Raw genomic sequence first — 57671 nt, 5'->3', positions numbered from 1 at the left:
GGTATTTTTGCAGGCTTCTTCCTTGCCCTTACGTATTCATTAGATGATTTTGCCGTGACATTCTTTGTAACAGGTAATGGCTTTAGTACTTTATCCGTAGAAATTTATTCAATGGCCCGCGCAGGAATTTCTCTAACGGTGAATGCAATTTCTGGATTAGTATTCTTTGTTACGGTTTTAGTTGTTGTTGGTTATTATTTCATGACAAGTCGTACGAGTAAAAGAATGGAGGGGCATCGATGAAGTCACTAATTCAAGCTACCATCGCCATCCTTGTCGTTTCAGCCCTTTTATTCTATGCGGCTGATGCCTTAAGTGCGGGAGGCGGTAAAAGTGGAAAAGACACGTTAACCATCTTTAACTGGGGAGAATATATTGATCCTGATTTGTTAAAAGAATTTGAAAAAGAAACAGGCATTCATGTCATCTATGAAACATTCGATTCCAATGAAGCTATGATGACAAAGATTCAGCAAGGCGGAACAGCTTACGATATTGCTGTCCCTTCTGAATATATGATTGAGAAGATGAAGGAAGAAAAATTATTAATTCCTTTAGATAAAACGAAAATCCCTAATTTAAAAAATATTGACCCTTACTTTTTAGATTTACCATTCGATGCTAACAATAAATATTCTGTCCCTTATTTTTGGGGAACAGTAGGTATTGTCTACAATCCAAGCCTTGTTGGAGACTTAGACTTCTCCTCTTGGGGCGATTTATGGGACCCTTCTTTAAAGCGAAAAGTCTTTTTAGTAGATGGTGCGCGTGAAGTCATTGGGATGGGCTTAAACAGTCTTGGCTATTCTCTGAATTCACTAGATGATCAGGAACTTCGTGAAGCTACTGACAAATTAATTACACTTGCACCAAATGTTAAAGCGATCATTGGAGATGAAATTACACCGTTAATGATCAATAATGAGGCAACTGTTGCCCTTACATGGTCTGGCCAAGCAGCTGATATGATGTATGAAAATGAAGAGTTAGACTTTGCTGTACCTGAGGAAGGCTCAAACTTATGGTTTGATAATATGGTCATCCCAAAAACATCAAAAAATATTGATGGTGCCCACGCCTTTATTAACTTCATGCTAAGTGCTGAATCAGGTGCTCAAAATGCTGATTTTGTAGGCTATTCTACTCCTAATATTGCCGCTATGGACTTAATGGACGAAGAAGTTGTTTCTGACGAACGCTACTATCCTTCTGAAGAACAACGCGATACATTAGAGGTCTACAAAAATTTAGGACCTGATTATTTAGGGAAATACAACGAATTATTTTTAGAATTTAAAATGAGTATCAGATAATTAAACTAGCGAATTGGTTTTCACACCAATTCGCTAGTTTTTTACTTTGCTTATCTAACTGTTTATTAAACTAAGAACATTTTCAATCACTATTTGCATTATTATATTTATAAAATATTTTATCTAAATTTTAATAGATTCTCACATTAGTGTATTTTTGATAGTCCATAACTTCTAACGCTCAACATCGCTACAATTTATAGCCATGCTTTATACCATTACAGACAGACTCTCCAAATTTTTAATTCTCCCTTTATAAGAGAAGTCCCTCAATTGTTGTTGCTTTACTAATTTATCCTCCCATAGCTTCTTTTCCCTCAACTTTTATGACTAAAATGTATTATTTCATCATGCATAGGTGCGTGGATAAAAACTTTTGTGGAAAACCATTCTAAATATAGAACCAGTACTATAATCTTAACTATTAGCCAAGCAATAATTCTTTATGATAGACTGTACTATATTTGATTACAAAAAGGGGGTTCATTCGATGACCCAGCAGAAGTCCAATAAGGCGGCTTTGTATATTTTAATGTTTAATATGTTTATCGCAATGGGGAGTATTGGCATTATTATTCCTGTCATGCCAGAGTATTTAAAAATATTTGGTGCAGCAGGACAAGTTCTAGGTATGCTAATCGCAACGTTCGCCTTAGCTCAATTCGTATTTTCTCCTATTGCTGGGAATCTTTCAGATCAGTACGGACGAAAAAATTTAATTATTTTCGGTCTTATCGTAACAGGTCTTGCACAAATCGGATTTGGCCTTGCTACAGATGTATGGATGCTCTTTTTAGCACGATTTTTAGGTGGTCTAGGTTCCGCATTTGTTGCACCTCCTATTATGGCTTTTGTCGCTGACGTCACAACCTATGAAGAACGTGGGAAAGGTATGGGGATGTTGGGTGCCGCTATGTCTCTTGGCTTTATGATTGGACCAGGTATTGGTGGCTTTTTAGCAAAGGTAAGCTTACATTTCCCATTTTTCACAGCTGGAGCTGCAGCCATTGTAGCATCTATTTTATCTTACTTTTTATTACCTTCTACCAAACCAAACACTGCTCAACAGAAACAAAAGCAAGACAATCTGGCGAAGCAAATGGCTCGTTCCATACATATGCCTTATTTTGTTATGCTCATAATTATGCTGGTGTTCTCGTTTGGAATTGCAAATTTCCAAACGACATTGTCATTATTTGTGACAGAAAAGTTTAATTACACACCTGTAGATATAGCGATTATATTAGTTGTTGGTGGTGCTTTTGGAGTAGTAGTACAAATGTTTATTATTACACCACTGTTCAATCGTTATGGTGAAATGAAAGTAGTACTAGTAAATTTATTTATTGCATCCGTTGCTATTTTCTTAATATTATTTGTTTCTGGCTTTGCCCTTATTTTAGTTGTAGCAACAATTTTCTCTACAGCAACGACATTAATTCGTCCAGCTGTTAATACACTCATCTCAAAGCTTGCAGAGAAAGAGCAGGGATTTGCTGCGGGCTTGAATAATGCCTATATGAGCCTCGGAAATATGATTGGACCCGCTTTGGCAGGTTTATTATTTGACTGGAATATGAATAGCCCATATATTTTCGGTTCTATCATATTATTAGCCTGTTTCTTCCTTGCGCTCATCTGGACAGTGAAAAAAGCACCTCATTTAATGCATCCCGATACAAAATAGTCTGAAAAATCATTGACTATTTTTAGCAGTATGTTACATTATTGTTGATTCACAAAATTGAATGATTTTAACCACTAGGGGAGTCTTTTAAAGGCTGAGACGTATATGGTAATATACGGACCCTTTGAACCTGATCTAGTTCACACTAGCGGAGGGAAGTGGCGCTACTTGCTGTTGTCACTATATACACGCAAGGCCGCTTCCTATTGTTTAAAGGGGGTGGCCTTTTTATTTTTCCTCACGAACTTTACCAAAAGGAGTGAACTTTATGTCAATTCGTAAATTAACAGTCATGGCTTTATTAGTAGCCGTTGCTGTTGCAGGCTCTACTTTCGTATCCATCCCAACAGGAATCGCACGTGCTTACCCAGTTCAGCATGCTATTAATGTGATAGGAGCCATTATACTTGGACCCGTACCAACAGTTATAGTTGCCTTTGTCACTGCCATCATTCGTATCCTTACTGGAACAGGCTCTCTACTAGCTATCCCTGGTAGTATCATCGGTGCGTTCTGTGCTGCCCTTGCCTATAAATATAGCAATAAAATGTGGTTAGCTGGTATCGGAGAAGTTATCGGAACGGGCATTCTGGCTTCACTTATTGCCGTCCCTTATGCAAAATTATTCATGGGAACATCTGTAGCAGCATTCTTCTTCCTACCAGCCTTTTTAACATCAAGTACGATCGGTGCTATTTTAGGTGTAATGGTTGCAAGTAGCTTGCGTAAAACAGAGCTAGTAAAGAGGTTTAATTCTTCTCTTTATTGAGAGAGATTGAATTATGAGCATTCATTGAGCTGGGGTAGTCCAATTTGGATCGCTTTTCTTCTCATTTACCCTCTTTACAAAGGGGATAACTCTCTATTTCAAGGAATATAAAAAGCAGTGCAAAACTATTCGAATTTGCACTGCTTCCTCTATTTTAAGATCGTTTTTTCATGCCTTTTAACAACTGTGCTACATTCGTGTCTTCTGGTATAGTTTTTTCCTCAACCAGCGGCTCTTTTTTCTTCGCATTCGTTAGGAAATTCCAACCAAAACGTCTTATCGTAATATCAATAAAGAAAAGAAGCATACTTGCTAAGAGTAGCCATGTGGCAATATTTTGCCGATCTGCTCCTTTTGTCGTAAAGTCACGGAAGACATCTTGTGGTTCCTTTAAAACAGTGCCTCCTGTTCGTTGAGTTAACTCTTCTATCAGTTGGTTATTTACAGGGAGTAGTTCGTATTCAGCACTATAAGGAACACTTAGCCCTGCCTGATAAATGGCCTGCTTTTCATCTGCTATACGGAAGAAAATTAATCCAGGTTCAGCTTGTACTACAGCTCGAACTTGAGATGCGGAAATGGTTTCAAGTTGTGTTTCTAGCTCCTCCCCTGCTTCATTTACCGCTACAATATCTAAAAATGCGGCTTCATTTGTAGGGTCTGTAATCATAAAGGAACCATCTGCTTCCAATCTTACATCATAGGCTACATCATTGTAGCTTGGTAGCATTTGAGAAATAAGTGTTTGCCAAAATGCTCCCCAATTCTGCCATCTTGCCCAATCTCCTGTCCATTTACCCGTTGAATCAGATGTAAAGGCAAATGTTTTACCAAGACCATATTGCCACTGCGCTAACACAGGATCTTCTTTCTCGCTTTTTGCTACAACAGTAGCCCCCTGTTTTGCCGTTGTCCCAATATATGCATTCATTTGTGGGACACCATTAGCAAACAGTGAGTTCCATCCTGCTGCATTATAAATTGCCGGATAGAATGGATTGTCCTCAATATAGGTGCGGGAAATCATAGCTGTTTCTCGAGATAAAATAGAAGGAATGGTTTGCTCATCTATCACATCATAGAAACGTCCACTGCCCATGTCACTAAGCGCTTCTAATAAGTTCGCATCGGCATCTTGTCCAATCGCTACTGTCGATAAGGTTATACCCTCTTCTTTCCCTTCACCAATTAAATCCTCATAGTTCCCTGCCTGTGACTGCCCATCTGTTAAGAGGATAATATGCTTACGTTGGAGCTTTAAATCAGCAAGGTTCTCGTAGGCTTTAGCTAATGAACTATAGATTTCTGTTCCCCCACCAGGTGTTACTGATAAAATAGTATCCACAGCCTCTTCTTTACTGTTAAGAGGCCCTGTCTCTATAATCTCCCAAGGACGATCATCAAAGGCGATGAATCCTAATGTATCCTCGTCTCGCAACATCTCAACAGAACGTGCCGCTGCTTCCTTAGCAAGCTCAAGCTTCGAGCCTTGCATACTGCCAGAACGGTCAAGTACAATCACTAATCCTAAGGAAGGTAATTGCTCTTTGCCCTTAATTTCCATTTCCACTGGCAATAAGGTTTCAATCGGTGTTTTAAAATAGCCACCTAGACCAAAACTATTTTCTCCACCCACCATTGTAAAACCAACTCCAAAGTTTTTGACTGCTTGCTCAATAACACTCATTTTTGCTTCACCCACTAAATGACCTGGTACATTGTCGAAGATGATAGCATTATATTGCAAATAGCTGGATAGTTCATTTGGTAAACTTTTAGGTGCTACAACATCATAGGCAATGGATTGACTACCAAGTGCTGCTGCGATGGGTGAAGCTGTTTCATAACCATTAACGATTAATAAATGTGGTTCACTTTGAACCATTGTGACACTAGTTAACTTATTGTTTTCAAAAATGGCATCCTGACCAACTTGAACAACGGCTTCATATTTTACAAGTCCTTCAGCTGTTGCTGCATGTTTATAGGTAAACACATTCGTGCCTTCAGTCAGCTCCACTGCCTCTCGATGAATAAGCTCATCATTTTCATATAGTAATAGCTCGCCTTGGCCTGCTGATGTTGCAAGTATGTCAGTCACTAATTGTTGTTGCTCTCCAACGTAAGCAACTTGAGGGGATACAAAGCTTTTTAGTGATACATCATTGACAACTGGTTGACTAAAAGGCTTAATATCCACACTAATATTAGAGCCTTTCAACTTCGTAGCAAATTCTAAAGCATCGCCCTTTGTCTCATTACCATCTGTTAGTAGCACAAGACGAGTTGCTTTTTTAGGATCTATAATCCCTGAAGCAAGCTGTAGACTTTGTTCTATATTTGTTTGATCGGTAGCTTTAATTTCAGTTAGTTTCGGTACTTCCTTTAATGTTTTAGATAAAATAGCTTCTGTTTGTAAAGTAGAGGAAAATGAATAAATGCCCGCAAGCTGCGGTTCTTTTTTTGATTGGAGGCTCTCCTGTATAAACTGAACCATCTCATCTTCCGTACCATTCATAGAAGCAGAACGGTCTACTAAATAAATAATTTGTTCTTCTTTGATTGGTAATAATAGATATGGACCTGCGAGTGCAAAAACTAAACAGCCTGCTGCCACTATGCGAATAGTAAGTACAACAATATGACTTCTTTTAAGTCGCTGTCGCTCATGAAAGTATGTCCATCCAAAATACAAGAATAATGGAAGGAGTAACAACAATACTAACGGCATATCAATTCGTAAATCCACGACGTCGTTGCACCTCCCACTCTGAAACAAGCAATAGTAAAATAATTACAATTAGCCAAGGCACGAAAGAGGTCATCGACACTTCTTCCTTTCCATTGTCTGAAATATCACCTAATGTAAAACTTGTTCCTTGTTCAATGACACGTTCTTGTGCTTGCAATTGTACAATCAATTGTTTTTCCTCATTATTTGAGCGTACCATATAAATGCCTGGCTGTTTGGGCGCAGTTAGCATCCCCTTCGTAACAGACGAAAGAAACTCGTCTTCTTGCGAATAAACATTCCAGTCTCCTTGCGCTAAAGCAACTGCACGTTGTTCATTGGGTGAAAAAATCCCAAGTGACCCAACTGATTCTGTTAGCTGCTGCTCTGTACTCCATAGAAATAGTGGGAATGATGGATGTAAAGGCCAATCTGTATCAGCAATATCGGCTAAAACAACGATATCTCCTTTTGGGGAGCGTTGGATGAACGGCTCTTCTCCAACAGAAGCAATCGTTTCATAGTCCGCAAAACCAGGATAAACAGCACTAACATAAACATCCTTTAGTTCACTAAAGGCAAATAATGCATCACTGCTAGTGCTTACCGTCCCATTCGCATCTACTTTTTCTGCATCATCACGACCAAATAATACGAGGGGATTGTCCATCTTTTCCAATAACGCTGATTGGTTTGTGATTATGGTAGCATCTTGATTGTCAGCGACTTGCAAGGAAGGGACGATTTTTACGCCACTACTAACTGTTTGAAAACCTTTTTGTATCAGTTGATGTAAGCCTTGATCAACAATAATTTTTGACGTAGTCGTTTGTAGTAAAACTGTTTGTTGATTGTCTATGTCATAATCATCTTTTGCATCAATAATAGCTGTCATGGATTTTGCTAAAGGCAAATCTTTAAATGTTTTCGTAATGGCTTCATTTGGAGGCACAACGACACTTTCTGCTACCAGCTCCTCACCCTCTGCATTATTCAATGCGAGCGTTACCTTTTGCTCGGTATTTGTATCATTATGGAGTTGTACAAGTGCCAGCGTAGCTTGCCCATCTGTCGTAGCAGCAAAGCGGGTGATAGCGATATTTGTTAAGTCTTTTGTAGCACCTCTTACTAGCCATTTCACAGAATCCTTGTCCATCGGTAATTGCTTTTTATCAAGTGTATCTGTAAAAACATAGATAGAAGTCGGTGTGTCGCCCACAAATGCCTGTGCTACATCCAGCGCCTTATTCATTTCAGCAGTTTCATAGGTTACTTGTAAATCTTGAATAGCTTTTTTTATTTCACTCGTGTTTGTTTCTTGCTGTAAAACAGCTTTTGGTGCAGCACCAGTTGTAATTAATGTGACAGGTCGACCATTCAATTCATTCATCAAGTTCAGCATTTCCTGTTTATGAGCGTCAAAGGTTGATTGCTCTTTACCTGCCAGCATTGTGGCTGAAGTATCTATAATAAATATGGTTTGTGCACCAACAATGGTTGATTTTTTTATATAAGGATTCATCAATGCCAAAACAAGTAGCAGTAAAGCAAGAAGCTGTAAATATAGTAGGGCATTTTTTTGTAAATGCTTTAAATAAGGCGATACTCGCGTTTCCTGCATAATCTCCGACCAAAAAAGCGTCGAAGAAACTGTTTGATCTGTATATTTTTTTCGAAAGAAATAATAAAGTAGGACAATGACCGGGATGATGGCCGTCCAGCTAAATATAATTTGACTAAAGCCCAATACGGCTCACCTCACCTAATCCAATGTGCTTTTAATAATTGCTGGAAAATCGCATGTTGCAATCCATCTTCCACTTTCAATTGTAATTTTCGAACACCAAAGCGACGGCAAATGGCTTCAAATTCTTCTTCATGTAGTATGCGTCTTGCATGGTAGGACTCTAATACTTTAGAGGACATCGTCACATTCACATCATTACCTGTTTCACGATCAAGGAGACGTACATCACCCGAATAATTTGGTGACAGTTCTTCTTGCGTTACAATTTGCAAAATGCGAACATCTCCAGCATAGCGTGGTATCCTTTTTAATAGCTGTTCCCATTCCTCAATTGGCTCTAATCCATCTGTAACAATGAATAATACGGTACTATCTTTAGGTAAAGCTTTAAGTGCATCCTTGGCAAAACGATTAGAGTAATTAGCTTCCTCTATATCTGTTACTAGCTGTAAAAAAGCTCGGCGATACATGGTACCCTTCCGTCGAAATGGTGGCTTCACTTCATCTTGGACAAAAGAAAAGGATAGACGATCATCTCGACCTAATACCATCAGACCGAGGGAGGCCACAATTTGACGAGCAAATAACCACTTAGCATGTTGCCCCATTGATTTGGTAGCATCTAGTAGAATATGTACACGCATCTCTTGCTCATCTAAAAACCTTTTAATAAAGTATTTATCTGTACGAGCAAAGACGTTCCAATCCACTTGGCGTACATCATCTCCTAAATGGTATTCTCGAAAATCCGAGAAATCAAGGGATGCCCCGAAGCGTTGAGAACGGTGCGAGCCCTTATGTTGCCCGCGTAGTTTGGAGGCCGTCGCTACTTGAAAGCGACTGATTTTCGCTAACCAGTCTTCGGGCAATAAGTATTTTGCTGTCACTTGCTAATACCTTGCTGAACTTTTTCTAAAATAACATCAATCACATCGTCTGCTGTTTTTCCTGAAGCCTCCCCTTCATAATTCAACAGCATGCGATGACGTAAAACAGGCTTAGCAACAGATTTAATATCCGCTACAGAAACATGAAAACGACCATTCATTAAAGCTCTTGCCTTTGCCAATTTGATTAAGCTCTGCAAACCACGTGGACCACTGCCATACATTGCATATTGTCTAACCTCATCAAGCGCATCTGTTCTCTCAGGATGCGTAGCCACTACTAGATCAGTTGCATACTCTAGCATTTCATCAGCAACCATCACTTCCTTTACCATTTGCTGAGCTTGAATAAGAGCATCCGTATCCATCTGTTTCTGTAAACCAATTTCCTGGGCACCTGTCGTTCGCTTCATAATTTCCATAAGTTCGCTTTTTTCTGGATAGGGTACAAGAATTTTACAAAGGAAACGGTCCATCTGTGCTTCTGGTAATGGGTATGTTCCTTCCATTTCAATAGGGTTTTGAGTTGCCAGCACGAAAAATGGTCTCGCCATTTTTTTTGTATCCCCTAATATGGTTACCGTTTTTTCTCCCATTGCTTCCAACAAGGCACTTTGGGTTTTGGGTGTTGCGCGATTTATCTCATCAGCCAATACCATTTGACTAAAGATTGGCCCAGGTTGAAAGGTAAATTGCTGCTTCCCATCGGGTGTACGTTCAATCATGCTCGTACCTGTTATATCTGCTGGCATAAGATCTGGTGTAAATTGAATACGTGAAAACGACAGATCCAGTACCTCTGAAATGGTACGAATTAACATCGTTTTTCCTAAACCAGGTAAACCTTCTAACAATGCATGACCATCCGCTAATACTGCATACAGGGTATAATCAATTGCTTCTTCCTGTCCAACAATGAAGCGATGGATTTCTTCTTTAACTTGTTGTAATTTCGTACTCATATCTACATACTGTTGCTCTGTAAAGGCCATTTCTTTTCCTCCTACTGCGACTCAATTGACGTGAAATAAGATTGCACGACATTTTGTAAATCCTTCGGTAATTGTAAGCGCTCTGAACTCTCTAAATAGCTGTCTTTATAAGAGCCAATTACTTCTTCATAAGGTCGAATAGAACCTTTTGTTATCGGACCATTTCCTTGTTGCTCAGATACATGGGAACCATCTCCTAATGCGCCACCATCTACTGATGTCTCACTTGCCCCACCTATTCGATTCGGTGTCGTTAGCAAATTCCGACCGCCTTGGCCACTTCCTGCTCCTTGACCACCTTGTCCCTGACCTTGACCTTGACCTTGGCCCTGTCCTTGTCCCTGTCCTTGTCCCTGTCCTTGGCCTTGGCCTTGTCCCTGTCCTTGGCCTTGGCCTTGTCCCTGTCCTTGACCATTGCTCTGGCTACTACCATTTTGCTGTTGAGAACCACTTTGAGCATTATTTTGACTAGACTGGCTTTGTTGATTACTAGGTTGGGAATTACCAGATGACTGTTGACTGTTTTGATTGTGGCTGCTGGCATTATTGGCACTCGCAATTGCATTTTGTAAGGAGTTACTTGCTGGTTTACCAAGTTTACTCATAGCAGTTTGTGTGGCATTTGCATTTTCTGTGAGCCCTTGCTGCATTTGGGCAAGCTCTTTTAGCTGCTCAACCTCTTCCTTCGATAATCCTTGGCCTTCTGTTGTGCCATCTTGACTAGCCGTTAGTTTATCCTTTAATTGCTGCTCCTTTAATGCTAGCTCCTTTTGCTTTTTGACAACTTCTCGTAAAGCTTCTTCTGCTGTTTCAGCCTCTTTTAAAGTATTTTGAAGTTCTTGCAATTGCTCCTTTACTTCTTTTGTTTCCGCCTTCTTCTCTAATTCAGCAACTTCCTTCTTCATATCTTCGATAACTGCTTGCTCCTTTTCAACCTCTATTGCTTCAATTTGCGTAGCTGCTGGGAACATATAAAGAATGGCTAGTACAACTGTTGTAATAAATAAACCGATAAACGCCTTTGGACGAAATAGATTTTTCTTTCGAGCCTTAAAGTCTGCGAAAGCTTTTTCAGCATTTTGGATAGCTTTCGATAATAATGATTGAACAAGAGGATCCTGATCATCTTTAAATGATAAAGCTGTCACTAATTCATTATGTGAGAAATAATGATCCAGTTTATGCAATGCCTCTTTCTCTTTGACCCGTTTCCACCAAATATAAGCAATGGTTGAAATAATAACGGTAATAAAGGCTCCTAACGCTATTTGGCGATAATATGGCCAGACAAATAGTCGGGAAATAAGTACGAGAGAAGCACTCGAAAGCAATGCCAAAAACAAACCGTATTGTGCAATGGGAATGCTTCTTTCAAGAGTTAATCTCGATTTTGCACGCTGAATATATTTTCGTAATTGCTTACGACGCTCCATACCAATTCCTCCTCATCGGTTACTTTTCATGTTGGCACGCAATTTTTTAATCGCAATCGTTAAACAAAGCACAATGATGAATACATAAGCAATTAAATAAGTAATCCATACAGGTAGTTCTACACCCGACAGCTCTGCTAATGCATCCCCCATCTCTGGAGAAATAAGTGTCAGCATCAAGGCACCTGGATTAATAGATGCCCAGAAATAGGTCATAAAGGAGGCACCTGTTCCAATGGCATTGCCCATTTGATGAAAGGCCATTGTTAAAAAGAAGAAGAATGCTGTAATACCTCCTAAGAAAATGATTGAGCCGTATGTGGCAATCATGGCAACAATAGTTCTCTTAGTAATCGTAGAAAACATCACGCCTATACTACCTATTGCTACTACAGTGACTAAATAAAATAAAAATATAGAAATAAGCTGTGAAGGCGACACACCACCGAATAGAAACACTAGACTGTATAGTGGTAATCCCGCTACCAGCATCAATACTAGAAATGCTACGGAGGATAGTAATTTTCCAATAACAATTTGTGTAGAACTTTGTGTCGTTGTTAATAAAATATTTAATGTTTGCTTTTCGCGCTCACTACTGATAGCACCAGCAGTCAAACTTGGTGTAATGAAAAGAACTAATGCCATTTGCAAGATGGTTAGCACAGCAAACATCATAAAGCTTGTCTCTGGTTTAAAGAAGCCTCTGCCAGTAAATTCAGTTGTAAGCAATAAAAACCCTGCAATGAAAATACACAGTACCGCTAAATAAAACATTAAACCTGAAAAGCTTTTAAAAGAACGGAAGCGTAACTTCAATTCTTTAACAAGTACTGGATTATAAAATCTTTCCATCATTGATTGTCCGCTCCCTTCGTAATCGCCATAAAGACATCCTCTAAATCCTTCTCTTCTTCACTTAATGCATAGATTGGTAAATCTGTAAGCATAGCTTTTTTTAGCAATGCCACCTGCTCAGCATTTGTTCCTCGATAGTTAAAGGCTATTTCTAAACGATTTTCAATGACATCAATTGATGAAATATGAGGATCTTCCTCTAAAAACGCTCGTACTGCATCCAATTGATCTGTCACTTTCAACACAATACGCTTTTCTCCTTGTAGCTGGGCCTGAATCGCGGCTACATTTCCATGTGCAATTAATTTACCATTATCTATAACACCGATTTCATCACACATCTCAGCAAGTTCAGGTAAAATATGCGACGAAATTAAAATTGTTTTTCCCATAGACTTTAAATTCCGTAAAATATCTCGCATTTCCACACGAGCACGCGGATCTAGTCCTGATGCAGGTTCATCTAGAATCAGTACCTTTGGATCATGGATGAGTGCACGAGCTAAACATAAGCGTTGCTTCATACCACGTGATAATAAATCAACATATTCATAGCGTTTACTTGTTAAATTCACTAGTTCTAATAGTTGTGGAATTAACACTTGACGCTCTGCTAATTGGATACCGTAGCTCGCTCCATAAAAATCTAAATATTCATCTACTTTTAACTGATCATAAACACCAAAGAAATCGGGCATATAACCAATTTGCTTTCGAACTTCTTTTGGTTCCTTCACAACACTTTTGCCATTTATCAGAGCATCTCCTGAAGTCGGTGACAATAGTGTAGCTAAAATAGAGAATGTCGTTGATTTCCCTGCTCCATTTGCGCCAACAAATCCAAATACAACGCCTTCTTCTAAAGATAAGTTTAAATGATCTAATGCTGTAAAGGAGCCGTATCGTTTCGTTAAATCACGAATTTCAATCATTATTTTGCCACTCCTTTCAGCTCTATGTCTGGTAACTTCGTTTGTTCTCCTGATGGATCGGGACCATATTTGATTTCAATTCGAAGCTCTCCATCTTGATTAAAGTATGTGGAAATCTTGTCTGTAAACACTTGCTTTGTATCGACTAAAGGCTCATATATATTCGTTTCATTATTCCAAATGGATAGCTGCATACGTGAGACATCCTTATTAGAAATTGTCAGCTCATTAAGTGATTCAACGGCATCCATGAATTGATCTGGCATGGTCATCGTTACTTCGTACAACCCTTCAGATAGGTACCATTTATTCAATTCTTCCTCGATCTTTTCATAATAGCCATTTGCTGATAGTGGCTCTACTGAATACGAGAAGTTATTACGCTTCATTGTAAATGGCCCTGTTAGCTCAACTTTTCCTTTAAATGGTTGAACAAGCATCGTAATCGGTGACATATTGGCACTTGTTTCTAATTCAACACCTACCACAGCTTGATCTGTCCAAGCTGTAAGTATTGGCTGGTTATCCTTTTCGACAAGCGGCAATGCTAAAGTTTTCATTCGTTCAATCCGCATTGGGTTTACCTCATCCTTTTTCGATGGGTAACTATAATTATAATTATTGAAAATAGATGGTTTTTGAAGAACCGTTGTTTTCAGTTCCTTATTTACCTGTAATGTTCCATTTGCTTCAATATCACCTAGTTTTACTTCTTTCACACCAGAGATTAATGTGACATCTTTTAATGCAAACGGGAAATTATTTTTAACTGTTCCTGTTAGTTTTTCATTATTCAGTGTTATATCTATATCCATCTTCCCGATATTTTGTGCTGATGTTTTTCCACCAAAGGATTGCACAGACCAGTAGCTTAAATCACGTAATGTTAGTGTTGAACCGCTAGCATTTTCTTTTATATAAGAAGATTCATGTAATGGTCCCATCGTGCCTGTGAAGTTATTATAATTTCTTAATGCAACAGCAGTTGTATTTTGGTCAGCATTGACCACAAAGTCCCCACTGCGATTCGTTAGAATGGACTCTACATAATAGCCATTTACACTATTGTCTTCATTTACTTTATAGAATGCAGATTGTTGAACTTGTGGCTGAACAATACGATCCTTCGCTCCGACAATAAAGAGAACAATGGAAAGAACAACAGAGATGGACGGTATTATCCACCATGCATGTTCACGCTTGTCCGCTTTTTTCAAGACAAAATAAAGAATTGGCCCGATTATTAAAATATAAAGAATAATGACAATTAGCATATAGCTCACTGATACTTCGAATGATGGAAATAGTTCATTAATGTTACGAAGTTCATAAGATATTTGATCAAGAGGAGATTGTCCCTGTCTCATCATTCCTTGCTGTGAAATACTTTGAATATTTATCACTTTGGCTAAAAGTGCCCCGTAGCCGTCCATAGAAGCAAGTGGTTGATCACCTAAAGAGAAGGTTGTTTGAATCACTTCCCCGCTACCCACTTTTTTCTTTGCTGCTAACACTTCATTATTTTCTGTTAATACAGGTAAACTTCCTTCACTACTAGTAGCTGAGTATACTGAAATCGGCTGTGTAAAAATGCCGCCTCCTGACAATTTAGTTAAAGCTTCTGCAGAAATCGCAGTCATTTCTTGTGATAATGACAAAGGTAAATACTCTTTAAAAACCCCTGCTGTAGCATTAATTTGGTCAGCAGCACCTAGAAGTAAGGTACCACCATCCTGTACCCATTTTAGTAATGCTTCTTGTTGTTTCGGTGTTAAATCAGCAATAGCCACTTCATCTACAACAATGACATTGGCCATCGCAAGTCCCTGCGAATCTTCTGGAAGTGTATAATCTTTTAATTGATTGATATTAAATACTTCCACATTACTTTGAGCTACAAATGTTGATAAACGTAATAGTGCAGAAAGACGATCACTTTTATCTGTTAATGTATAAATGAATGTTGATGAGGGGTCTAAAAAATTTGATTGCAGACGTTTAGTTCCCTTATAGGCAATCTTTTTTCCTTTTTCAATGCTTCCCTCATAAAAAGCAAATAAATCGGTGTCCGAATAACTATAGTCAGCTAAACCATCAAGATAGAAAGTAAATGTCTTTTCCTCTCCTGCTGCTATATCAATTGGAACGACAAGTGCTGAAGCTGCCTCATAAGAATTTGATGAATTAATCGCCATATCTCCTGAGAAGTCAGCTCCATTATTTTTCACTGTAACTTGGAGTGGTACTACTGATTGATATTTCGCTTTACCAGAAACACCCGCTGTTGCTTTCACCTCTAGCGTAGCAGCAGCACTTGCCTGAGTTGTAGGCAAGATAAAGCTCATTACCAGCATGACTAGTAAGGTCAGTGCCGTCCATTTTGTCTTTTTCAAAAGCTCAACCCCTTTTTATGTAAATAGATGGTTACATAATTATACGATTTATATTGCATTTTGTTCCATTTCTTATGTTATCTTCATTAATATTCATAAACTCTTAAGAATTCTACAATGCAAAAAGGCAACTCCAAAACAACCTGGAGCTGCCTGATTTTCTATTTAGTATAATCAAACAAACACCGTGCATGATCCTGCACTACTTCCACAAACGCCTCTACTTGTCTTAATTCAAAAGAGGATTCATAACCAATTAACCAAGTATCGCGTGTAAGACCAAACTCTTTTTCATCATTTGATAGAGGGATTTTGTGAATGGCATCGTGGTCATTTAACGTAATAGAAGGCAAGATCGCATAACCGATACCATTTAATGCCATTTGCTTGCAAATTTCAATTTGATCCACTAAAATTTGTTTTCTTGGATTCGAGGCAAAATGCTGCTGCCACCATTGCTGAATTTCTTGATAATAGTTGGAATCACTCTTATATTGAATAAATGGACGGTCTGTCTTTAACACATCTTCAATTGTTTTAACCTCTTTGTCCACTAAATAAAGAGTATCTCTGAAAAGGTGGATCTTTTCTCCTTTCCAGTCAACTTGGCCTCGTACAATGCCTACATGGGCCTCGCCCTCGTAAAGAGCCTTCACAATTTCAGAACTCCAGCCCGTCATCAGTGATATTTTAGCCTCTGGATATTTTGACACAAACTCCTTCAAGATTTTTGGTAGCCAGTTCTGACCAACAATGGATGCACAAGCAATTTTCAATGTCCCGTTTACCTTTGTCGTTAAGGATTGAATCGTTTCAAATATTTCTTCCTTTTTGGCTAGCATTTCCTTTGCATAAGCAATAACTTGTTCACCAGCAGGTGTTGCTGTTAAACCTTTTTGTGAACGAATAAATAATTGTGCACCCCAGTCTTTCTCAATCGTTTGCAATCGTTGTGAAAGGGCTGGTTGGGATAAAAATAGACGTTCTGCTGCTTTCCGCATATTGCGTTCTTCAGCTAAGATTTTTAAAATTTCTGCCTCTGTTGCCATCAATCTGTAAACCTCCAATACAAGCAAAGAGGGCCTCATGATTTTCATCTGAGTTCCCTCTTAAGCTACTACTCTTTTTGATAAATATATTTTTTCAATTGCTTTAAAATAACACGTCTTGTTAATATCCCTGCGAATGTACCATCTTCGTCCACTACACATAAAAAGGCGTGGTTAATAACTAAATCCAAAGCACGCTGGAAAGTATCCGTCAGCTTCAATACAGCGATCTCTTTTTCCATAATAGAGTCAACCTTAATATCAGGTAGCTTTTCATATTCAATATGCTCAAGTCCAAGAATCGATTCGGTAATCATTTTCATGCTAAGTAAACCTTGAAGTCGATATTTCAAATCTAATACAGGTATGGACGAGTACCCTGTACGTGTTAGTACAAGGAGTGCATGTTCCGCACTATTTCCACTTTGTACATGCGCAACTTTTTCAGAGGAAATGATAAAATCACTAATTGGCATTGCTAATAAGTCTTTGCTGTTAGTTGAAATCATGAACTTCTTCTCCTTTTCTGTCCTCACTGTGTAGAACAGTCCTTCCCTTTCATCATATCACAACTTTTCTATGTATGACCATGACCAGGCCGAGAAGAGTTTTTCATGAACAATGAATTATTTTAGCCTTTACAGCAAAAACTTAGAATATCTTCATCCAGTCAAGTTTTTCGTGACCGAATGAAGATGGTTCTTAACTAATAGCCAGCCTTACTCCAGTAATAAAAAATCATGATCCCTAAAAAAAGTAAAAAAATTGCATAGACCCAAACAATTGGGTTCAACATCGTTGCATATTCTTCAACTGTTTCTGAAATAGGGGTATCATTTTCAGATTTCCGTTCAGAGGTCATTTTAGCTATTTTTAATGTATAAACAAACGAAATAGCAGAAATGATCACAATGGCAATAATTGCTGGTATTAACCACATACCCATCGGCAAAACTCCTTTCTTTACCCTTAGTATGCGTCAACCCAGCTATTCGTTATGCAAAGATTTTTAGAATGGATATTGATTGAGCCACTGCCCACCATCCAAAGTTACACATTCTCCATTCATATAACTTGCTTTATTAGACATCATAAATGTAGCTAAATCAGCAATTTCTTCTGGTGTTCCTATACGGCCTAGTGGAACAGAATCTAGTGTACGAGCTGCCGCTGCTTCTGATTCCCAAAGCTTATCGGCTCCACCAGTACGCTCGATCGGACCTGGTGCAATAGCATTAACCCGAATCCCATACTGTTTCCCCCACTCAACAGCTAGCGTTCTCGTCAATGATAGTACCCCTGCTTTTGCTGCAGCTGAATGGATCACCCCTGCTCCTGCATTCCAAGCATACGTCGCTACCATATTTAATATAGACCCTTTGATCTTATTCTCAATCCAATACTTGCCTACTGCTGAAGAGCAATAGAATGTACCATTTAATACAATATCTACAACAGCCTTCCAGCCATTCGGTGATAAATCCTCTGCACGTACAATAAAGTTACCTGCTGCATTATTCACAAGCCCATCCACTTGACCAAATTTTTCAATAGCAAATGCGAGCATAGCCTCAGCATGCTCAGGTACACGTACATCCATTTGGAATGTCTCAATAGAGGGACCAGCCTCAGCTATAAATTTCTTTGCCTCTGCTAATCGTTCTTCGTTACGACCTGTTATGACAACATTAGCTCCCTCAGTTACGAACTGCTTTGCCATATACAGCCCCATACCACTTGATCCACCCGTAATAATAATCGTTTTCCCTTGCAACATTCCATTTCCCCCTTTGTTAAAAATGAATGGTGATTCACTAAAAGTTTACTATATATTCTCGAATATGTCATATTAATTCTATAGAATGCGAGTTTATTTTCTGAAAAAATATAAAAGAGCCATTCAATGAATAGCTCTCCAATATCATTAAAACTCATACGTATATGCAATTTTATATAGCTCCATTAACTCTTCTAAAGTTGGTATCTTCGGATTGTTACCAGGACTCCCACTTGCAAGTGCATCCTCAGCCATTTTAGGAATGGCCTGATAATAAGCATGCTCCTCGATTCCCCACTGCTTTAAATTGCCAATTTTCATATACTTACACATATCTTTAATGGACATAATAGCAAGCTGAGCAAGCTCCTCTTGCGATAGACGTTCTTTTGTTTTATTAAAAAATTGTCCTAAATCTGCCAATCGATCTATACAAGCGTCTTTTGAATAATCTAGTACAGCTGGTAAAAGCATCGCATTGGAGATGCCATGCGGTACGTGGAAAAGTGCCCCAATCGGACGGGACATTCCATGTACAAGGGCAACAGAAGCATTAGAAAATGACAGCCCTGCCTGCATCGAACCCAATGACATCGCTTCCCTAGCATCAACATCATCTCCATATTCATAAACCCTTATGATGTTATTCACAATTAATTCCATAGCAGATAAGGCGAGCACATTCGAATAAGGATGAGCTAAACGTGATAAATAGCTCTCAATGGCATGGCTCAATGCATCTATTCCAGTTGCTGCGGTAATTGCTGGAGGTGAGGTAATGGTTAAAATAGGATCAACAATCGCTATAGTGGGCATAAAAGCTGGTTGCTTAATCATCATTTTCACATCACTTTTTGTATTGGTAATAACAGTGGCATCTGTTGCTTCAGAGCCTGTACCTGCTGTTGTTGGTATCGCAATGTGTGGAATTGGTGCTTCAGCTGCAACCTTTGCCATTTTCATATAATCTCCTATGTAGCCGCCATTTGTAGCCACTACTGCAATCGCCTTCGCCGTATCAATACAGCTACCACCACCAACAGAAATAATGACATCACAGTTTTCTTTCTGCAAAAGCTGCAATCCCTCTGCAACATACGTATCATCTGGCTCAGTTGTCACCCCTATATATGAAACGACGTCTATCCCTTGGGTCTTTAACAGTGTATGGCATTTCTTGATAAAGCCTAAACTGTCCATAATTGGATCACTAATAATTAATGCCTTTGAACCTAGTTTTTTCGCATACTCTCCTACTTCTTCAAATGAATCTCGACCATATACAATCGTTCCTGGAGAATGAACAGTAAAGATGGTTTTTGTTTGAATCATATTTTCCCTCCTAAGCTATTGAGCTGTATAGCCACCATCTAATAGTATGGCCTGGCCGGTTAACCCCTTTGCTACATCACTTGCTAAATATAATGCAAGTCCTGTAATTTCTGAGACATCAAGTAAACGTTTTTGCGGTACAAGTGGATATAACACTTGTTCAAGAACTTCTTCCACTTGAATACCCCGTGTCTGTGCTAAATCCATAAACTGATTACGTACTAATTCCGTGTCAACATACCCTGGACAAATAGCATTTACCGTAATTCCCTCTGTCGCCACCTCTAGTGCCGTTACCTTAGTAAGCCCAATCACACCATGCTTTGCTGCATTATATCCCGCCTTCCCAGCAAACCCAATGACGCCATTGATGGAGGCCATATTGATAATACGACCAAATTGATTTTTCTTCATATGTGGTAACGCATACTTCATCGCCACAAAGGGAGCAACGACCATCACTTTTTGCATTGACTCAAAAATTTCTGTCTTAAAATCCTCAATAAGCGACACATGTTGAAATCCTGCATTATTGATTAAAATATCTAATGTTGAGAATTTATTAATCGTAAAATCAATGGCTTCTCTTATGGCTTGTTCTTCTGTCACATCACATATATAGGAAGTTAAAGAGGGGTATTGTGCGACGGCTTCCTCAAGAAGCTGTTCATTTTTATCTGATATCACAACATTAGCCCCTTGCTCAGCAAATGCTTGTGCCATAGCAAGACCAATACCACGAGCTGCCCCTGTAATAAAAACCGTTTTTCCTTGCATACTTCATCCCTCCTACATCCCTAATGAGAATAATATGATTGCAAGTATTGTACCTATGATAGGGATAATAACCGTCAAAGCTCCAAATGGCATATATGCATCCTTATGCTTTTCATTACATACTGAATTGATGGTTGTCACAACATATCCTCCGTGCGGCAATGAATCTAGGGAACCAGATGCTATAGCGATTGTCCGATGCAACGCCTCTGTATCTACACCCATCTCGATATAATGCGGTGCTAGTAAGGGCATAGCAATTGTTTGTCCCCCTGATGCTGAACCTGTTAAACCAGCAATAACCGCAATTGCTAAGGCTCCTCCAATCAGCGGACTGCCAGGGATATTGGTCATTACATCAACAGTTGCAACAAAGGATGGTGTTGCTTTTACTACCCCACCAAAGCCGACAACAGCCGCCGTATTTGCAATGGCAATAATAGCACCCATTGCACCTGCTGCTAATGTTGCGCCAACTGACTTTGCATATTTGTAACTCACTAAATAAGCAACGATACAGCCACTAGTTAAGGCTACAATTAAAGCAGAGGTTCCAAGTGAATCATGGAAAATATAAGAAATGACTAAAACAACTAATAATGGTATGAGACTCAAAAGGGGACTCGGAAGCTTTCTTGTTTCATCAGCTACTGGATCGGTGGAGCGCTCAATGAAAATTTCCCCATTGTTAACAGCGCGTTTAATCATCCAATTCAGCCAAAGCGAGCCACCAACGGCCATAAAAATAGCCACGACAATACTAACTTGCCAACCTGCATATGGAGTTGTACCAAGATATGGAATTGGTATCCAATTTTGAATCTCAGGTGAGCCTGCTGATGTCATCGTAAATGTGACAGAACCTAGGCCCAGTGCAGCAGGAATAAAACGTCGTGGAAAGTTTGCTTGTTTAAATAAACTAATAGCCATTGGATAAACTGAAAAGGCTACGATAAAAACTGAAACACCACCATATGTGAGTACTGCTGCAGCTAAAACTACAGCATATGTGGCATATTTCACCCCTATTTTTTCTACAATCCATTTAGAGACACTATCTGCAGCGCCTGTGTCCTCCATGACTTTGCCGAAAATGGCGCCCGCCATGAACATTAAATACCATGAACCAACAAATCCGGTGAATCCATCCATATAGCTCGTTAGAAAGTTGGCCTGATCTTTATCAGCTGTTTGAGGAAAAAATGCAAGACCGTTTGTTAAGGCTGCTAACAGCGCAGTTAACGGTGCTGAAATAAGTAGATTTACACCCTTCATTGTTAAATAAACTAATAATGCTAAACTACCAAAAAGACCAATATACTCTAACATTTACACCCCACCCATCCCCTTTTTTAGAAAAAGAGCTGTATAACTCTACAGCTCTAGGTTTTATTAGTCGTTATTGCTTGGGAATGAAAACGTGGATGCTGAGGAGGCATTGCCAGCCATCCAACGCTCTGAAATTGTCTTAGTTTTTGTAAAGAATCGTGCTTGATCTGGGCCAAACATATGCCCCTCACCAAAACGAGATCCTTTAAAGCCTGCAAAGTTATGGTAGCCAACAGGAATTGGAATTGGTACATTGACACCAACCATGCCAACATCAATTTCTGTTGTAAATTTTCGAGCTGCTAATCCATCATTCGTAAAGATTGTGACACCATTACCTAGCTCATGCTTATTGATAAGTGTAATAGCTTCCTCTAAGGAATCTACACGAACAACATTGCGAGCTGGACCAAATATTTCTTGCTCGTAAACTTCCATGCCTGGCTTTACATGATCTAATAATGTAGGCCCTACATAGAACCCTTTAGACTCTTTGACAATATCAAGTTCTCGTCCGTCACAAATTACTGAAGCTCCTTCGGCTTCCCCTCGATTAATTGCAGTAAGAATTGCTTCTTTTGATTGCTGAGAAATAACAGGGCCAAAATCTGAATCAGGGTTTGTATATGGGCCTACTTTCAGATTAGAAATTTTTTCCTTAAGAATATCCACTAGGCGATCAGCAGTATCCTTTCCCACAGGCATGATAGTAGATATTGCCATGCAACGTTGGGATGCTGCTCCATAAGCTGCACCAATAAAGGCATTAGCAACCTGTTCAAGATCCGCATCTGGCATCACGACCATATTGTTTTTACCACCACCAAGAGCCGTGACACGTTTACCGTACTTTGATCCTGTTTCATAAATATATTTAGCTACTGGTGTTGATCCAACAAATGAAATCGCTTGCACAGCTGGGTTTTCTAAAAGTTCATTGACCGCATCTTTATCACCATTGATTACTGTCCAAATACCATCAGGCAATCCCGCCTTCTTCCAAAGCTCACTAACATATAATGAAGTCATTGGCACACGCTCAGATGCCTTTAAAATAACCGCATTTCCTACAGCAATGGCCATACTCGTTTGTGCTAGAGGCACCATGATGGGGAAATTAAATGGAGAAATTGCTGCCACAACCCCTAATGGATATTTTGCAGAATAAGCATTTATTTGACCTCCAACATTTACGGAGTATTCTCCTTTCATTAAATGTGGCGCACCAATGGCTAAGTCAACAGATTCAAGTCCTCGTGTAATCTCACCTTTGGCATCTTCAATCGTTTTACCGCTTTCAGTACAAATGATTTGTAATAGCTCTTCCATATTTTCAGTGATAAGGTTACGGAACTTTAATACAATTTCTGCACGCTTAGCCACTGATGTATCACGCCAAGCCGGAAATGCTGCTTGAGCTTGCTCGATTGCATCTTGTGTTTCCTCTACTGTTGCAAGGGGTACCTTAGCAATGACTTCACCTGTTGTTGGGTTAAATACCGAACCGAATCGGCCACTTTTTCCTTCAACCAATTTGCCACCAATAAAATGTGTTAATGTTTTAACCTCTTGTGTCGTTGTCATATCCATTTCCTCCTCTTAAAATTGTTCTAGTTTACATTTTTCTTTTAAACTTAAATAAGCTGCAGACATATCTTTTTCTCCATAGCCCTGCTGAGCAATTTCACTATAAAGATCCACTAACTTTTCGCCGATTCGCAGCGATACGCCTGCTTCATCCGCCATTTCCTTAGCTAACTTCAAATCTTTTAATAGTAGACTTGTCGAAAAGCCCGGCTCATAATTATCATTTTTCATATATTCCAAATAATTACGTTCATAAATACGGCTTTGTCCATAACTATTATTTAATACTTCATAGAGCGTGTCTGCCTGAATACCCATTTTTTCGCCAAGTACAATCGTTTCAGCGACTGCCTCTGTGTAAAAGCCAATCATTAAGTTATTGAGTAATTTAATTCGCGTTCCTATACTTGAAGATGTGCCTAAATGATAAATATTTTTACCGACTATTCTGAATATTTCGCTAGCACTTATATAATCATCTGTGCCACCACCAACCATAATAGTTAATGTCGCATTGATAGCCCCTATGACACCCCCACTGACAGGCGCTCCCAAATAACGTAATCCCAAAGCTATAGCTTCTGTATGTAACGTATCATTCAATTCGGGATTAACAGTACTAAAATCAATCAGCAGGCACCCTTTCTTTGCATGTTGTAAAATTCCTTGCTCTGATTGATAAACCAATTCTACAACCTGAGGGGTAGGCAAACTTGTCATAATAACATCACATTTTTTCGCAATATCCATAGCTGTCTCAAGGCCGAAACCACCTGCTGCTGCGAATTGTTCCATTGCTTCCGCATTCGTATCGAAACCATATACCTGATAATCTGCTCTTAATAAGTTAATAGCCATCGGTAAACCCATATTCCCTAAGCCAATAAAACCCAATTTTTTCTTCATTGTGACCTCCCCATTCCTTGAAAATACAACAGAAAACTTGATGATATACTAGCCAACTTTCATTTTTTAAAGTAACATTAGTAACGAGATAACATCATTGACCGCAGTCATTGACTTCGGTCATTTAAATCATAATCAATCGAAATCCATCTCGTCAATTAAAAAATTAATATTTTCAGAATATTTTTTACAAAAGATATTTTACAATATTTAATATAGGAGGTATTAGCTACCAATGGAAACACTCACAAGCAGACAGAAAAAGGCATTAGAAACACGTGAAAAATTATTGAAAACTTCTTTAGATTTATTTAACAAGCATGGTTATGAACATGTTTCTGTTGAACAAATTACAAAGGCATGTAATGTTTCAAAGGGTACATTTTATACACATTTCCCATCTAAATATGATGTTATTTTAGAAAAATTTAAGGAGCTTGATAATTTTTATCGTACAGTTGAAAAAAATATTGATCCCACATTACCAGCAAGTGAAAAAATACTCTTAGTGTATCAAGAGCAAATGAGATATTTAACCAATATTGTGGGAAAGGATTTATTACGTACAGTATATACGGCTGCTATGACAAACCAAGTAGAACAGGATCATTATTTAATCAATCCACAACGTAAGATTTTTCAGATAATGAATACATATATCGAGGAAGGAATTCAACATGGGGAATTTAGACAAGATGTTTCTGCTGCTACCATACAAACACTTATTCAGCGCTGTATGCGTGCGAATGTCTATGATTGGTTGATACATAGTGAAGACTTTGACCTAGCCTCTGAAATGGCGCAATTCACAGCAATTGTCTTAAACGGTCTTAAATACGGCAAATAAAAAAGTAGCACTTCATCTATTTTGTGATGAAAGTGCTACCCGTTTTCTAGCTTACAAAATATTGTTGTACAATCGTTTCAACTGGTAATGGTTTATTATACAAATAGCCTTGCCCTTTTTGACAACGATGGCGTTTGAGAAAATCAACTTGTATTGGTTCTTCAATTCCCTCAGCAATGACCTCTAATCCTAAATTATGAGACATCGAAATAATGGCTTTTATGATGGCTTCATTTTTGTCATCCTTCGCTATATCTGCAATAAATGACTGATCAATTTTAATAATATCAATCGGATAACGCTTGAGATAACTTAATGAGGAATAGCCTGTCCCAAAGTCATCCACAGACACATAAACACCTAATTGCTTCAGTTCTGTAAGAATCGAAAATGTTTCATGTACATTTGTCATGGAACTTTCGGTAATTTCTACTTCTAATAATTCAGGCGGTACACCATATTTCTTTAAAGTTGTTTTAATTTTTCGGGCAAAATTTTCTTTTCTAAACTGTTTTGGGGATATATTGACTGCAATCCGTACAGGACGATATCCTTTCGATTGCCATTCTTTTTGGTAACGACATACCTCATCAATAATCCAATCACCGATTTCAATAATCAACCCTGAGGCTTCCGCAATAGGAATAAATTGCGCTGGTGATACAAAACCAAATTTACGGTTATTCCATCGTAATAATGCTTCAAAGCTATTGATGCTATTATTTGCTAAATCCATTTGCGGTTGTAGATGAAGACTTAGCTCATTAAATTCAATTGCTCGACGTAAATGTGCCTCCATTAATGCTTCGTTTGGAAAAATGGCCGTCATATCTTCACGGTAGTAGCGATAATGTGAACGACCATGTTCTTTAACAGAAAATAAAGCTTTATCTGCTTTCCGTACAAGTGTCTCGATATCTTTACCATCTGCTGGGCTAAGTGAAATCCCAATCGATACGCTAATAAAATATTCCTGTCCATCTATCATAAATGGCTGTTTTAATACGTCCATAATCAAGTTTGCAGTTCGTTCAATTTTTTGGATGGTTGCATCTTTTAGCACAAAAATAAACTCATCACTATTATATCGATATAGCGAACACTTTGAGTAGCAAAGCTCCCGTAACCTATGACTAAACATACGCATCAAATCATCTCCCTTGCTCTCGCCAAGGGATTCATTAAACTTTTTAAAACGGTCAATGTCAACTAAAATAAGAGCGGCTTGCTTATGCTCTTGCTTTTTATCATTTAAATGCTGTAGCCAATGCTCCTTAAAAGCTTTTCGATTCCAAATACCTGTTAATTCATCCATTAGTGCTAGGTAATAGAATGCTTCATGATCATTCATAAATGAATTAGCATCTTTAACAAATAGGTGGACACCCACAACTTCTCCATTATAATAGGTTGGATGCGTTCTTAAATAAAAGGGCTCTTTGCTTAGTAAATCACCTTTCAATAAGCATTTAGGCATGCCAAACGCTGAACCTTCGATTGTTTTGGTAAATAATAGTTTAAACTCATTGAGATATTTACTTTCGAGTAATGAAAAAATATCTAGTCCAATTAGACTGTGCTGCTCTCTCGATAGTGTAGCAGTAGCAGCAATATTTTGATGAATTATTCGACCTTGTAAATCTGTCGTTAACACTGGACTTATATGTTGTTCAATGAACTGTAAATAGGGATTTTCTTCAAATTGTGTCGCTCGAAGAATAATGGCAACTATTGATTCAGAAAAGTGCTGAACATGAAGCATAAATGTTTTCTCTTGAAGACCGTTACCTAATTTTAGAGTATGCTGTTTATTGATTTCTTGAATTAGAAATCCCGACAATTGCAGCCAGCATTGCTTAGTAAAAAAGTTCTCAGCGTTTTTGGCTGTTATATCCTCCAGCTCAATCATTGACGATAGCTTTTCATTAAATTCAACGACCTCAAACACTGTCTTATCAACTTGTCTCAAACAAATGATTGCATCAAATGGATTCAGTTGCATGAGCTGTTGATATTCTGCAAATGGCGCTACATTTTCTCTACATTTTTTCATTCTATCCCTCACTAAGTAGCGTGTTTGCTCTATTCTTCGTCTAGCGTAGGCTTTAATGCATCCTTCAAGAAAATTTCCTGGCTATTTAATGGATCTTCGCTACGATCAAACTCTTTATAATGATACTTACCATTAGAGTCTTGAATACGGGCTTTGGCAGTATCCATTAATTGTGCATTCATTATGTCAATAATACGAGTTTTTGCTTCACTTGCATATACAGGGAATAAAATTTCTACACGTTTAATCATATTGCGTGTCATCATATCTGCAGAGGATAAATATACTTTATTTTCCCCATTATGATGGAACCAATAAATACGAGAATGTTCAAGGAAACGACCAACAATACTTGTTACAGTAATGTTCTCACTAATACCTGGGATTCCTGGTCTAATACAGCATATACCACGAATAATAAGCTCGACCTTTACACCTGCAATCGATGCCTCATAAAGCTTCATCATTAAATCTTTGTCTGTCAATGAATTCATTTTTGCACGAATAAAACCATTTCCATATTTTTTATGACAGGCAATTTCCTCATCCATTAACCGAATAAACTCATCGCGTATATCAAATGGTGCAACGACTAAATGATTAAAGGTAGGCTTTTCTGTATAGCCACTTAAGTAGTTAAAGAAATTTGTCGCATCAATGCCAAACTCTTTATCTGTCGTTATTATGCCCATATCCGTATAAATTTTTGCAGTTGCATCATTATAATTTCCTGTACCCAAATGGACAAAACGTTCAATTTTGCCGTTACGACGACTTACGACTAGCGTGATTTTTGAGTGCGTTTTTAAATTATTCATCCCATAGATCACAAGACAACCTGCTTGTTCTAATTGTTTTGCCCAGTGCACATTGTTTTCTTCATCGAAGCGAGCCTTTAGCTCCACTAATACCGTTACTTGTTTACCATTTTCAGCGGCAAGCTTTAACGCTTGAATAATCGGTGAATTTCCGCTTACTCGATATAATGTCTGTTTTATAGCCAACACATTCGGGTTGACAGCGGCCTCAGAAATAAAATCAACAATAGGGGCAAAAGATTCATATGGATGATGGAAAAATATATCCTGTTGAAGTGCTTTTTCAAAAATATTTTCGTCAGACTGTAAATCTAAAGGTGGCTGTGGGATAAAGCTTTCATATTCTAAATGCTCACGACCTACTGAAATACCTTTCACAAAAGAGAACATAAACGTTAAATCCAAAGGACCATCAATATGGAATACATCCGATTCTTCTATTTCGAATTCATCTAGTAAGTATTGCAGCACTTCCTCGTTCATTTCTCCAACTCGAACTTCTAAACGGCTTCCTACTCCCCACTTTCGCTTTTTCAGCTCTTTTTCGATCTCCACGAGAAGATCTCGAGCCCCTTCTTCATGGATAGTTAAATCTGCATTTCTTGTTAAGCGGAAGGCTTGTGCTGATTTTACGCTATAGCCATAAAACAGCTTTTCAATATGCGCTACTATCACATCCTCCAATAAAACTACAACTGTCTTACCTTCTTCGGACGGTACTTTTATATAGCGATCTAACACAGATGGAACTTGGACAATCGCCACTTTTTCACGACTTTCAAGATCTGACTCATCCTGCTCTAACAGCACTAGTAAATTCAAAGTTTTACCAAGCAAAGTTGGGAAAGGACGATATGCATCCACTGCAACAGGGGTTAAAACAGGGAAGATAGTTTCTGCAAACATTTCATTGATAAATGATTTTTGCTTGCTATTTAAATCTTTCATGTCCGCAATATGTACATTATGTTGAGGTAGTAAATCATAGATTAAATGTCTATACACCTCAGTTTGTCGACGCACTAATGCTTGTGTGCGTTCTGCTATTTTGGCCAACTGTTCCTTCGGCGTTAAGCCAGATTTGTTTTCGGGCTTATGAAAACCAGCACGTACCTGGTCCTGTAAGCCTGCAACACGAACCATAAAAAATTCATCTAGATTGGAACTAAATATAGCTAAAAATTTTAAACGCTCGAGCAGAGGATTATTAATATCCTCTGCTTCCTCTAGCACGCGTTCATTAAAGGCAAGCCAGCTTAATTCACGATTATTATAATATTGAGGCTTTGCAATTTCCTCTAACAATAGATTGTAGTTTTCGGAGAACTCTTCCCCATGTAGCTCGTTTTTCGTTACTTCAGTTGTCATCCATTGTTCCACCCTTCTTCAATAAAATTGATCTTCATTGGGATTTTTAATGCACGTTCTAAATGCTTTCTATGTCGATTGGCTTGATACTTTTCAGCCGCAGCATTCTTTTTTACATAAATATTAAGCTGAACATGATCTTCTTCGGTGTGCATTTCAATAGCATGTACTATATTGCGTTTTGAAACATTTAATGCATAGACAAATTTTAATAACGCTCCGAAATCTCTTATTTTACGATGTTCCTCCCGACTCATCCATGTAGCAAATGGAGCAGCAAATCGTTCGAAATAATCTTTATTTTTATAGGAGGCAAGAAGTGCTAGTTTTACTCGTTCTAAATGATTTAAACCATCAATGGATTGATTCGCAATTAAATAAAAAGTATGTTGGCTTGAAGAGCTTAATTCGATATACTCTCCTATATTAAAAACCTTCGCCGCTTTTGCTAATAAATGCAAATCTTCTGGATGATATTGCAAGTAGCCTAAATGACAACATTCACGATACAGTTGGTCTGCTAAATGCATTAAATAATCTACTTCCACTTCACTCCGACCATACTGACGTGCTAATCTTCTAGCATTTCCTTCAAATACATTATATTTATCAAACGCCTGTGTATCTGTTTGCAAAATCCGTTGAATAATGAGTCCCTCACGTAACCCTCGCTTTGTCAGTTGGAAGGTCTCACTACCAACTACCTCCATCAACACTCTAAATACCTCTAATGCAGGAACAATGATATCTGCGCGGTCAGATGAGAGACCATCCAATTGTTTCAATTCCTGAAAGCTTAATTGCCCTAAAAATAAGCTTAAATCATCCAAATTTTCCTTTGTCATTTCATAACCATGTACGCTGGCAATAGGGTAATCATGCTTTTGTTGATGTATTTGAGCAATATTCCGCGCACTACCACCAATTGCGATAATAGGTAGAGCAATATTTTTTATCCAAGGGAGTGTTTGGAACTGCTCTTTGACAAAGGCAAGAAGCTCTTTTTTCTCACTACTATTGATAATGTCACCTTTTACAAAACGTTGCTTTAAAGAAACTGTCCCAAAAGGGAAACTATGTGATTGCTGAATTTCTTTATTTTCAAACAGCGTAATTTCGGTACTACCACCACCGATATCGATTGTTACGGCCGATTTCGTACCCATGGAGTAGGCAACAGCAACGTAGCCAAAATAGGCCTCTTCCTCTTCTGATAAAAGCTCTATTTGGATACCAGTCCGTTCTTTCATTTCCTCTATAATTTTGTCTCGATTAGTGGCTTGTCGAATAGCCGCAGTAGCAGCAGCTTTTACATCTGTTACTTCAAAATCCTCAAGCATGGCTTTAAATGTTAATAAAGTTTCTGATAACACTTGAATACCTTCATCAGACATCTCTCCTGAGGGCTGTAAATATGTACGCAAACGTGCTACCGTCTTAATATTTCCAAGCTCACGAAGTCCCTCTTCATTATCATATTGATATAATACTAATCGTATAGTATTGGAGCCGATATCAATAATAGCTGTTTTTAATTCATTCAAATAATCACATCCTTCAAGCATCTACCATTTATTTTGTTCATAATATTTGGACATATACAAAAAAATCGGACCCTCTTAATTAAGGCATCCGACTTTACTTTCATTTATTTATACTTGCAGGATACCCATTATTAAAATTGAGAAGTATCATGTAAGCCATGGTGATTACAGAATAAGTTGGTCAACACGTAAAATGAGCTCTGCAATTTCTGGCTTACTTATTTGATCCTCAGCCCCTACTTGATCACCTTTATGACGAAGGTCATCTGTAATTAGACTTGAAAAAATGATAACAGGAAGCTTTTGAAGATCGGGATGCTCTTTGATTTTTCGTGTTAAATGATGGCCATCCATTTGTGGCATTTCAATATCCGTTACCACCAATTGAATATGCTCTGCTATGTCACTACCACTCTTTGCAATTCCCTCTAAGTATTCATAAGCATCGCGGCCATTTTCAAAGAATTCAACATTGTCATAACCAGCTTCACTCATAGTATCAAACAGTAATTTACGTAATAACGGTGAATCTTCTGCAATTAAAATTCGCTTTCCAGATCGCTCACGTTTACCGAGCTTTTTAACAGATTCCACACTAATTCCTGATGCAGGATTGATATCCACCATAATTCTTTCGAAATCTAGTAATAGAATCATTTGCTCATTCTGTTTAATCACACCAATTACTTGTGATGTACCCCCTTGATACATATCTGAAGGCTTTTCGATTTGATTCCAAGAAATACGATGAATTTGTGTTACATTATCTACATGGAAAACGACACGTTGTTTATTAAATTCTGCGACAATATATTTTTGTTGTGGATTACGCTCAGCACCTTGAATTCCTAATACTCGTAGCATATCTACAACAGGTAGTACCTCACCTCGTAATTGAATGATTCCTTCTACATGCGGGTGCGCGTGTGGGATAAACGTTACTGGGATCGGTTGAATAATTTCTTTTACTTTAATAACATTGATGCCAAACTTATTGTTTGCTACTTCAAATTCAACAATCTCTAGCTCATTTGTGCCACTTTCTAATAATATTCCTTTATGTTCCAATGCAACCCCGCTCCTTTCTCTACATCTGTTTATAATTCAATTGTATCATAGGCAATACATTTCTCCTACTTGCTATTTCCATTTTTATCATTAACTTTTAGATGTACCAATAGACCAACGACAGTCATAACGATCAACGTTGATAATGCTACACGACTAGCAATAGTACCATAATCCTTCATCCATAATGTAACAGTTCCATATATAGCTGGACCAATAATGGAGGATACTTTACCTGAAAAAGCAAACAACCCAAAAAATTGTCCACGTTTTTCGTTCGGTGATAATTCAATAATATATGTCCGAGATGTCACCCACATTGAGCCAAGTGATATACCAAATAGACTACCAGCAAGCCAGAACATCCATTGTGCTGAAGCAAAAACAGCGAATACCAGAGCAACAATCATAATAAGTGCAACAATTGTAATGGCACGTTTAGCACCTATTGATTTCGTAATATACCCAAAGGCAAGTGACCCAATGATTGTTGAGACAGTAGAGACCAAATAAAGTACGATAAATTGTCCAGAACTAAAGCCAACAATCGTTGTCGCATAAACAGCCATCATAGCAATCGTTGTAGCAATGGCATCATTTAGAAAGAAATAAGCAATCATAAAGGTAAAGATTGCTTTATATTGCTTCATATCTTTAAATGTTTGAATGATTTCTTTATAACCATCTAAAAACTTTAAGGACTTTCGTTGGGACTTTGGGATCGGTGTATCTTTATTAATTAAGAATAATGGCAATGAAAAGAGTAGATACAGAATGGCTGTTGGGATAAACGCTCGATGAAAATCGCTGTTACCAACATACAAGTAAACAAGTAATCCAAAAAGTGTACCAAGATACCCGATTGCAACACCATACCCTGAAATGAGTGGCATCTCTTCTTTTGTCCCTAGATCACCCATCATAGAATCGTAAAATACTAAACTTGAATTAAAGAAAAATTTTGCTATGACAAAACTTGCAACTACCAAAAATAAACTAAGAGGCACACCAGAGTAATTGACAGTGGTTTGTACATTAGCAAATATTCCCATCATAAATGTAAATAGAATAGATATGGATGCAAACCATACAATAAATCTCTTTTTATAACCTGTGTTATCAATCCACACACCGAAAAGGGGTGAAAAGATAACGAGCAACAAGCTTGCAATGGCATTTGCATAAGATATAAAGGTGCTCGCAACTTGTTGCATGACTTCATTTGTTCCTAAAACCTCATCCATGTAAAAGGGAAAAAATATTGTATTTATATTTGAAGAAAAAATTGTATTCGCAAAATCATAAAATGCCCATGAAAGTATCGGTAATGATAAATAAATGGCTAATTGACTTCGATGTTGTACGTCTATAGCTGTACTCTTCTTCATAAAACCCTCCTCTCCATTCTCTATAATAAACAATTAATTTCTCTCTGAAATAAAAAATACCTTTTTTTAAAGAAAATTAATATTATTTACAATATAACAGTAAATTCACTGAAAAATAACTGCCAAATGGTCGATAATTGAACGCTTATTTTCTGTGTAAAACCAAAAAAGGTATTCAAGCCCCTCGCTTGAATACCTTTTTATCATTCTATATCTATGGTTACCCATTCAGAGGACCATTGCTCAATCGCTTTTAGCACAGGTGCAATAGCATAACCCTTTTCCGTTAGTTCATACTCAATGACAACTGGTGTTGATGGAATTACTGTACGTAGCACTATTTGCTCAGTCTCTAACTCCTTTAAACGTTCTGTTAATACACGACTACTAATATTCAACTGATTTTTAATGGCCGAATACCTTTGCGGACCATCTAATAGCTGATAAATAAGTAGCGTATTCCAACGATGATTTAATATCATGAGTGCTTTTTCAAATCGCGGACAAATATTTTTTTGATCCAAATGACTTCCCCCCTTTGTATATTAGTTCCTATTTAAGAGTATATCACTTTTTAAAAAAACTTGTTCTAAAAACACATTAAGTTACTTGACAAAAGTTGTTTTTAAAAATAAACTAAGTTACGAATTGTAAGCAAAAAAAGATAAGGAGTTACTTTATTATGCAAAATATTGGTTCAACAATTTTACGTATCGTTCTAGGCGTTATTTTTGCAGTGCATGGTTTTCAAAAATTTCAAGGTGGCATTAGCTATACAGCTGACTTCTTTGATAGCCTAGGTATACCAGGATTTATGGCGTATATCGTGGCAATTATTGAATTAGTTGGTGGAATTGCAATTATTTTAGGTTTAGCAACAAGAATATTTGGTGCTTTATTAACCATTACAATGATTGTGGCGATCTTTACAGCAAAACTTAGCATCGGCTTTATCGGGGCAGATGGATTGGCTGGTTATGAATTAGATTTAGCTTTAGGTGCAATAGCTCTTTACTTTACTCTCGCAGGCGCATCCAGCTTCTCACTGGATTCTCAACTTTTCGGTAAAGAGTAAAACAAAAAAACCTGAAGGTCTCCCATTTAAGGAGCCTTCAGGTTTCCTATTCAGAATCCCATCGCGAATTATTTATAATACTTTAAGAGTGCTTGTGTACCATTATCACCATAGCCTGCTGCGATTAATTTCTCATACATTTCATAGGCTAATGCAAGTCCTGGTAATGTTATGCCCATTTTGTTTGACTCGTCTAAAGCTATTTTCATATCCTTTACAAAATGTTTAATATAAAAGCCTGGTGCAAAATCTTCTTTTATCATACGTGGGGCTAAATTGCTTAAAGACCATGAACCTGCTGCACCTGAAGAGATCGATTGTAAAACGGTAGGTAAATCTAATCCTGCCTTTAGTCCATAAGCTAGTGATTCACACACGCCAATCATACCAGAGGCAATAACAATTTGATTGCACATCTTTGCATGCTGCCCAGCTCCTGCTTCACCCTGATAAATTATATTTTCTCCAAATTGCTTCATAATTGGCAATACCTTGTCGTATGTGACCTGATCGCCACCAATCATGATAGACAAAGTGCCATTTTGAGCACCAATATCCCCACCTGAAACAGGGGCGTCTAAAGCCTCTACACCGATGGATTGAGCATACATATAAATTTTCTTTGCTAAAGATGGCTCTGAAGTCGTCATATCAATGACAATATTGCCTTGTTCTGCTGTTTGGAAGAGGCCATTTTCCCCAAAATATACTTCCTCTACATCTGAAGGATAGCCAACCATTGTAAAGGCAATTTCATGATTTTTAAATGCTTCAGCAGGTGAGCTTGCCCATGACGCCCCTAAGGCAACAAGAGGCTCTGCTTTTTCTTGCGTACGAGTATAGACGGTTACTTCATGACCATTTTTTAGTAAATGCTTAATAATACTAGCACCCATTACTCCAGTTCCAATAAATGCAATACGTTTCTTTGTCATATGTACATGCTCCTTTGTTCTAGAATGTCTGTACTCTCCGTGAGAGTCCAACTCTATATCTTTTCAGTTTAGGTGAAGGAATGAAATAATTCAAACTCTTCCCACAACTTGTACTAAAATTTATATGTAGGGCATATATACCGAATAAGCAAAAAAAAGAGAGCAAGTGATTGGGGGATCACTGCTCTAAAGGGGGAAATGAGAATGTTGCTGTGTTCATAGTAAGTTATTCCCCATTGAAATGCATTTTAAACATATATGTTAAAATGTTTTTTACTCTGAATACTGGAACAATCTTTTTTAGTCTTCTTGATCTTTTTCTTCTTCAAATGCCATCTGTCTATAATAAGTATTCATTAACTGATCTAATCTGCGACTCAGTTGAATGGTTTTTGCATTTTGTAACCCGTTTTCTACACCTGAGCGAATCATCATCTCACGAGTTTGTTCCATTTGTTTCAAGAGTAGATTGACCATTCATACAACCCTCCACACACAAATAATCATACCATTATTATACATTTATATTTCATTTCTTACAGCATTAACTTACGACAATGTTCGACAAATTAACTTCTAGGTGTTTCAGTATAAGTATAGATAATTCGCCCATTTTGCTTGGCCTCACCTCTATAATGTTTAAATAATGGGTGTTTTACAAGAATTTCACGAAATTCGTAAAATTCTTCCTTTTGAATTTCAATACTTTCTCTTTCCCCATTTTGTAATTGTTTAAGCATATTTTCGTATTTTTCCATGAACTTTATTCCTCTCTTTGCCTCATTTGTGTAATAAATTATGAATTATTTAAAAAAAGCTTTACGTTTACCAATTTTTCATGCAAACTGTATATTATTAGTCGATGAAGGAGCTGACTGTCTGTGAAAATAGCTGAAGTTGGAAATATTATCGAGTTTAAAAATGGTCTCCAAGGTATTGTAGAAAAGGTAAATGAAAATTCGGTGATCGTTAACTTAACATATATGGAGAATTTTGATTCCCTTGAAATTGAAGAAAAAACGGTCGTCAATCATAAACGATATAAAATTTTATATACTAATGAAGCTTAATAGTCTGAATAGTCCCTATTTGTCTTAATAGATGATAAGGGACTATTTTTTTGATAAGATTAAGGTATGGAGGTCGAATATGCTAACAAATTCGAAACAAACAATACTATTTCTCCTTTCTTTATTATTCGTTTATGGTATGCTTGCTTTTACCTTTGCTAACCAAGCTGTATTTTGGTACATGTATGCATTCACTCTACTAGTATGTATTGCCATTGCCATCTTAGCTGGTTCCATTGAAGATCAATTACCTACATGGCAATTTTTACTCTTTGGTATTGGATACGGTACCATCACATATGGTATTATTCGCTTTGGTTACTGGCTCGCTCCATATATTAATAATAACTTAGTACAATCCGTTCAAAAATTTTTAGCAAGCTACGGACCACAAAATATTTGGCACTATGTTTTACTAGTATTTATCGTTGCCATAGGTGAAGAATTATTTTGGCGTGGTTATATCCAACAACAGTTAAAACGTTTTATGCGCCCACCGCTGGCTGTCATAGTTACCGCAGTATTATGTGCTGTATCAATTGCCCTTAGCGGATTTATGCTTGGTGTCATTGCTGCATTGGTAACAAGCATTATTTGGGGCTTCTTATATGAATGGCGTAAAAGTATGCCACTTGTTATTGTAGCTCATGTCGTTTTTGTACTATTATTATTTTTAGTGTTGCCATTAACATCATAACATTAATATTTGGAAACATTTTATCTTTACTAACGTTTAATTTAGAAAAGGAGGGTTTTTTATGCAAAAAAAATTAGTTTCAATTCTTGCATTATTACTAACAGCCGTATTAGTTGTAGGTTGTAATACATCTGATAAAACAGGGGATTCAGATGCTCAACAAAATGAGCCATCAAATACTGCTGCCGATCAAAAACCATCTGGAGATGATACAGCAGGTGAATCAAATGAGGAAGAAGAAGATACACCTGCATCAAATGATACAAATACAGAGGATGCTTCTAAACAGCCTCAACAAGATGTAAAATACGTCCAAAATGGTGTAGATAAAACTGAAAAGGCAACTGAATCAGCAAGTGTTGATCAAAGCTATAAACTACAACAGCTTCCTGGTTTTACACTGACACAAGAAGAGCCTGGTAAAGACATGTTAGTGTCCAATGATGATGACGAAGTGTTTATGCGTATTGAAACAATTGAAGCTTCACAATCGAGCTTTGAAGAAGTAAAAACAACTATGCAAGATTATATGAACGCAGTGGGTGAAACAGTAGCTCTAACTGCTGAGGAATTAGCAGCATTTAAAGATGTTCAAAATATCGAGGGTTATGTTGTGGACTTCGACACTGAGAAAGTAATTGGGGTTGTCCTTGAGAAAGATGGTCTCATTACAAAATTAACTATTCATGATAATGATGAACAAGATTTAACAGATGCTATGCTTAATATGGCAGCAACTATATCTAAAAAATAATAAAATGCTAAGGACGATAGACATAGTCTATCGTCCTTCTATTTGATCACAAAAAAGTTGTCTCAAATCAATGAGACAACTTTTTTAATAAGATAGGTCTTTGATAGAAAGGCCAATTTTCTTCAATAACGTAATAGCTTGCTCTTTTTCTTCTGGGGATAGTACACTCATTAATTCATGCAAATGCTGTTCGTGTTTTGGGAACAGCTCTCCCATAAAAGCTTCACCTTCAGGGGTGATTTCTGCATACGTAACACGACGATCAGCAGGACAAGATACTCGTAATAAGTAACCTCTCTTCTCTAGCTTATCAATGACATACGTAATAGACCCACTGGCTAACAAAATTTTATTGCCAATTTGCTGTAATGGCTGTCTTCCTTTATGATAGAGAAGTTCTAGAACAGCAAATTCAGTTGGGTTTAAACCATTATCCTGAAATAATTGATGTGTTGTTTCATTAATTGCTTTTAGTGCACGTGATAATACAATATATAATTTTAAAGATTGTTTTAGATCTTCTGACGGCATATTCTTTTCCTCTCACTTCGCTCTTTATACATGACATTATAGCGACATTAGAAAAGCATTGTCAAAAGCAATATATGATTTAGAAGGTTTTGTTGTTCATTATGCAACCATTTTTACTTTCTTTATGTTACTAAATAAGCAGAATCTTTTGTGGATACTTCCATTGTATCCATCTGATTGAATGTGTAAATTGGAAACTGCAGATGGAAGCATGTCCCCTTCTGTAGTTCACTACTAACGCCAATTACTCCTTCATGTTCTTCAATCACCTTTTTCACGAAAGCAAGGCCCAGTCCTGTCCCTGTTGATTTTGTCGTGTAAAAAGGCTGGAATAGGTTTTGAAGTGTCGTGCTGTCCATGCCAACACCTTCATCTTTTATCATAAGTTCGACAATCGCACAGTCATTTGTTGCCATTTCGACGGTAATCGTACCACCATTATTCATGGATTCCATTGCATTTTTAATTAAATTCATCAGCACTTGCTTTAGTCGATTCTCGTTGCCGCCAATATAGACTTGATTAGAGGTTGAAATATACTGAATCATAATATTTTTCATGAGTGCATCTGGTAGCATAAACTCAATGACTTGCTTTACAATATGATCCAGTTCTAATAATTCCACTTTCATCGTTGTTGGCTTAGACAATACTAATAATTCGGATAAGATTTGTTCCATCCGTTGAAGCTCACTGTCAATAACAGAGAGATACATGCGTGATTCATCATCAGCATTTAATTTTAGTAATTCAGTAAAACCCTTTAAAGAAGTTAATGGGTTACGAATTTCATGTGCAATACTCGCTGCCATCTGTCCCACAACGTTTAATGCTTGCTGATGCTCAACTTTATGTTGAAGTTGCTTTTTCTCTGTTTCATCATTAATCACAGTGACAATAATATTATTGTATTCATCAAAAATACTTGAAATTTCATAATAGCAAGTTCTGCTTACTTGTGTTTCATCGACTACATGAATGCTTGCATGTTTTTCACCCATTAACTTAGAAAGGTAGGTTGTAATTTGCCCCTTTTTCAATGTAAATGAATCAAATATATGCTGATGCGCTTTATGAAGAAGCTGCGAATTTTCAACTTTCAGAAACATTTCCGCATATTTATTTAGCCCAAGAATAATACCACTAGCGTCACTAACAATAACAGCATAAGGTAAGTAATCGTAGGCATTAAAAGATTGCGCTCTCTCATGTGCTTGGCTAACATATAATTTATGGGCAACATCATCATTTAATGTTGAAATTTGCGCAACAATTTCCTCTGTATTAGGATCATAAAAGCATTTGAAAGATAACATTTCGTAGTCATTTCCAACTGTGCGAATATTGAAAATTTCCTCTGAACGTAAATCATTTTGTAACTGTTTGACGAACTTAGTCCATTTAAAATTAGATGGCTCGTCCATAGCTAAATAGCCAATATAGGTTAAATTAAGATTGAAAAGATTGATAGCAGCCTCATTGACGTTTAAAATTTTCCCTGCTTTATTGAGTATAAGTGTTGGTGACGAAGTACTTTTCATAAGATTTCCAAAACATTGATTAATATCATTTTGCTTCAACTTTCTCACCGAACCTTTCAAAAGAGTAAAAAACCTCTAAAATCGAATTTTGAGCCTTTACTATACTTTATGACAGCACGATTCTATTATTACAAAATTTAGTAAATTTAAGTATTTTAAATTATTTCACGAACCGTTCACAAAATAAATAGGTAAAAAGAATTATATTGTATGTCAGATACTTGACTGATACAATAGGATGTTGAAAGGAAGATTATTGCATGAATACTATTTTAACTACTTTGAATGCAAAGTATATTCACACAAATTTAGCATTGCGCTATTTAAAAGGCGCAGCTTTACCGGAGTTTAATCCAATTATAGCAGAGTATACTATTAAAGACCCTGCTTTTAATATTGTATCAGATTTATTCCAAAAAAAACCTGATATCGTTGGATTTAGTTGCTATATCTGGAACATCGAAGAAACAATTCACGTTATCAAGATGTTAAAAACTGTCTGTCCAAATGTTAAAATTCTGCTCGGGGGACCTGAGGTTTCTTATGATTGTCACCATTGGTTACGTCGAATACCTGAGGTAGACTTCATTGTGATGGGTGAAGGAGAAACTTCATTTAAACAATTACTGCGCTATTTCCACGGTGAAATATTGTTAGAAGATGTTCCTGGTATTTGTTATTTAGAGGACGAGAAAGTCAAGATTCACGCTATGCCACCTAAAATTGATTTGCGCGAATTACCAAGTCCTTTTCGTTTTGAGGAGGATCTGCCCTATCTAGGTAAGCGAATTCAATATATCGAAACAAGCCGAGGCTGCCCATTTAGCTGCCAATTTTGTTTATCTTCTATTGAAGTTGGCGTCCGATACTTTAACCGTGAAAAAATAAAAGAGGATATTCGTTTCTTAATGGATAACGGAGCTCGAACAATTAAATTTGTAGATCGCACCTTCAACATCAGTCGTAGCTACGCAATGGAAATGTTCCAATTTTTAATTGATGAACACAAACCAGGTGTTGTATTCCAGTTTGAAATCACGGCTGATATAATGCGCCCTGAAGTCATTCAATTCTTAAATGATAATGCACCAAAAGGTTTGTTCCGATTCGAAATAGGTGTTCAATCTACGAACGATTTAACAAATACTCTTGTAAAACGTCGTCAAAACTTTGAAAAACTAAAGCGAACAGTTACTATGGTGAAAGATGGCGGAAAAATAGATCAACATTTAGATTTAATTGCAGGTTTACCAGAGGAAGATTACGCTAGTTTTCGTCAAACATTTAATGATGTCTTTGCAATGCGGCCAGAGGAATTACAGCTTGGATTTTTGAAACTTTTACGCGGCACAGGACTTCGATTAGAAGCCGAGAAGTTTGGCTATACCTATGTGGATCTATCTCCTTACGAAATCTTTTCAAATAATGTTCTAACATTTGATGATATCGTCCGTATTAAGCATGCAGAGGATGTTCTTGAAAAGTATTGGAATGATCACCGTATGGATCATACGATTGAATACTTGGTTACAGAGGTCTTTGATACACCATTTGATTTCTTCCAAAACTTCGGAACATATTGGGAAACAAAAGGTTGGTCTCGTATTGGTCATCAGCTAGAGGATTTATTCCGTCGTTTATTAATGTTTTTAGAAACGATTGATGATGTGAATTTAAACATTGTCCAGAGTTTAATGCAGCTTGATTACTTAATGGCTCAGCAGTTCCAACCACGGAAGCTATGGTGGAATGAGCGTCCTACAGAAGAGCAACAAAAAGCCCTTTATCACGCTTTACGAGAAGATCCAGCTATCGCAGGCGAGGAATTTGCTAACTTTAAGTTAACTGAAAAAGAGTTGTTTAAGCATACCTTGATTATCCCTCATGCTCTTGATTACCAAGAGTTTGCAAATGGCAAAATTGTACAAAAAAATGGCTATCTGTTAACCTATTTCCGACATGGTCAAGCACCTTACTTTGCAACAATCTACTCTAACTAATAAGAAACGCTAGTCCTGTCATAACTATCAGGACTAGCTTTTTTTATTACTTAAACGATTCTTAAATCCTCATAGTAACAATAAAGACTGCTAAATTTATTCCTTCTGCGCTTCATTGTTCGGTTAGTTAAGTACTCATAGCCAGCCTTACCAATATAGGTCAAATTCCTTAAATAAAGATTGATAAAACTTTGTAAAAAATGCCCAAAAAACAATCTATCTAATCAGGAAATAAAAGTTTAAATTTTTTGAATATTTTATGACAAGATAATATTTTTTACTTTTATATGAGGTTTACGATGGAATTACTCCTTACTTAATGCCTCACATACTTTAAAAATTTAACCAATAATTACTCGTTCCTTCGGATAGTGGAAGCCTGATTTCTTTCCTCTTCCGCCACCCCCAAGAGTATAAAGGAATGATATTAATCCAACTCGACCAATAAACATTAAAATAATGATAATGATTTTACCAACCACTGATAAATCAGATGTTATGCCTAACGACATACCACATGTACCGAACGCTGAAGTAATTTCAAAAATAATTTGAATAAGAGATGCGTGTGGCTCTGTTATAAGCAAGATAAGGGTTGCAACTAATACCATGAAAAAGGCTAATAAAATTACGACAAATGATCGGAAGACATCAATCAAATGAATTTCTCGTCCAAATACTTGGATATCCTCTCTTCCTCTAGCAAAGGTAATTAAGAATAAAATGGCCAAGGCAAAAGTTGTGGTGCGAATACCTCCACCAACTGAGCTTGGGGAAGAGCCAATGAACATCAGGAAGCTCATGAATATATCTGTAGCTTCACTAAAAGTCGTGACATCGTAAGTAGTCAGTCCAGCTGATCTCGTTGATACAGAATGGAACATTGCTGAAAATAATGCCTCATGCCAAGACATTTCCTTAAAAGAATGGAATGATTCAAGGAGTAAAATGACAAGTGCACCAACTATAAATAAAATAGCGTATGTTGAAGTAGTGATTTTAGTAAATAAACTAAAACGGAAATTCTCGCGTCGATTAAGCAAAAAAGTCTTCAATTCAATTAATACCGGAAATCCGATAGCACCTAATACAATCAGTACCATGGTAACCATCTGTACAAAATAATCATCATGGAATGGGAGTAAGCTCATTCCCGTTATATCGAATCCTCCATTTGTCGTAGCAGAAATAGAGGCAAAAATTCCATGTAAAAAGGCTTCTTCTAATGTATCAAAATAATTGGTAAAATGTAGCGTTAAAATAATGGTACCCGTTAATTCAATGCCAAATAAAATTTTTAAAATTTCGCGGATTAATTTAACAACACCAGAGACACTGTACTGGTTATGATCAATCATGATTAACTGTCGCTCACGCATGCCTATTTTTTTCCCAACAAGCAGCCACACAAAGGTACCAAGTGACATAATACCAATGGCGCCTAACTGTAAAATAACAAGAATCATTACAAGCCCAAAGGTAGTATAGGTTTCCGAAATATTAATGGTTGTTAACCCAGTAACACTTACTGCACTTACTGCTGTAAACAAGCTATCTAAAAAAGAGACTTTTACACCTTCTTGATGAACGCCTGGAAGCCGTAATAACAGGAAGGAAATCGCTATAGCTATAAAATAATAAGAAACAAGTACCTGAAATGGTGTGACNNGATTTTTTCCAAGGCACTTTAACAACTCCTCCCACATATGATGCCCAACTAGATAGATTATAGTATAGAAAAAATACATAAAAAAAGAAAGAGGAATAGTGATAACTATTCCTCCAACGTTCATCTACTTATTTTTTCTTTCTTACACCGACTAAATAGCCGACAAAAGCAATACCTATTAGGACAATCCAGAATGTTAACTCCCATGCCGTGGAATGTGGAAATTCTTTAGGCAATATTCCCACCTTCTCATGAGCCAATGTTAAGACAACTAACTTCACACCTACCCAGCCAACGATTAGAAATGCCGCTGTTTCAAGTGAAGGGTAATCATTTAATATTTTTACAAACCATTGGGCAGCAAACCGCATCATAATGACACCAATAAATCCACCAAGGAGCATCACAATGAACTGACCGCCATTGATGCCACCAATATCAAATTCACCTAAGTGTGGCAAAGTTACAGCAATTGCAACGGCTGCTAGCATCGAATCAATAGCAAATGCTATATCGGCAGCCTCTACTTTTAGTACTGTTAACCAGAAACCCGAACCCTTTTTTCCTCCATTTTCGGTTGCTGCTTCTTCTTCATCTTTATGTTTTCGTAAATCATATATATTTTTCGCAGACATAAATAATAGATAAGCTGCACCGACCGCTTGTATTTGCCAATAATTCACTAAAACAGTAATAACAAATAATGCGGAGAATCGGAATATCAATGCTCCAAATAGTCCATAAAATAACGCCTTTTTTTGCTGCTCTTGTGGTAAATGCTTCACCATAACAGCCATTACTACCGCGTTATCAGCTGCTAGTAATCCCTCTAATACAACAAGGACAATTAATACCCAGCCATATTGTAATAAAATCGCTTCCATTCTAGTGCCTCCTCTAAGCTCTCTATACCCTCAATGACCCTGTCATTCAAGTATAAAAGAAAAAAACCCCTGCCCTAATTCAGGCAAAGGTCTCGCTAAGTAAATTCGTACCCTTTCTATTTATGGTACTTCAATCTACACGTCATACGTATAGAGCCATTCACTATCACACCCGATGGTTGTACCATGTCTTGACGAATGTGAAACCAGGGAAAGTTAATTACCTGTTAGCTACTCCCCTTTGACAAATTGTCGAAGGTATCTTCTTTCAAATATTATAGCACTATCATTTACAACTGACAAAAATATCTATATGTTTTTTTCGTTACTTAATCTGAATTTGATAGCTCTTCTCTTCCTTATGTGCTAAATAAAACTCAATCATTTTTGGCATCGTCTGTATAAAATCAGGACATGTAATACCACCTTTTTGTAAGATATGATGTGCTTCAGTCGTATCAAATGAAGCATTCCATGTTAAATAATCTAATGTTTCTTGTTCGACACCTAATTTTTTTCGAATAAATGGAATCTGCAATGAAAGCTTAGCCAATGTAAATGGTAAACGTCCTTTTGGATAAGAATTTGTAACTAGTTTCACCATTGTACGGTATACCTCCTGTACAGGGTGAGGATTAGGATCAGTTAAATGAAGTGTCTTCCCTTCTGCACTCTGTTCACTAACCAGAAAAGTAGAAGCATTTATAATATAATCAACTGGCACTACATTAATTGTCGATGAAGTTTGACCAATGTACGGAATAAAAGGTAAACCCTTTAAACGTTCAACTAAGTTTAAGAAGAAATAAGGACCATCAAATTTAATGGTTTCACCAGTTTGGGAATGACCACGAACAATTCCAGGTCTAATTATTGTCAATGGTATTTCCGATTTTAAATCTTCTACTCGGTGCTCAGCCTCATATTTTGTTTCCTCATAGTTGTTTTTAAATGCTCTTGGTCGAATTAATTCATTTTCACGCAGTATGCCCTCACGTGTACCAGCCACATAGGCAGTGCTGAAATACATATAGCGCTGTAAATTTGGTAAGGTGCGAACAAAATCATTAACCATTGTTGTACCATGAACATTTACCTTCCAGGCAATATCACGTGGTACAGCTAAATCATAGATAGCAGCTAAATGCCAAAGCACTTCAATTTGCGGTACAATTTCTTTGATGATTTGATTTTCTAATCCAAGGTTTGGTAGTGTAATATCGCCTTCTACAATTCGAATCGAACAGTCAGGAAAATCCTCTAATATTTTGTTTTTTTCTTTATGTGCCTTTATGGTTTCACCTGCCAATACGATGGTAATTACTTGTTGTGCTTGTTTCTTTTGAAATAATGCTCGAATTAGTTGACTCGAAATGAAACCAGGAAAACCTGTAAAAAAATGAACCTTCATCTCCCATTCCCCCTTGAACCTAGTGCATCTTTCTTGTTTCTTTATCCATTAAACTGTAAATGATCGGTACAGTATACAGCGTCAGTAAAGTTGAGGTCATAAGCCCTCCGATAACAGCAATCCCCATTGGCTGATTCATCTCGGTCCCTTCTCCAATGCCCAGTGCGAGTGGTAAAAGCCCTAAAATAGTTGTTAAGGCTGTCATTAAAATTGGACGAAGCCGATCTTGGGTAGCAAGTAAAATTGCCTCATAAGCTGGCATGCCCATTGCCTTTTGCTGATTAATATAATCTACCAGCACAATACCGTTATTTACGACTATTCCTACTAGTACTAGGATACCGATAACTGAGGTTACACCAATTAAAGTATTTGTTAGGAACATAGCTATCGCCACACCAATGATCATTAATGGAACAGTAAACATGATAACAAACGGATATTTAAATGACTCAAATTGAGCTGCCATCACAATATATACAAGCACGATGGCTAGCATCACAGCTAGTAACATATCATCAATTGCACTATCATAGAGCTCTCTGTCCCCACTGAACACAACTTGAGTAGTAGATGGTAAATTAACTTGTTCTAATGCTTTATCTACTTTTGCAGAGATTCCTCCCAACGATTCCTTTGTTTCATAATCTACAAAAAAGGCCACTGCTGCTGCTTGATCAGAACGACGAATGGATACTGGCCCCTCTTGTATAGAAACGGTAGCCACTTCCTCTAATTTTACAAATAATCCTGCTGGCGAACGCAGCTGCATGGCTTTTAAAGCATCTATATTCGTATTAAATGACTGCCCAAAACCTGTATAAACGGGTAATACTGCACCGTCATCAGTAATCAATTGGGACGTTAATTGACCTTTTGTCATTTGATTTACAGTTTGAGCGATTTGTGCTGGAGCAAAACCATAGTCTTTTGCTTTTTCACGATTAACCTCAATTTGAATCTCTTGAACAGTATTATCTAAATCCGTAGAGACATTTGTCACTTGCTGAATCGCTAGTAGTTCCTGCTGCACTTTCTTAACAGTTTGCTGTAGCCTCTGTTCATCGGAATCTGTTAAACGGAATGTTAAGGTGTGTGGTGACGATCCTGTAGCTGTCGATACATTAAATGTAATTTCAGCTTGCTCTTCAAGCTCTCCCTGTATATCTTGTTCTAGCTCTTCTACAAATTTAAAAATGGAACGTTGCCTTTCTGCTAATGGGACAAGCTTTACATATATCTCAGCTTGGTTGGCGCTAGTTTGTCCACGTGCTTGGGATTGTTGTGTACCGCCAATTAAACTAACATACACATCTACATCCTTTTCCTGCTTTAAACGTTCCTCAATTTGCTTAACAATCTTTTCTGTTTCTGATACAGCGACACCTTTTTCAAGATTGACACTTATAGAGGTGAATCCCTCATCTGTAGGCGGTAAAAATTCAGTACCTATTCTAGTCAGTCCAAACAAAGAAAGACTAAAGCAAACCACTGTAAAAAGCAGTATAAGCATTCGATGCTTTAGTACCCATACAATTGATGCCTTGTAATGCCTATAAAAACGTGATTTACTGCGTTGTACATAAAAATTATTGTTTTTCATTTTTAAAAGTCGACTTGCTAGCATCGGAACGACTGTAAGCGCAACTACTAAAGATGCAATTAAGCTGAATGAGATTGTTAAGGCAAACTCTGTAAATATTTGACCAATCAATCCTTCGATGAACATAACAGGAATGAATACTGCTATTGTGGTTAAAGTGGAAGCTGTAATGGCAAGGGCTACTTCCTTTGTTCCTTCCTTTGCTGCAGTTATCGGGTCCTTTTCTAGTCCTAGATGTCTTTCTATATTCTCAATAACGACTATGGCATTATCCACAAGCATACCAATTCCAAGTGCCAGAGCACCTAATGTCATAATATTGAGGGAAAAATCCGCAAAAAACATCAAAACAAACGTGACAATAACGGAGTAAGGAATCGCAATACCAATGATGATCGGACTCTTTACACTACGTAAAAAAACAAATAGGATGAACATCGCAAATAATCCACCTAAGAGTAAGGAAGAGCCAATATTACTAATCGCTAAATCCACATAATTACCTTGATCAATTAAAATATCTGCTGTGATACCTTTATACTGATCTTTCTTTAGTAATGTCTCTAAGGCCTTCTGAAAATCCTTAGAAACCTCTGCCGTATTTGCACCAGATTCCTGTAATACAGACATAAGAACTGCTGGATGCTCATTTGCTCGTGTTGTGGTAATAGATTGTTGTTCTGTCCTCTCAACGGTTGCAAGATCACCAATGGTTAATGATTTGCCCGTTAAAGGGTCCACCGAAACAATTAAATTGGCAATGCTTTCCGGAGAAGATAATGTGCTAACTATACGTGTTGTTAGCATTTTGCCATCATCTGTTGAAACAGGCTCACCAGGAAGAGACACATTATTCGCTTGAACTATTTGCATCACGTCTGTCTGAGTCAAGCCTTTTTCAACAAGCTTTGCTTCATCCAATACTATTTGGATTTCATCAATCAATTTGCCAGAAACATTCACACTGGCAACACCCTCTGTCCGTAGCAGTTCCTTCTCTAAGTGCTCTGCTAATACACGTACATCTACTTGATTATTTTCCGCACGTAAAGACAGCTGAATAATAGGAAATTGAGACGGATCAAATTTTAGGAAACTAGGCTTGCCAGCATCATTAGGCAATGGGGTCATATCAATTCGCTGTAAAATATCAAGTTGGACAACATCCATATTTGTGGACCAGTTGAACTCAAGCACAATTAAATTGGAGCCTTCCTGTGAGGTTGACTGGATTTTTTTGATACCAGGTAAGGTGGCAAGTGTAGCCTCTAATGGCTTCGTTATCTTTTCATTTACCTCCGTCGGGCTTGCCCCAGGATAAGAGGTGACAACCACTCCAATAGGAGGATTTAACTCTGGAATTAACGTAATCGGTATTTTTAATAAAGATACACCGCCTAGTATGATGACAAAAAGCATAGTAACAATCGTAAAGACAGGTCTTTTAATAGAAAAATGACTAATATTCATATAAACAAACTCCTTTTCTACCTCTTCCTTTCTATGATAGCCGAAAAGGAGATTATTTTATAAATAAGCTCCTGTTATTGAGATACTATCTCTAAGGAAACTTATATTTCCTAATAATGTATATATTCTACAAACAGTGTCATTTTTCCTTGCAAAAAAACACGAATCGCAAAATTGTCGATTCGTGTTTTATAATTATAAAAGGCTATAAAGTTTAATGTTTTCGTTTTTATCTGCAAACCAACGCATAGCGAACTCATTTTCAAATAGGAAAACAAGATTGTCAAAACGGTCTTTTACAAGCATTGATCGACCTGATGACATTGATTCTTTGACATCCTCTTCATTTTCAATCCAGCGTGCGATTTTCGAACCAATTGGCTCCATTTTTACTTCCACATTGTATTCATTTTTCATACGATGTTCAAATACTTCAAATTGTAATTGACCAACTGCTCCAAGTATAACTTCCTCTGTATGCAGCGTTTTATAGTATTGAATAGCACCCTCTTGCACTAATTGTAAAATCCCTTTATGGAATTGCTTTGATTTCATAACGTTCTTCGCCGTTACACGGACGAATAATTCTGGTGTAAACTGTGGTAATTTTTCAAATTGGAATGTTTTCTTGCCACCTACAACAGTGTCTCCAATTTGGTATGTTCCTGTATCGTATAAACCAATAATATCACCAGCAACTGCTTCATCTACTGTCTCACGATCGTCTGCAAGGAACTGTGTAGATTGTGTGACTTTAAATGACTTCCCTGTACGAGATAACGTCATATTCATTCCACGTTCAAATTTACCAGAAACAATACGTACAAAGGCAATACGATCACGGTGTGCTGGATTCATATTGGCCTGAATCTTGAAAATAAAACCTGAAAACTCATCATGCTCCACAGGATCAATAAACTGCTCATCTTCAGTAATTCTTGGCTGTGGCGTCGGTGCGAATTGTAAATAGGTTTCCAGGAAAGTTTGAACACCAAAGTTCGTTAATGCTGAACCAAAGAATACAGGTGTTAATTCCCCACGACGAATTTTTTCCTCAGAATACGCATTCCCCGCTTCATCTAAAAGTAAAATATCGTCCATTGCTTGTGAATAATAAGAAGTCACCTTCATTGGATGCTCCACAGCAAGCTCCCCATTGTCGTCAATTGGTAAGAAACGTTCCGCTTCATCTGTACGGAATTGCTCAATGCGTTTATTGTAACGATCATAAATACCAAGGAACTCTTTACCCATACCGATTGGCCAGTTCATAGGATATGCATTGATACCTAATACCTCTTCAAGCTCTTCGATCAATTCAAGCGGCTCTTTCCCTTGACGGTCTAACTTATTAATAAATGTAAAAATAGGAATACCACGCATTTTACAAACCTTAAATAGCTTTAAAGTCTGTGCCTCGATCCCTTTGGCAGCATCCACTACCATGACAGCACTATCTACAGCCATCAATGTACGATATGTGTCTTCCGAGAAATCTTGGTGACCAGGGGTATCCAAGATATTCACACGAGAGCCGTTATAATCGAATTGCATGACAGATGAAGTAACCGAAATCCCACGTTGTTTTTCGATCTCCATCCAGTCCGATGTTGCAAATTTACCTGTTTTTTTACCTTTTACTGTACCTGCATCACGAATAGCACCACCAAAAAGTAAAAGCTTTTCTGTAATCGTCGTTTTCCCAGCATCAGGGTGACTGATAATGGCAAAAGTACGACGCGATAGTATATCTTGTTCTAAATTTGAATTCATCTCGTCATTCTCCTTTTTTCATACTTAATAATAATAAAAGAAGACTTGCCTTTCGTACAACCTTTTTACATGAAATCTCAAAAAAGAAAACCCTTTAGTTACAACTAAAAGGGTTTCCTAAGAATTTAGCTTTCATCACACGAATTTTAATCGGCCTGCTTCTATCGCAATTTCTGCATCACTATGTGGAAATTTTGTATTTTCGATAATTTGATAATCCTCATGGCCTTTACCAGCAAAAATAATCATGTCACCCGGTTCAGCAATTTCAATCGCATGGCGCACTGCCTCTGCACGATCTCCAATACAAGCATAATTATCATGAAGCATACCTTTAGCAAGATCGCCTGTAATACTATCGAAGTCTTCATAGCGTGGATCATCTGTCGTTAAAATAACATATTCCGCAGCAGACGCTTTTTCAGCCATGGCAGGACGCTTTGATTTATCACGATTGCCACCTGTTCCAACTAAGAAAATCAACTTGCCCTTTTTATAAGGTTGCGCTGCTTGAATTGCCTTTTCAATTGCATCTGGAGTATGGGCATAATCAATAAAAATTTGCACAGGTAGATCTGAACATACTTTCTCCATACGACCCTTGACTGGCGGTAGTTGCTCGATTTGTTCAATAATGGACTCCATTGAATAGCCCCTACCATAAAACGCAATCATGGCTGCCAATACATTATAAATATTAAATTCCCCAAGCAAATTCATTTTTACACGATAAATTCCTTCAGGCATTTCCACGTCAAATGATGTCATATAGTCGTGATATTCACAGTTAATGGCGCGGAAATCAGCATTTTCATTTTTTAAACCATATGTCCACACTGGAAATGGTGTCATTGCAGCATATCTCTCTGACCAAGCATCGTCTGCATTCAACACAACAAATTTATTTTTTTCTAAATCTTGTCCAAGTTGGGAAAATAATAAGCCTTTTGCATGGCCATATTCCTCCATCGTACCATGGAAATCAAGATGATCGTGCGTTAGATTCGTAAAAATAGCGATATCATAATCAACACCTGCTAAACGTCCAAGTGCTAACCCGTGTGATGAAACTTCCATTGTCATTAATCGACAGCCTTCCATTTTTGCACGGAAAATCATTTGTTGTGTCGATAACGCATCACTCGTTGTATTAGCTGATTCATATAAAATTCCATTTAAATTAAAGCCAATTGTGCCTGATAAAGCCGATTTCTCGCCCATACCATGCATTATATTTTGAATAATTCCTGTTACGGATGTTTTACCATTCGTTCCCGTTACACCAATCATCGTTATGTCCTTTGAAGGATAATCAAAGAACTTTGCAGCTAGTAAACCTACTGCACGATCTGTATCTTTCACAATCACTTGTGCGATTGTCTCTCCTAACGGTAATTCTCGCTCCGTCACAACAATTGTTGCGCCACCATCTACAGCCTTTTGCGCATAATCATGCCCATCTACTGTATACCCTTTGATACAAACAAACATGCTATTTGGTTGCACACTTCTTGAATCTACTACGATATCGCTAACCTGATCTGGCAGCACGCCAATTATTTTTTTCAAAGGTAATGCACTTAACAATTCCTCTGCATACATTTCATAATCCTCCAATCAATCTCTACACTCATGTCATCATTCTTAATAATCGACAAAAAACGACAATATGAAATCCCCCACGTTCTATTGAACTTATTTTACTACTTATTTCATGATAAATAAAATGCCTCTCTAGTGTTTTTTCAACGAAACCGCTTTCATTTGAGGAAAAAATCATGTTTTCTTCAAATTTTCATTTATAATCACCAATCGGCATTTTTCGACATAACGAGAAAAGGTTATTTAGAGAACACTTGTCTATGCATGGTAAGGTTATAGTTACAATGGAGGCATCAAGAAGATACCTCCATTGTTAAACTATTTCATAATTGAGCGCACAATTTTCACTTTCTGTTTATATGGCGGGAACAACACATTTGTCTCCAGCTTGGAAGATTTCTTCAAGATAGATTTCGGGTGAGTAAAGTTTTCAAAGCTCGCTTTGCCATGGTATGCTTTCACACCTGATGGACCTACACCACCAAATGGTAAATGTAAATTTCCAACATGTGTGATGGTGTCGTTAATACATCCCCCACCAAATGGTAATTCTTCTAAAAAGTATTGCATGGCTTTTTCATGTTCTGAGAAGAAGTATGCCGCTAAAGGCTTTGGTAATTGCCGGATTTGATGAATGGCAAGTGGCAAATCATTATACATCATAACAGGTAAGATAGGACCAAATAGTTCTTCCTGCATGGATGGACTTGTCCATTTTACATATTCAACTATTGTAGGTTCAATATATAAATCATCCCGATCTATTCGTCCACCATATGTAATGGCATCACGTTCGTCCACAATTATTTGCTGTAAACGATCAAATTGTTTTAAATTAACGATACGTCCATAATCAGGGCTTTTTAAAGGATTTTTGCCATAAAACGAACGGATTGTTTCTTTTAATATTTTCATAAAACGGTCATAAACGTCTTTGTGTACAAGCAGATAATCAGGGGCCACACATGTCTGTCCAGTATTAGTAAATTTACCCCACACAATCCGCTTTGCTGCTACCTCTAGATTTGCTGTTTGATCGACAATTGCTGGACTTTTGCCACCAAGCTCTAACGCAACTGGTGTCAAACGTTCTGCAGCAGCTTTTGCTACTACTTTACCAACGGCTACACTACCTGTAAAAAAGATATAATCGAAGGAAGCATGAATAAGAGCCGTAACCTCTTCCTTTTCGCCTTCCACGACACGTACATATGAAGACGGGAATGTTTCCTCAATGATTTTTTTCACAATGACTGCTGTGTGTACAGAGGTTTCTGATGGTTTGACGATTGCTGTGTTTCCTCCAACTATGGCGCCAATCAGTGGCTCCATTACAAGTTGGAATGGATAATTAAATGGCCCAATAATTAACGTTACGCCATAGGGCTCACGAACAATAAAGCTCTTGCCCATTTGATATTGTATTGGTGTTTTGACTGCTTCTGGTTCCATCCATTCTTCTACATGTTTTACCATATATGAAATACTATCTAATACAATGCCAATTTCTGTTGCATACGCTTCAAATTCACTTTTACGAAGGTCTAAGTAAAGCGCATTTAATATTTCCTTCTCATATTTCAAAATTGAAGTTTTTAATTTCTTTAATTGCTCTTTTCTAAATTTCACACTTTTTGTAGCACGTGAAAAATAAAATTGACGTTGCTCTGTAATCATATTTTCCACATCTTGTGACGTAAAATTCATCAATAAAGCACCCCTTTTTTTAAAATGGCATACATAGTTTTTTCATTTTGAAACAAACTATCTTTGTCTATACGATACAACATCGAGAGGCAAAAATCCTCTTTCTACATCGAGGGGGTGAAATAGCAATATGTGAAATGAAATGTTTTAGTTTTTTCATCTCGGGAAATATACAACTACATATTAAAACCGAAACGGGGGCGTAGATGAATGACAACAACAACAGGAACATGGTGGGAGTCCATTTTTTCTGGACCATTATCGCATGGAATTTGTGAAGAAAAAATATTGCTATTGCAAGATGAGGCTTTCTTATATCTCTCTACAATACCTGTGGAGAATGAAGAAAATCCAGAAGGAAATTAAAAAATAACGCATTATAGGATGCCCCTATAATGCGTTTTTATTTATTCTAATTAACAATGAATGCTTGCTGCAATTGATTTAATTGTGCTTCAAGTCTACTGATAGCCTCTTCTTCTATCGCAAAGCCGCCCTCTTCCAAACGTATAATTTGTTTATCTACAATGTAAACAGAATTGGTAATGGAAGTGGCTCCTAGTACAGCTAATACTGGCTTTAATGCATATTCCAATGCCAACAAATGACTGATCGAACCTCCTACAGCAATGGGGAGTATAGCCTTATCGAGCAAGGCTTTTTGCGGTAGTAGATCCAAGTAAGTCTTCAAAATACCTGTATAGGATGCTTTATAAATTGGTGTAAGGATGACAATAAAATCTGCTTCCTTAACATGCTCATTTTCAGACTGTATTTGCTTACTAGAAAAATTCGCTGTTAATAAATCTGTAGCTGGGAGCTCATGTATATAATTTGAGTGAACCTCTACTCCTTGTGCAATGAAATGATTCTCCACCTTTTCATGAATGGCGGTAACTCTAGAATTTTTCGAATTACTTCCATTAATAATGACTGCTTTTGTCATCTTGCCCACTCCTTTTAGCAATGTTATAAAAAAGGCCCCAATTCTACAAATCGATGAAACATCGTTTTGTAAAATAGAAGCCTCTAGATGTCTAGTTAACTTAAATTCCTAGTATTCTTATAAAATTAATTTAACATAAATTTCTAGAATGTCAACAGCTTTTTATTGGTGTATTGCTTTCCCAAACACAGCTTTAGCCACATCTCCAATATGCTCCGATACAGTAGGATGTGGAAAAATCATATGTGCAAGTGTTCGAGCTGTACCACCAGCATTTTTTGTTGCTAATAGTGCATTAAGTATTTCTGTTGCACCATCAGCTACTACACAAGCCCCTAAAATTTGCCCATTATCCTTAGATGAAATTAGCTTGACAAAGCCTTCAGTATTCCCCTCCATTAATGCCTTTGGGTTTGTTTGTAGTGGCATTTTGGTTACAATGTACGGTGCCTTGACTTGCTCTTCTAGTAAACCAAATGTAGCAATTTCAGGGTTTGTATAAACACAACGTGGAATGCTTGTTTGATCAATTGGTATTGGTTGATTTCCTACAATATAATCGACAACGTAAATTCCTTCAGCACTGGCAGAATGTGCAAGTTGATAACCACCCACTAAGTCACCTATCGCATAAATATTCGGCAGGCTTGTTTCAAAATGCTCATTAACAGCGATTAATCGACCATCAAAAGCTAATCCTAGTTGCTCAGCAATTTCTATATTGGGACGACGTCCAGTAGCAAATAAAAGGTTTTCATATGTATAAGATCCTTTAGATGTATGAATGATATTACCTTCAAATTTTTCAAAATGAAAATCTGTCACAAGTTCAATACCAAGTTTCTTCATCTTTTCTCGAATCAGCGGTCTTGCTTCCGCCTCTTCCGTTTGTAAAATATCCTCGCTATGATTAAGCACTGTTACCTTCGTACCAAGTGGTGCTAAACTAAATGCCATTTCAATGGCAATTACGCCCCCGCCAATGATTGTTAGCTGGGCTGGAAGCTTGTCTATCTCAAAAAATGTGTCCGTCGTATAGTAGGTGGATGTCTCTAACCCTTCGAATCGTGGAACAAAGGGTTTACTACCTGTCGCTAAAATTATATCTGATGCCATTATCGTCTCATTCCCAATAGTTATCGTTAAGTCCTTTACGATTGAAGCTTCACCACGATATAAAGTTATATGATTATTGATAATATATTGCTCAATGTTTGTTAGTAGTTCATGAATAATTGTATCTTTCCGTTGCATTAGTCGAGGAAAATTAATTTCCACTTTAGGCACTTCTATTCCCCAGCTATTCCCTCTTTTTATTTCCTGCACAAGTTTACTATGCTCCAATAAAATTTTTGATGGAATGCAGCCAACATTATAGCAGGCTCCTCCCAATTTATCTCGTTCGATGAGTGCTACTTTTTTGCCATTCTTGGCTGCATGTATGGCAGCCACATAGCCACCTGGTCCCGCCCCAATAATAGCAATATCAAAATTTTCCATAATTTTCACCTCATGTACCACCATATCATTTGCAAATTTTGAATGCAATGACAGACATAGTAAAAGCCTTTCATTACAATGAAAGGCCTTTTGACTTATTTATATACGTTTATGAGCATTCGTTTCTCTTTCGCAGGTATAAGGCTTTCTCTCCGCGGGTATTTGCTTCTCTTTCATGAGTATTCGACACTCATTGATCTTTTTAATAAATATTTCGTTGCCAAAATCGTTGCTGGGCAATGGCAGCTACAAACTTTTTCGGAAAATCTTTATTACCTGTAGCTAAAACGATTCCTGGCCCTACATTGGCATTCGACATATTGAAGAAGGTTGTGCCAGTTGCAGCAAATCCTATAGGCTTAAAGTGACGATATGCTTCATTTATATAATTGACGATATAAGTATTGAATTTCGCCTGATTACTTGCCTTTACTCCAACAACATATAATGAGTCAAATAATACAGCATCGGTTGTAATAAATGTGTCAGTAGCCGTTAATTGCACACCATTATTCCCTATTACCACACCTAGTCGATCAGAGATTATGCTATAGCGCACACCTTGTCTTGTTAAATATTTCAATACTTCCCCGACTTCATTTGCATCAAAGCCATCACCAATTAAGACGCCTACTTTCAACGTATAGGGTAATTTAACGGTATTGGCTTGACTCAGTGCAGGTGAAGAGGCCGTTACTTTAGACTGCTCGCCATTAGGTCGATTAACACCAACGTTGTCTGCCACTGTGGTAGCCATTTCTTTATCCACATGAACAAACATATCCACTACTTGCTGTCGAACAGATTTACTTTTCACTTTTCCTACTTCGAAGCTAAAGGCATCGATAATGTGTTGTTTTTCAGGTGGAGACATGCTGTTCCAAAATAGCCTTGCTTGTGAAAAGTGATCGTTAAAGG

49 protein-coding genes and 1 riboswitch (2 of these 50 cut by a window edge) are annotated in these 57671 nt (G+C 37.4%); of the genes, 11 read left to right on the top strand and 38 right to left on the bottom strand.

What is annotated here, in order from left to right; translation table 11 throughout:
* The 4 genes from B3D98_RS06370 to thiW form a co-directional block, all read left to right on the top strand.
* Window positions 1-243 carry the 3' portion of an ABC transporter permease gene (locus B3D98_RS06370; RefSeq protein WP_048391966.1) on the top strand. Its footprint begins 555 nt before the window's first position, so 243 of the gene's 798 nt are visible here — the last part of the coding sequence; its start codon lies beyond the left edge, outside the window; it ends in the stop codon at window positions 241-243.
* Window positions 240-1313, top strand: coding sequence for an ABC transporter substrate-binding protein (locus B3D98_RS06365; RefSeq protein ID WP_288581833.1), 1074 nt, complete (start codon window positions 240-242; stop codon window positions 1311-1313). The genes B3D98_RS06370 and B3D98_RS06365 overlap by 4 nt, the downstream gene beginning before the upstream one ends.
* A gap of 490 nt (window positions 1314-1803) precedes the next feature.
* Window positions 1804-3000 (top strand): MFS transporter, encoded by a 1197-nt coding sequence (locus B3D98_RS06360; protein ID WP_048391968.1) that lies wholly within the window; start codon window positions 1804-1806, stop codon window positions 2998-3000.
* A gap of 66 nt (window positions 3001-3066) precedes the next feature.
* Window positions 3067-3174: riboswitch (TPP riboswitch) on the top strand.
* A 94-nt stretch (window positions 3175-3268) separates the two neighbouring features.
* On the top strand, window positions 3269-3769 hold the full coding sequence (thiW, locus tag B3D98_RS06355) for an energy coupling factor transporter S component ThiW (protein ID WP_054549817.1): 501 nt from the start codon (window positions 3269-3271) through the stop codon (window positions 3767-3769).
* Between the two features lie 154 nt (window positions 3770-3923).
* On the opposite strand, the gene B3D98_RS06350 is transcribed toward thiW, so the two are convergent.
* From B3D98_RS06350 to B3D98_RS06270, 17 genes are all read right to left on the bottom strand, one after another.
* The gene (locus B3D98_RS06350; RefSeq protein WP_279494037.1) at window positions 3924-6518 is read right to left on the bottom strand and encodes a VWA domain-containing protein; all 2595 of its coding nucleotides are present in this window, start codon (window positions 6516-6518) and stop codon (window positions 3924-3926) included.
* Window positions 6502-8247, bottom strand: coding sequence for a vWA domain-containing protein (locus tag B3D98_RS06345; protein ID WP_288581826.1), 1746 nt, complete (start codon window positions 8245-8247; stop codon window positions 6502-6504). The genes B3D98_RS06350 and B3D98_RS06345 overlap by 17 nt, the downstream gene beginning before the upstream one ends.
* Before the next feature lie 11 nt (window positions 8248-8258).
* The gene (locus tag B3D98_RS06340; RefSeq protein WP_048391972.1) at window positions 8259-9134 is read right to left on the bottom strand and encodes a DUF58 domain-containing protein; all 876 of its coding nucleotides are present in this window, start codon (window positions 9132-9134) and stop codon (window positions 8259-8261) included.
* On the bottom strand, window positions 9131-10126 hold the full coding sequence (locus tag B3D98_RS06335) for an AAA family ATPase (RefSeq protein ID WP_288581824.1): 996 nt from the start codon (window positions 10124-10126) through the stop codon (window positions 9131-9133). The genes B3D98_RS06340 and B3D98_RS06335 overlap by 4 nt, the downstream gene beginning before the upstream one ends.
* 11 nt (window positions 10127-10137) lie before the next feature.
* Window positions 10138-11559 carry a hypothetical protein gene (locus B3D98_RS06330; RefSeq protein ID WP_288581821.1) on the bottom strand — a complete coding sequence of 474 codons (1422 nt, stop codon included), beginning with the start codon at window positions 11557-11559 and terminating at the stop codon, window positions 10138-10140.
* Between the two features lie 12 nt (window positions 11560-11571).
* Window positions 11572-12417 carry an ABC transporter permease gene (locus B3D98_RS06325; RefSeq protein WP_066037223.1) on the bottom strand — a complete coding sequence of 282 codons (846 nt, stop codon included), beginning with the start codon at window positions 12415-12417 and terminating at the stop codon, window positions 11572-11574.
* Window positions 12414-13349 carry an ABC transporter ATP-binding protein gene (locus B3D98_RS06320; RefSeq protein ID WP_048391976.1) on the bottom strand — a complete coding sequence of 312 codons (936 nt, stop codon included), beginning with the start codon at window positions 13347-13349 and terminating at the stop codon, window positions 12414-12416. The genes B3D98_RS06325 and B3D98_RS06320 overlap by 4 nt, the downstream gene beginning before the upstream one ends.
* On the bottom strand, window positions 13349-15742 hold the full coding sequence (locus tag B3D98_RS06315) for a DUF7408 domain-containing protein (RefSeq protein ID WP_288581815.1): 2394 nt from the start codon (window positions 15740-15742) through the stop codon (window positions 13349-13351). The genes B3D98_RS06320 and B3D98_RS06315 overlap by 1 nt, the downstream gene beginning before the upstream one ends.
* A 161-nt stretch (window positions 15743-15903) precedes the next feature.
* Window positions 15904-16791 (bottom strand): LysR family transcriptional regulator, encoded by an 888-nt coding sequence (locus tag B3D98_RS06310; RefSeq protein ID WP_048391978.1) that lies wholly within the window; start codon window positions 16789-16791, stop codon window positions 15904-15906.
* A gap of 68 nt (window positions 16792-16859) precedes the next feature.
* Window positions 16860-17300 (bottom strand): cyclic-di-AMP-binding protein CbpB, encoded by a 441-nt coding sequence (cbpB, locus tag B3D98_RS06305; RefSeq protein WP_004224640.1) that lies wholly within the window; start codon window positions 17298-17300, stop codon window positions 16860-16862.
* A 197-nt stretch (window positions 17301-17497) separates the two neighbouring features.
* The gene (locus B3D98_RS06300; RefSeq protein ID WP_048391979.1) at window positions 17498-17737 is read right to left on the bottom strand and encodes a hypothetical protein; all 240 of its coding nucleotides are present in this window, start codon (window positions 17735-17737) and stop codon (window positions 17498-17500) included.
* Between the two features lie 63 nt (window positions 17738-17800).
* A complete protein-coding gene (gene fadH / locus B3D98_RS06295) occupies window positions 17801-18568 on the bottom strand; it encodes a 2,4-dienoyl-CoA reductase (protein WP_048391980.1) in 768 nt (255 codons plus the stop codon).
* A gap of 147 nt (window positions 18569-18715) precedes the next feature.
* Complete coding sequence (locus tag B3D98_RS06290; RefSeq protein WP_288581808.1) at window positions 18716-19900, bottom strand: iron-containing alcohol dehydrogenase; 1185 nt, start codon at window positions 19898-19900, stop codon at window positions 18716-18718.
* Between the two features lie 15 nt (window positions 19901-19915).
* Window positions 19916-20677, bottom strand: a complete 762-nt coding sequence (locus B3D98_RS06285; protein WP_066037227.1) for a 3-hydroxybutyrate dehydrogenase — start codon at window positions 20675-20677, stop codon at window positions 19916-19918.
* 12 nt (window positions 20678-20689) lie between these two features.
* Window positions 20690-22006 carry a GntP family permease gene (locus B3D98_RS06280; RefSeq protein ID WP_054549811.1) on the bottom strand — a complete coding sequence of 439 codons (1317 nt, stop codon included), beginning with the start codon at window positions 22004-22006 and terminating at the stop codon, window positions 20690-20692.
* 63 nt (window positions 22007-22069) lie between these two features.
* A complete protein-coding gene (locus B3D98_RS06275; protein WP_048391984.1) occupies window positions 22070-23590 on the bottom strand; it encodes a CoA-acylating methylmalonate-semialdehyde dehydrogenase in 1521 nt (506 codons plus the stop codon).
* Window positions 23591-23605: 15 nt separating this feature from the next.
* Complete coding sequence (locus B3D98_RS06270) at window positions 23606-24499, bottom strand: NAD(P)-dependent oxidoreductase (protein ID WP_103117512.1); 894 nt, start codon at window positions 24497-24499, stop codon at window positions 23606-23608.
* Between the two features lie 235 nt (window positions 24500-24734).
* On the opposite strand from B3D98_RS06270, the gene B3D98_RS06265 reads away from it, so the two are divergent.
* The gene (locus B3D98_RS06265; RefSeq protein ID WP_103117511.1) at window positions 24735-25346 is read left to right on the top strand and encodes a TetR/AcrR family transcriptional regulator; all 612 of its coding nucleotides are present in this window, start codon (window positions 24735-24737) and stop codon (window positions 25344-25346) included.
* A 46-nt stretch (window positions 25347-25392) separates the two neighbouring features.
* On the opposite strand, the gene B3D98_RS06260 is transcribed toward B3D98_RS06265, so the two are convergent.
* From B3D98_RS06260 to B3D98_RS06235, 6 genes are all read right to left on the bottom strand, one after another.
* Complete coding sequence (locus tag B3D98_RS06260; protein ID WP_103117510.1) at window positions 25393-27399, bottom strand: GGDEF and EAL domain-containing protein; 2007 nt, start codon at window positions 27397-27399, stop codon at window positions 25393-25395.
* A 29-nt stretch (window positions 27400-27428) separates the two neighbouring features.
* Window positions 27429-29585, bottom strand: coding sequence for an RNA degradosome polyphosphate kinase (locus B3D98_RS06255; RefSeq protein WP_048391988.1), 2157 nt, complete (start codon window positions 29583-29585; stop codon window positions 27429-27431).
* On the bottom strand, window positions 29582-31129 hold the full coding sequence (locus B3D98_RS06250) for a Ppx/GppA family phosphatase (RefSeq protein WP_288581802.1): 1548 nt from the start codon (window positions 31127-31129) through the stop codon (window positions 29582-29584). The genes B3D98_RS06255 and B3D98_RS06250 overlap by 4 nt, the downstream gene beginning before the upstream one ends.
* 165 nt (window positions 31130-31294) lie before the next feature.
* Window positions 31295-32197, bottom strand: a complete 903-nt coding sequence (locus tag B3D98_RS06245; RefSeq protein WP_048391990.1) for a chemotaxis protein — start codon at window positions 32195-32197, stop codon at window positions 31295-31297.
* Window positions 32198-32262: 65 nt separating this feature from the next.
* Window positions 32263-33585, bottom strand: coding sequence for an MFS transporter (locus B3D98_RS06240; protein WP_054549808.1), 1323 nt, complete (start codon window positions 33583-33585; stop codon window positions 32263-32265).
* Between the two features lie 203 nt (window positions 33586-33788).
* The gene (locus B3D98_RS06235; protein ID WP_054549807.1) at window positions 33789-34109 is read right to left on the bottom strand and encodes a winged helix-turn-helix transcriptional regulator; all 321 of its coding nucleotides are present in this window, start codon (window positions 34107-34109) and stop codon (window positions 33789-33791) included.
* Between the two features lie 158 nt (window positions 34110-34267).
* On the opposite strand from B3D98_RS06235, the gene B3D98_RS06230 reads away from it, so the two are divergent.
* Entirely contained in the window at window positions 34268-34660 is a 393-nt protein-coding gene (locus B3D98_RS06230; RefSeq protein ID WP_048391993.1) for a DoxX family protein, read from the top strand.
* A 68-nt stretch (window positions 34661-34728) separates the two neighbouring features.
* Here B3D98_RS06230 and B3D98_RS06225 read toward each other — a convergent pair whose 3' ends face one another.
* The 3 genes from B3D98_RS06225 to B3D98_RS06215 all read right to left on the bottom strand — a co-directional run bounded on the left by B3D98_RS06225 (window position 34729) and on the right by B3D98_RS06215 (window position 36353).
* Entirely contained in the window at window positions 34729-35595 is an 867-nt protein-coding gene (locus B3D98_RS06225; protein WP_048391994.1) for an NAD(P)-dependent oxidoreductase, read from the bottom strand.
* A gap of 300 nt (window positions 35596-35895) precedes the next feature.
* Window positions 35896-36072 carry an aspartyl-phosphate phosphatase Spo0E family protein gene (locus B3D98_RS06220; RefSeq protein WP_004224595.1) on the bottom strand — a complete coding sequence of 59 codons (177 nt, stop codon included), beginning with the start codon at window positions 36070-36072 and terminating at the stop codon, window positions 35896-35898.
* Window positions 36073-36164: 92 nt separating this feature from the next.
* Entirely contained in the window at window positions 36165-36353 is a 189-nt protein-coding gene (locus B3D98_RS06215) for a hypothetical protein (RefSeq protein ID WP_048391995.1), read from the bottom strand.
* A gap of 123 nt (window positions 36354-36476) precedes the next feature.
* Between B3D98_RS06215 and B3D98_RS06210 the strand changes: the two genes are divergently transcribed.
* The 3 genes from B3D98_RS06210 (at window position 36477) to B3D98_RS06200 (ending at window position 38116) form a co-directional block, all read left to right on the top strand.
* A complete protein-coding gene (locus B3D98_RS06210) occupies window positions 36477-36665 on the top strand; it encodes a YkvS family protein (RefSeq protein ID WP_004224583.1) in 189 nt (62 codons plus the stop codon).
* A 79-nt stretch (window positions 36666-36744) separates the two neighbouring features.
* Window positions 36745-37362: a CPBP family intramembrane glutamic endopeptidase gene (locus B3D98_RS06205; RefSeq protein ID WP_004224581.1), complete on the top strand. Its 618-nt coding sequence runs from the start codon at window positions 36745-36747 to the stop codon at window positions 37360-37362.
* A gap of 61 nt (window positions 37363-37423) precedes the next feature.
* Window positions 37424-38116 carry a hypothetical protein gene (locus B3D98_RS06200; protein ID WP_048391996.1) on the top strand — a complete coding sequence of 231 codons (693 nt, stop codon included), beginning with the start codon at window positions 37424-37426 and terminating at the stop codon, window positions 38114-38116.
* An 84-nt stretch (window positions 38117-38200) separates the two neighbouring features.
* Here B3D98_RS06200 and B3D98_RS06195 read toward each other — a convergent pair whose 3' ends face one another.
* On the bottom strand, window positions 38201-38647 hold the full coding sequence (locus B3D98_RS06195) for a MarR family winged helix-turn-helix transcriptional regulator (protein WP_004224579.1): 447 nt from the start codon (window positions 38645-38647) through the stop codon (window positions 38201-38203).
* A gap of 122 nt (window positions 38648-38769) precedes the next feature.
* Window positions 38770-40188 carry a PAS domain-containing sensor histidine kinase gene (locus B3D98_RS06190; RefSeq protein WP_231595608.1) on the bottom strand — a complete coding sequence of 473 codons (1419 nt, stop codon included), beginning with the start codon at window positions 40186-40188 and terminating at the stop codon, window positions 38770-38772.
* Between the two features lie 260 nt (window positions 40189-40448).
* Between B3D98_RS06190 and B3D98_RS06185 the strand changes: the two genes are divergently transcribed.
* Window positions 40449-42188, top strand: coding sequence for a B12-binding domain-containing radical SAM protein (locus B3D98_RS06185; RefSeq protein ID WP_048391998.1), 1740 nt, complete (start codon window positions 40449-40451; stop codon window positions 42186-42188).
* Between the two features lie 341 nt (window positions 42189-42529).
* Here B3D98_RS06185 and B3D98_RS06180 read toward each other — a convergent pair whose 3' ends face one another.
* The 7 genes from B3D98_RS06180 to B3D98_RS06150 form a co-directional block, all read right to left on the bottom strand.
* Complete coding sequence (locus B3D98_RS06180) at window positions 42530-43894, bottom strand: TrkH family potassium uptake protein (RefSeq protein WP_422655541.1); 1365 nt, start codon at window positions 43892-43894, stop codon at window positions 42530-42532.
* A 91-nt stretch (window positions 43895-43985) separates the two neighbouring features.
* The gene (locus B3D98_RS06175; protein ID WP_048391999.1) at window positions 43986-44741 is read right to left on the bottom strand and encodes a TerC family protein; all 756 of its coding nucleotides are present in this window, start codon (window positions 44739-44741) and stop codon (window positions 43986-43988) included.
* Between the two features lie 325 nt (window positions 44742-45066).
* Window positions 45067-46152, bottom strand: coding sequence for an SDR family oxidoreductase (locus B3D98_RS06170; protein WP_048392000.1), 1086 nt, complete (start codon window positions 46150-46152; stop codon window positions 45067-45069).
* Window positions 46153-46171: 19 nt separating this feature from the next.
* Window positions 46172-49225, bottom strand: a complete 3054-nt coding sequence (locus B3D98_RS06165) for an efflux RND transporter permease subunit (protein ID WP_288581776.1) — start codon at window positions 49223-49225, stop codon at window positions 46172-46174.
* Between the two features lie 195 nt (window positions 49226-49420).
* A complete protein-coding gene (locus B3D98_RS06160; RefSeq protein WP_048392002.1) occupies window positions 49421-50998 on the bottom strand; it encodes a peptide chain release factor 3 in 1578 nt (525 codons plus the stop codon).
* 135 nt (window positions 50999-51133) lie between these two features.
* Window positions 51134-52600, bottom strand: coding sequence for a UDP-N-acetylmuramoyl-L-alanyl-D-glutamate--2,6-diaminopimelate ligase (locus B3D98_RS06155; RefSeq protein ID WP_054549802.1), 1467 nt, complete (start codon window positions 52598-52600; stop codon window positions 51134-51136).
* A gap of 318 nt (window positions 52601-52918) precedes the next feature.
* Window positions 52919-54307 carry an aldehyde dehydrogenase gene (locus tag B3D98_RS06150; RefSeq protein ID WP_054549801.1) on the bottom strand — a complete coding sequence of 463 codons (1389 nt, stop codon included), beginning with the start codon at window positions 54305-54307 and terminating at the stop codon, window positions 52919-52921.
* A gap of 210 nt (window positions 54308-54517) precedes the next feature.
* Between B3D98_RS06150 and B3D98_RS06145 the strand changes: the two genes are divergently transcribed.
* Entirely contained in the window at window positions 54518-54673 is a 156-nt protein-coding gene (locus B3D98_RS06145; protein WP_004224556.1) for a hypothetical protein, read from the top strand.
* A gap of 46 nt (window positions 54674-54719) precedes the next feature.
* On the opposite strand, the gene ssuE is transcribed toward B3D98_RS06145, so the two are convergent.
* From ssuE to B3D98_RS06130, 3 genes are all read right to left on the bottom strand, one after another.
* On the bottom strand, window positions 54720-55253 hold the full coding sequence (gene ssuE, locus B3D98_RS06140; RefSeq protein ID WP_048392005.1) for an NADPH-dependent FMN reductase: 534 nt from the start codon (window positions 55251-55253) through the stop codon (window positions 54720-54722).
* Window positions 55254-55415: 162 nt separating this feature from the next.
* Window positions 55416-56753, bottom strand: a complete 1338-nt coding sequence (gene lpdA / locus B3D98_RS06135) for a dihydrolipoyl dehydrogenase (protein WP_288581768.1) — start codon at window positions 56751-56753, stop codon at window positions 55416-55418.
* A gap of 202 nt (window positions 56754-56955) precedes the next feature.
* Window positions 56956-57671, bottom strand: partial view of a catalase gene (locus tag B3D98_RS06130; RefSeq protein WP_054549798.1) — the 3' end only. It continues 1366 nt past the right edge of the window; 716 of the gene's 2082 nt are visible here — the last part of the coding sequence; the start codon falls outside the window, past its right edge; it ends in the stop codon at window positions 56956-56958.

The sequence above is a fragment of the Lysinibacillus sp. UBA5994 genome, from assembly GCF_002429725.1.
GTDB classification, from domain to species: domain Bacteria; phylum Bacillota; class Bacilli; order Bacillales_A; family Planococcaceae; genus Lysinibacillus; species Lysinibacillus capsici.
This window is presented reverse-complemented; position numbering and strand designations above follow the sequence as displayed.

Bases quoted from the DNA above. Each gene is read 5' to 3' on its own strand.
- B3D98_RS06155 (WP_054549802.1), bottom strand. From the start codon at position 52,600: ATGTATGCAGAGGAATTGTTAAGTGCATTACCTTTGAAAAAAATAATT.
- cbpB (WP_004224640.1), bottom strand. From the start codon at position 17,300: ATGATTTCAACTAACAGCAAAGACTTATTAGCAATGCCAATTAGTGAT.
- B3D98_RS06255 (WP_048391988.1), bottom strand. From the start codon at position 29,585: ATGACAACTGAAGTAACGAAAAACGAGCTACATGGGGAAGAGTTCTCC.
- B3D98_RS06280 (WP_054549811.1), bottom strand. From the start codon at position 22,006: ATGTTAGAGTATATTGGTCTTTTTGGTAGTTTAGCATTATTAGTTTAT.
- B3D98_RS06330 (WP_288581821.1), bottom strand. From the start codon at position 11,559: ATGGAGCGTCGTAAGCAATTACGAAAATATATTCAGCGTGCAAAATCG.
- B3D98_RS06335 (WP_288581824.1), bottom strand. From the start codon at position 10,126: ATGGCCTTTACAGAGCAACAGTATGTAGATATGAGTACGAAATTACAA.
- B3D98_RS06175 (WP_048391999.1), bottom strand. From the start codon at position 44,741: ATGGAAGCGATTTTATTACAATATGGCTGGGTATTAATTGTCCTTGTT.
- B3D98_RS06320 (WP_048391976.1), bottom strand. From the start codon at position 13,349: ATGATTGAAATTCGTGATTTAACGAAACGATACGGCTCCTTTACAGCA.
- B3D98_RS06200 (WP_048391996.1), top strand. From the start codon at position 37,424: ATGCAAAAAAAATTAGTTTCAATTCTTGCATTATTACTAACAGCCGTA.
- B3D98_RS06205 (WP_004224581.1), top strand. From the start codon at position 36,745: ATGCTAACAAATTCGAAACAAACAATACTATTTCTCCTTTCTTTATTA.
- B3D98_RS06260 (WP_103117510.1), bottom strand. From the start codon at position 27,399: ATGAAAAAATGTAGAGAAAATGTAGCGCCATTTGCAGAATATCAACAG.
- B3D98_RS06225 (WP_048391994.1), bottom strand. From the start codon at position 35,595: ATGACAAAGAAACGTATTGCATTTATTGGAACTGGAGTAATGGGTGCT.
- B3D98_RS06275 (WP_048391984.1), bottom strand. From the start codon at position 23,590: ATGACAACGACACAAGAGGTTAAAACATTAACACATTTTATTGGTGGC.
- B3D98_RS06285 (WP_066037227.1), bottom strand. From the start codon at position 20,677: ATGCAAGGAAAAACGGTTTTTATTACAGGGGCAGCTCGTGGTATTGGT.
- B3D98_RS06365 (WP_288581833.1), top strand. From the start codon at position 240: ATGAAGTCACTAATTCAAGCTACCATCGCCATCCTTGTCGTTTCAGCC.
- B3D98_RS06185 (WP_048391998.1), top strand. From the start codon at position 40,449: ATGAATACTATTTTAACTACTTTGAATGCAAAGTATATTCACACAAAT.
- lpdA (WP_288581768.1), bottom strand. From the start codon at position 56,753: ATGGAAAATTTTGATATTGCTATTATTGGGGCGGGACCAGGTGGCTAT.
- B3D98_RS06150 (WP_054549801.1), bottom strand. From the start codon at position 54,307: ATGAATTTTACGTCACAAGATGTGGAAAATATGATTACAGAGCAACGT.
- B3D98_RS06265 (WP_103117511.1), top strand. From the start codon at position 24,735: ATGGAAACACTCACAAGCAGACAGAAAAAGGCATTAGAAACACGTGAA.
- B3D98_RS06290 (WP_288581808.1), bottom strand. From the start codon at position 19,900: ATGATTCAAACAAAAACCATCTTTACTGTTCATTCTCCAGGAACGATT.
- B3D98_RS06195 (WP_004224579.1), bottom strand. From the start codon at position 38,647: ATGCCGTCAGAAGATCTAAAACAATCTTTAAAATTATATATTGTATTA.
- B3D98_RS06160 (WP_048392002.1), bottom strand. From the start codon at position 50,998: ATGAATTCAAATTTAGAACAAGATATACTATCGCGTCGTACTTTTGCC.
- B3D98_RS06270 (WP_103117512.1), bottom strand. From the start codon at position 24,499: ATGAAGAAAAAATTGGGTTTTATTGGCTTAGGGAATATGGGTTTACCG.
- ssuE (WP_048392005.1), bottom strand. From the start codon at position 55,253: ATGACAAAAGCAGTCATTATTAATGGAAGTAATTCGAAAAATTCTAGA.
- fadH (WP_048391980.1), bottom strand. From the start codon at position 18,568: ATGTTGCAAGGGAAAACGATTATTATTACGGGTGGATCAAGTGGTATG.
- B3D98_RS06145 (WP_004224556.1), top strand. From the start codon at position 54,518: ATGACAACAACAACAGGAACATGGTGGGAGTCCATTTTTTCTGGACCA.
- B3D98_RS06170 (WP_048392000.1), bottom strand. From the start codon at position 46,152: ATGAAGGTTCATTTTTTTACAGGTTTTCCTGGTTTCATTTCGAGTCAA.
- B3D98_RS06240 (WP_054549808.1), bottom strand. From the start codon at position 33,585: ATGAAGAAGAGTACAGCTATAGACGTACAACATCGAAGTCAATTAGCC.
- B3D98_RS06190 (WP_231595608.1), bottom strand. From the start codon at position 40,188: ATGAAAAGTACTTCGTCACCAACACTTATACTCAATAAAGCAGGGAAA.
- B3D98_RS06310 (WP_048391978.1), bottom strand. From the start codon at position 16,791: ATGGCAACAGAGGCAGAAATTTTAAAAATCTTAGCTGAAGAACGCAAT.
- B3D98_RS06165 (WP_288581776.1), bottom strand. From the start codon at position 49,225: ATGAATATTAGTCATTTTTCTATTAAAAGACCTGTCTTTACGATTGTT.
- B3D98_RS06325 (WP_066037223.1), bottom strand. From the start codon at position 12,417: ATGATGGAAAGATTTTATAATCCAGTACTTGTTAAAGAATTGAAGTTA.
- B3D98_RS06300 (WP_048391979.1), bottom strand. From the start codon at position 17,737: ATGGGTATGTGGTTAATACCAGCAATTATTGCCATTGTGATCATTTCT.
- B3D98_RS06220 (WP_004224595.1), bottom strand. From the start codon at position 36,072: ATGGTCAATCTACTCTTGAAACAAATGGAACAAACTCGTGAGATGATG.
- thiW (WP_054549817.1), top strand. From the start codon at position 3,269: ATGTCAATTCGTAAATTAACAGTCATGGCTTTATTAGTAGCCGTTGCT.
- B3D98_RS06230 (WP_048391993.1), top strand. From the start codon at position 34,268: ATGCAAAATATTGGTTCAACAATTTTACGTATCGTTCTAGGCGTTATT.
- B3D98_RS06360 (WP_048391968.1), top strand. From the start codon at position 1,804: ATGACCCAGCAGAAGTCCAATAAGGCGGCTTTGTATATTTTAATGTTT.
- B3D98_RS06215 (WP_048391995.1), bottom strand. From the start codon at position 36,353: ATGGAAAAATACGAAAATATGCTTAAACAATTACAAAATGGGGAAAGA.